Genomic DNA, 54892 nt, shown 5'->3' with positions numbered 1-54892 from the left:
CGGTGCTGGCGCCTGGAGCGCTGGTCGAACGGGTCGAGCAGGCCAACCCGCGCATGCAGGTCTGGTACATGGAGTTCCCCGACGAGCCGGGACATGCCGCGCTAATGGCCCTGGTGCCGCGCAACGATCCGCAAACCGGCAAGCCCTATGACGTAGAGCCCGTGGTGCAATACCTCGATGCGGTGACCGGCGAGCTTGTCGGCACCCGTCACTGGGGTGAGTGCTGCTTTTCGCGCAAGAACTTCGTGCCTTTCATGCTGGAGTTTCACTACAACCTGACGCTGCCGGGCAACTGGGGGCTCTGGCTGATGGGCATCGTCGCGATCTTCTGGACCCTCGATTGTTTCGTCTCGCTGCTGCTGACCTTCCCTCGCGGGCGGCCGTTCTTCGGCAAGTGGTGGACGGCCTGGAAGATCAAGCGGCAGCGGCTCAACCACGACGTGCATCGTGCGGGCGGCCTGTGGCTGTGGTTGCTGCTCACGCCGGTCGCCATCAGCAGCATTGCCATGAACCTGCCCGAACAGGTGTTCAAACCGGTGGTGTCGTTGTTTTCACCGGTCGAGCCGAGTGTCTATGAGATGCGCGGCCGGCTGCCCAAGGACGAGCTGGGTACGACCCAGTACGACTTCCATCGAGCCTACGATTACGCCATGCAGCACGCCGCGGCCCTGGGCCTGAGCGAGCCGATTGGTGAGCTGTACTACAGCTTCGAATACAACTTCTATGGCGCAGGTTTCGGTGATCACGACAGCAACCAGGGCAATGCCTGGCTGTTCTTTCATGGCAGCGATGGCTCGCAATTGCTCGGGCAGGAGATACCGGGGCAGGGCACCTTGGGCGAGCAGTTCCACATGCTGCAGCCGGCGATACACGGCGGGCGGATCCTGGGTATGCCGGGACGCATCCTGATCGCAGTGTTGGGCGTGGCGATTGCCGTGCTGTCGGTGACCGGGGTGGTGATCTGGTGGCGCAAACTGCGCGCCAGACAAGCAGCGACGAGCAAGCGCAGAGAGGCGTTGCAAACCATCGGTTAGCCGACCTCGGCGCTGAGCCAACGAAGGGTGGATCACGCTTCACCGATCCACCAAGCGGTGTGTGCTTCCCGGACCAAGGCCCTGCCCGGGACAGGCGCACAATTCCGAATCAGGTGGAGCCCACCGCCTGCGCGGCGCAGCTCCAGAGTTCCAGCGCGGGCTGGTCCGCTTTTGGCGGGCCGAGCCATTCGCTCAAGGCGTGGCAACGCTGGTTGAAACACAGTTGGTAATCCCCTGCTTCGGGGGTTCGCCCCACTCGCAAGGGTTGCAACGGCGGCATCTGGCGCTGGTAGTGCCAGGCCCCGTCACGCAGTTCGGCGTCATCCGGGATTTCCATCCCGGCACCTGAACCCTTGACCCGCGCTTCGCCGAGCAGCAGCCCGTCCGGCGTCACGCGGTAATCCTCTTCCCAACGGATCTTCTCGATCGTGTGGGTCCAGGCCAAGGTGAAGTCGGCAATGGGCACCTGCGCCCACACCACCCCGGCCAAGCCCAGACAGAGTCCGATCACGCCAGTACCGGCCCGGCCCGGCGGGCACGCACGATGTGCTGAGCCAGCAGCAGGAAGCCGATACCAAAGCCGATTTCATCGGTGATCGGCATAGCCATGATCAGCGTCGCACCGGCGGCGAAGCCCAGCACCCGCTCCCACCAGGCCAGCGGTCGCTGCAGGTAGCCGATCGTGGCGATGCCCCAGAGTCCAATGGCAAAGCTTGCCTTCAGCACCATGTACGCAGTCATCCACAGGCTGTCGCCCTGCATCATCAGCGACGGGTTGTAGACCGCCATGAACGGCACCACGAAGCCGGCAATGGCGATGCGCACCGCCCACATGCTGATCTTCAGCCCGGTTTCCTTGGCGATGGGCGCCGCCGCGAAGCAGGCCAGCGCGACAGGTGGTGTCAGGTCAGCCAGGATGCCGAAATAGAACACGAACATGTGCGAGACCAGCAGCGGAACGCCAAGGTCCAGCAGGGCCGGTGCGGCGATGGAGCTGGTGATGATGTAGTTGGGGATGGTCGGAATGCCCATGCCCAGCACCAGGCAGGTGGCCATGGTCAGCAGCAGCGAGAGGAACAGGTTGTCCTCACCCACCGCGAGGATGTAGCCCGCAAAGGTCGAGGCCACACCGGTCAACGACACCACACCGATGATCACGCCGACCAGCGCACAGGCGATACCCACCGGAACCGCATGGCGCGCGCCTTCCACCAGCGCATGCAGGCACACCACCAGGGTGTCGCGCCCGCCCTTGATGAACCAGCAGATCGCTACCAGTACCGCGATAACCCCGAAGATCACCCCGATGCCGAGCTGGAAGAACCCGGCACAGAGCACGCCCAGCGCGATCCAGAAGGCGACGCGCAAGCCGAATGACGAGACCTTGAGGATGATCGCCGAGCCGAGGATCACGATGGCCGTCAGTGCCAGGCCGACCATGCCCGAGAACAATGGCGTACGCCCGGAAAACAGCAGGTAAACCAGCACACCCAGTGGAATCAGCAAGTACCAGCGCTGCTTAACCGCGGCCATGGCGCTCGGGCATTCCTCTTTCGGCAAGCCTTTGAGGTTGGCGCGCTTGGCTTCCAGGTGAACCATCCAAAACACCGAGCCGAAGTACAGCAGCGCGGGGATCAGCGCGGCCTTGGCGACTTCAATGAAGGGTACGTTGATGGTTTCGGCCATGATGAAGGCCACGGCTCCCATCACCGGCGGCATCATCTGGCTGCCCATGGAAGAGGTTGCTTCGACACCGCCGGCAAACGCCGACTTGTAGCCGAAGCGTTTCATCAGCGGAATGGTGAACTGGCCGGTGGTCACCACGTTCGCCACGCCGGAACCGGTGATGGTGCCCATCAGCGCGGAGGACACCACCGACACCTTGGCCGGCCCACCCAGCTTGTGGCCGAACAGGCCCATGGCGAAGTCGGTGAACAGCTTGATCATGCCGGCCTGTTCGAGGAAGGCACCGAAGAGGATGAACAAGAAGATGTAGGTCGCCGACACGTAGGTCGGCGTGCCATACAGACCCTCGGTACCAAAGGCGAGCTGGTTGACCATCTGATCGATGCCGTAGCCACGGTGCGCGAGATCGCCGGGCAGGTACTGGCCGAGCAGGCCGTAGGCCAGGAATGTGGCGCAGATGATCGGCAAGGCGATGCCCATGACCCGGCGAGCGGCTTCGAATACCAGGGCGATCAGCAGCACGCCGACGGCGAAATCGAGGGTCGTGAGGTCGCCGGAGCGCTGGATCAGGTCAGCTTCGAAATACCACTGGTAGAACGCCGTGCCCATGCCCGCCAGGCCCAATACCCAGGCCAGCGGCTGCCAGGGGCGGCCATTGCCCGCGGCTGGAAAGTACAGGTAAACGACCATCAGCAGAAAGCCGACATGCCCGGCTCGTAGTACCTGGCTCGATACCGGGTGAAACGCCGCCATGACGATCTGGTAAATGGAGAACAGCAGGGCCACATAAAACAAAGCTTTTGGCCAATCGGCTGCGCTACCTGCCAGGCCTTCCTCTTGTTGTAGTTCGCTCATGAATTGCCTCGAGCTGATAAAACGTGGTCGCGTAGAGCCGGATTGGACGAGCCGCAGACGTCAGGACTGACGCCCGCGGTTCAGGCTGGGCAGCACCGGGCTGCCCAGGGGCGTAATCAGAGTACGCCGGCTTCCTTGTAGTAACGCTCGGCACCCGGGTGCAGCGGGATCGGCAGCGCCTTGGTGGCGTTTTCCAGCTTGATGTCCTTGGCGGCAGAATGCGCGTTGCCCAGCTGGTCGAGGTTCTCGAACAACAGCTTGGTCATCTGGTAGGCAATGTCATCCGGCACGTCCGAATGGGTCACCAGGATGTTGGTGATGGCAACGGTCGGCACGTCGGCTTCCTGGCCGTCATAGGTACCCGCCGGGATCTTCGCTGCCTGGTAGGCGTCGTTGCCGATCTTGTCGACCACGTCTTGCGGGATTTCCACGTAGTTCAGCGGCATGGTCGAAGCCAGGTCGCGAATGGCGGCCATACCCAGGCCGGCCGACTGCAGGGTGGCATCCAGCTGGCGGTTCTTGATCAGCTCGACGGATTCGGCAAACGGAAGGTATTCCACCTTACCCATGTCTTCGTAGCTCAGGCCGGCCGCCTTGAGGATGGCGCGAGCGTTGAGTTCGGTGCCGGATTTCGGCGCGCCGACGGAGATCGACTTGCCCTTGAGGTCGGCCAACGTCTTGATGCCGGACTCTTTGCTGGCGACGATCTGGATGTAGTTCGGGTAGCTGCCGCCGATGGCGCGCAGTTTCTTCAGGGGTGCCTTGAAGCCGGCTTCCTCGACGCCATTCCAGCCGTCAGCCACAGAGTCACCGAGGGCAAAGCCCAGCTCGCCACGACCGGATTGCAGCAGATTGAGGTTTTCGACCGAAGCCTTGGTTGCCTGCACGGAGGTTTTCGCGCCGTCGATGCCTTTGCTATACAGCTGGGAGATGCCCACCCCGATTGGGTAGTACACACCGCTGGTGCCGCCCGTGAGGATATTGATGAAGGTCGGGGCAGCCACTGCGGCGGTGCTGGCGGTGAAGGCCGCTGCGGCAGCGAGCAGGCTGAAGCGTTTGGTCAATCTCATGGTGTATCTCCGTTTCGTTGTTATTGGTTTTGCAGAACTGACGATAGACGATCAGCTACAGCGCCAGGGCTGCATGCAACGACAAGAAAAGGAGAGACGGCGTCGGACGTGCTTTCACAGAGTGAAGCAGGAGCGCTGTGCGGCTTTTCTTGTCGTTGGTCGTCGCATCGGGCAGTTAAGACTTAGCACGAGCTGTGCCATAACGCTGAAGGCTCTGTTTCGGCGGGTCAGGGCTGCCTCATAGACGCCGTTGGCAAGATTTCGCTCATCGGTGAAGTGGCGATAGGCGGAATTCTGCCTATCGCCGCGCAAAAGTCGATGCGAACCCTGTCCTGCCGTTGGCGTCGCAACAAAGGAATCCTCCGCGAGCGAGACACAGCAATGGCCAGCGAAATCAGTGCGAAAGAACTCGGGATCGATATCAGTCAGGGAGAAGGCGAGCTGTTCAAATGGTTCATCGCCAGCTTCCTGTTCGGCAAGCGCATCCAGCAGGACATCGCTGCCGACGCCTATCGTGTCATCGTCGAAAAGCACCAACGCGACACGCCGAGAAAGATCTGCAATTGCAGCTGGCAAGAGCTGGTGGACATGCTGGGGGAGGGTCACTACGTGCGCTATGACGAATCGACTGCCGAACGCCTGCTCAAACTTTGCGACAAACTCAATAACGAATACGGCGGCAAGCTCGGCAACATTCGCGAAAGGAGCAAGGACCGCAAGGAGCTGGAAAAAAGGCTGGGCGAGTTCGAAGGGATCGGGCCGAAAACGGTGGAGATTTTCATGCGCGAGGCGCAAAAGGTCTGGTCCTGACCGCCGCTGCGACCAGCTGTGCTTGCGCTATGGATCGATCCGGCTAAAGTGGCGCCAGCCCTCCATCGAAGTCCGACCCATGCGCGCCGTTCTCATTGCGTTCAGCCTGTTCTTGCCGCTGCTGGCGTACGCCGCCCCGGCGCCGTATTACCAGTGGCAAAGCAAGGCCGACGGCACGGTGATCTGTCGACAGACCTCGCCGGGGCATGGCTGGGAGCTGCTCAACGGCCAGCGTTTCCGCGATCTCAAGTGCACCATGCCGGCCGGGCGCATCGACCGGCCCAGCGCGGTGCCGGGCTTCCACCCACAGCCAGGGCGCTGATGCGTTAACGATCGATGAGTCGCAGCAGCTTGCTCACTGACTCGTGAAGATCGCCTGAGTTGTCCAGCAGGAAGAGTTCGTCCAGTGAGTCCTCGAAACGTGCATTGCGGGCCAGGCGGGCTTCGATCTGCTCCGGCGTCTCGCGGTTGCGTTTGAGCAGCCGTTGGCGCAGCACCTCGGGGCGCACGCTGAGCAACACCGCCAGCAGGTCGGGGTAGCGCTGGCGCGCCTGCTCAAGATAGCCACGCGAACCGTTGACCAGCACATCCTCACCGGCGGCCAGCCACTGGTCGATCTGGATGGGTATCCCGTATGCAAGTTCGTTGGCGCGCCAGCTCATGGCAAAGGCACCGTCGCGCTCCAAACGATCGAACTCGTCATGACTGACCGCTTCGGCAGATTCGCCCACGGCTTCGGCCGAGCGCGTGATGACTCGCCGTGCGATACGTATGCCGCGCTCGGCCAGGGCTTCGCGTGCCGCATCGAGCACGCTGTCCTTGCCGGAACCGGAAGGGCCGATGAGGTAGATCAACCTGCCTTTCATCAAAATCCTCTGTTACCTTGCCATGCGTGACGCCAAGGCCGCAGCCTGCCAGATTTTCATCATGCATTCTCGTTATGTCGCATCGGCGATGCCTGAGCCCACGATTCCATAATGTTCGACCTGACTGCCTACCTCGGCCTGTTCGGCGCGGCCTTCGCCGCCGCTACGCTGGTACCCGCTCAATCCGAGGCCGTGCTGGTCGGGCTGTTGCTGCATGGCGGCTACTCGCTGACAGGTCTGCTGGCGGTCGCCACGCTGGGCAATGTGCTGGGCTCATTGGTCAACTGGCTGTTGGGCCGATCGATTGAACGCCTGCGCAACAAACGCTGGTTCCCCGTCAGCGCGCAGCAGCTGGAGCGGGCCCAGCGCCGTTATCACCGCTTCGGTCGCTGGTCGCTGCTGCTGAGCTGGGTACCAATCATCGGCGACCCGCTGACAGTAGTGGCTGGCACGCTGCGTGAACCGCTGTGGAGCTTCCTCTTGTTGGTAACCCTGGCCAAGGGCGGCCGCTACGTGCTGCTCGCCAGCGTGACGCTCGGTTGGCTATGAGCCCATCCAGAGCCATCGTTAACCTCAGCGTAACGAAACGCCTCTGCGCTTGATTGATGACCCTCCGGTCATCTCCCTACTGTGCGCTCCACAAGCGGAAAAACAGTGGAGTCGCCATGACAACAACAATCTCCCCACCGCCGCAGTGGTCGCGTCGTCGCGCTGAAAAAGCCCGGCGTCTCGATCAGGTGCGCAGCCTTGCCGATGGCGTGGTGCTGCCCAGCGAGCGGATCGTCGAGGCCCTGGAACTGCTGATCGCCCCCGGTGATCGAGTGGTGCTCGAGGGCAATAACCAGAAGCAGGCGGACTTTCTCTCCCGCTCCCTGGCCCAGGCCGACCCCGGCAAGCTGCATGATCTGCACATGATCATGCCGAGCGTCAGCCGCGCCGAGCACCTGGACCTGTTCGAACGGCAGATCGCGCGCAAGCTCGACTTCTCCTTTGCCGGCCCGCAGAGCCTGCGCATCAGCCAGCTCCTTGAAGACGGGCTGCTGGAAGTTGGCGCCATCCACACCTACATCGAACTCTATTCACGTCTGTTGGTGGACCTGATTCCCAACGTCGCGCTGGTTGCCGGCTTCCAGGCCGACCGTCACGGCAACATCTATACCGGACCCAGCACCGAAGACACGCCGGCGCTGGTCGAGCCCACCGCGTTCAGTGACGGCATCGTCATCTTCCAGGTCAACGAGATCGTCGACGAGTTGCCGCGCGTGGACATTCCGGCGAGCTGGGTGGATTTCGTCGTGGTGGCGGACAAGCCGTTCTATATCGAGCCGCTGTTCACCCGCGACCCGCGCCACATCAAGCCGGTGCATGTGCTGATGGCGATGATGGCGATCCGCGGCATCTACGAAAAACACAACGTCCAGTCGCTCAATCACGGCATCGGCTTCAACACCGCCGCCATCGAGCTGATCCTGCCGACCTACGGCGAATCCCTTGGCCTGAAAGGCAAGATCTGCCGCAACTGGACGCTCAACCCGCACCCGACGCTGATCCCGGCGATCGAGACCGGCTGGGTCGAGAGCGTGCATTGCTTCGGCACCGAGCTGGGCATGGAGAACTACATCGCCCAGCGCCCGGACGTATTCTTCACCGGCCGCGACGGCTCGATGCGCTCCAACCGCATGATGTGCCAGCTGGCCGGGCAGTACGCCGTGGACCTGTTCATCGGTGCAACCCTGCAGGTCGATGGCGACGGGCATTCCTCCACCGTTACCCGTGGTCGCCTGGCCGGTTTCGGTGGTGCGCCGAACATGGGCCACGATCCGCGCGGTCGCCGCCATCCGACCCCGGCCTGGCTCGATATGGCAATGCCCGGTGGCGAAGCCCCAGTGACCATGCTCGAGCGCGGTAAGAAGCTCGTGGTGCAGATGGTCGAGACCTTCCAGGAAGGCGGCAAACCCACCTTTGTCGAGCAGCTCGACGCGGTCGAGGTGGCGAAGAAGAGCGGCATGCCGTTGGCGCCGATCATGATCTACGGCGACGACGTCACCCACCTGCTGACCGAAGAAGGCATCGCCTACCTCTACAAGGCCCGCTCGCTGGAAGAGCGTCAGGCGATGATCGCCGCGGTGGCTGGCGTTACCAGCATCGGCTTGCGGCACAACCCGAAAGACACCGCGCGCATGCGCCGTGAAGGGCTGATCGCGCTGCCGGAAGACCTCGGCATCCGCCGCAACGATGCCACCCGCGAGTTGCTCGCGGCCAAGAGCATCGCCGATCTGGTCGATTGGTCCGGCGGCCTCTACAACCCGCCTGCTAAGTTCAGGAGTTGGTGATGAGCGCACTCATTGCAAGACAGGCGCAGCCGACGCTGGCTGAGCGCCTGGCAGACCTGGCGGTGCAGGCGCTGATCGACGAGGCCGACCTGTCGCCGAAGCCGGGGCTGGTCGATCGACGCGGCAACGGCGCGCATGACGACCTGCACCTGGGTCTGATGCACGCCTCGGCTCATGCGCTGTGGCCTACGTTCAAGGCGATGGCCGAAGCGGCGCAGCAGCTTGGCGAAGTCGGCCAGCCCTTGCGCGAAACCCTCGGCCAGCTGGGGCGGGACGGCGAAGCCGACATGCTCCGCGTCACCCATGGCGTGAATACTCATCGCGGGGCGATCTGGGCGCTGGGGCTGCTCAGCGCGGCGGCGGCTCTCGAAGCCGACGCGCCCGACGCCAGAGGCGTTGCGGCAACGGCCGCGGCACTGGCCCGCTTGAGCGACCCGGCTGCGCCGCACAACCCACACAGCCATGGCGCGCAGGTCTGCCGGACCTATGGCGTGCTCGGTGCACGGGAACAGGCCCAGCACGGTTTTCCTGCCGTCATCGAACAGGGCCTGCCACAACTGCTGGTGAGCCGCCGCGGCGGGGCAGGTGAGCAGAACGCCCGGCTCGATGCACTACTGGCGATCATGACCGAGCTGAGCGACACCTGCGTGCTGCACCGCGCGGGCCTCGATGGCCTGACCCGCATGCAGCAGGGCGCTCGCGCCGTGCTGGCTGCCGGCGGTTGCGCCAGCCTCGCCGGGCGCCGCCAGCTGCGCGCACTGGAAGGCGAGATGTTGTCGCTGCGTGCCTCGCCGGGCGGCGCCGCCGACCTGCTTGCCGCCACCTTATTCCTCGACCGCCTGGCGCCATTTGCGCCGGCGCCGACTGGGAGCAACTGAACATGGAAACCCTGTCTTTCGAATTCCCCGCCGGGCAGCCCGCCCGCGGCAAGGCCCTGGTCGGCGTGGTCGGCTCGGGCGATCTGGAAGTGCTGCTCGAGCCGGGCCAGGCCGGCAAGCTGGCGATCCAGGTGGTCACCTCGGTCAATGGCGCCGAGCAACGTTGGCAGCAACTGTTCGAGCGGATGTTCCGCGAGCAGAACCTGCCGGCGCTGAACATCGATATTCACGATTTTGGGGCCACGCCCGGTGTAGTGCGTCTGCGCCTGGAGCAGGGACTGGAGGAGGTCGGCCATGACTGATGTGTCCGCTAATACCGTGGCCCGTTTACTCGAGTCGCGCAGCTTCGTCGAACTCGGTGCCCGCCAGCGTGCCCGCGCACTGCTGGACGCGGGTAGTTTTCGCGAACTGCTCGATCCGTTCGCCCGTGTCACTTCACCCTGGCTGCCGAAGCAGGGCATCGTCACCCAGGCCGATGATGGCGTGGTGGTTGCCAAAGGCACCATCGACGGCCAGCCGGCGGTGATCGCCGCCATCGAAGGCGCCTTCCAGGGCGGCAGCATGGGCGAGGTTGGCGGGGCGAAAATCGCCGGCGCGCTGGAGCTGGCCGCCGAGGACAATCGCAAGGGCGTTCCGACCCGTGCCGTGCTGCTGCTAGAAACCGGCGGCGTGCGCCTGCAGGAAGCCAACCTGGGCTTGGCCGCCATCGCCGAAATCCAGGCGGCGATCGTCGAGCTGCGCCAATACCAGCCGGTGATCGGTGTGGTCGCTGGCTCCGTCGGCTGCTTCGGCGGCATGTCCATCGCCGCCGGGCTGTGCAGTTATCTGGTCGTCACCCGTGAGGCCCGCGTCGGCCTCAACGGCCCGCAGGTGATCGAGCAGGAAGCCGGTCTCGACGAGTACGACTCGCGCGACCGCCCGTTCATCTGGAGCCTGACCGGCGGCGAGCAGCGCTATGCCAGCGGCTTGGTGGATGCCTACGTCGCTGACGACACCGACGCCATTCGCGAGCAGCTCCACGAGCTGTTTGCCCTGGGCATACCCGTTCAACCACGTAGCCGTCGCCATGCCTGGTTTCTGCAGCGCCTGGCCGACGTTGATACCCGCACGCAGCTCGATGCTGCCGCCGTGCGTGCCCTCTACGAAGGAGATGCCCAATGAGCCGTGGACTGAACTGGTTGCAAGCCTTGGCCGGCGGTCAGGCACTCGCAGGCTATCCGGCCTCGGTAAAGGTGGTCGATGGCACCCTCGGTGACCGTACCGCCCGCTATATCGCCGTGGTACCGGATGCTGAGAACCCCTTCCCGCGCGCGCGCAACGGCGAGGTTGGCCTGTTGGAAGGCTGGGCGCTGGGTCAGGCGCTGGATGAGGTGATCGAGACGGATCGCGACAAGGCGGACAAGCGCGTGGTGGTCGCCATCGTCGACGTGCCGAGTCAGGCCTATGGCCGTCGCGAGGAGGCGCTGGGCATCCATCAGGCGCTGGCCGGTGCGGTGGACGGTTATGCCCGGGCGCGCCTGGCCGGGCATCCGGTGGTCTCGTTGCTGGTGGGCAAGGCGATGTCCGGTGCCTTTCTGGCCCACGGTTACCAGGCCCAGCGGATCATCGCCCTGCGCGATCCGGGCGTGATGGTGCATGCCATGGGCAAGGCCGCCGCCGCCCGCATCACCCTGCGCAGCGTCGAAGAGCTGGAAGCGCTGGCCGAATCGGTGCCGCCGATGGCCTATGACATCGACAACTACGCAACCCTCGGTTTGCTCTGGGAAACCCTCTCGGTGGACAGCATCGAGCAGCCGTCAGCCGGTGATCTGCAGCAGGTGCGTGACTGCCTACAGCAGGCCGTCGCCGACATCGGCAACAGCACTGACCTGCGCGGTCGTCTCGGCGCGCCGAACCGTGAGGCCTCGTCGCGTGTGCGCGACCTGTTGCGTGAGCAGTGGTAGGCAAAACGTAGCGGACGCCACTCGCCAAACGAACTCAGCACTCGACAACAACAATCACGAGGAGGCTGTAGATGCATGACATGACACGCCCCCATGACCTGCTCTGGGGCATGACCCCAGCGCAGTTGCCCGCAGATGCGCCCGATTGGGCACGTCAGGTGGTCGATGCCGGCCAGCCGGTCGTGGTCCGCCGGGCAGTGGTGGCTAGCGGTCAGATCGCGGTGGGCCTGCGCGGCAGTCGCCGTGAAGAGCGCTACGCCTCGGTGATGGTGGCGAGCGCGGTGCTGAGGCGCGTGCGTCCGGAGCAGCTTGTCGAGCGGCTGCCCGTTGCCGAACTACCGGCGCTGTGTGCGCTGGCTGAGTTGAAGCCAGCGCTCGATGCGCTCGGTCTGTGCTGGGGTGTCACGGGTTCGGTCGGCTACCAACTGGCGACCGGGCTGCCGACGGCCCATGCCGACAGCGATCTCGATCTCTTGTTGCGCACGCCCCTGGCACTCTCACGCCCCAGGGCGCGGGAACTCCAGCGCTTGTTAGACGAGGCGCCTTGCCGCGTCGATATGCAGATGGAAACTCCCGCCGGTGCGATTGCCTTGCGCGAATGGGCCGGCCACTCGCCCCGAGTGTTGGTCAAATGCGCTACCGGCGCGCGGCTTGTCCGCGGTCCGTGGGCCCCTGAGGAGCTGGCCGCATGAGCAGCCTGTTCGCCTTTCCCGGCCAGGGTGCGCAGAAGCCTGGCATGTTGCATCGCCTACCGCAGGAGCCGGAGGTACTGGACTGTCTGCAGCAGGCCAGCGATGTGCTTGGCGAAGATGCGCTGACGCTGGACAGCGAAACGGCTCTGGCTTCGACCCGTTCCGTGCAGCTGTGCCTGCTGATCGCCGGTGTTGCCAGTGCTCGATTATTGATGCGGGGCGGCCAGGCGCCCGACTACGTTGCAGGCCTGTCGATCGGCGCCTACGCCGCGGCCGTGGTGGCCGGCTCGCTGGACTATCGGGACGCCGTGCGGCTGGTCGCCCTGCGCGGTGAGCTGATGCAGCAGGCCTACCCGCAAGGCTACGGCATGACGGCCATCCTTGGCCTGTCGCTGACTGCGGTTGAAGGCCTGCTGGCGGAGGCCGAGGAACCCGCGTACCTGGCCAATATCAATGCCGACAACCAGCTCGTGATTGCCGGCAGCGATGCGGCCATGGCCGCGTCGGCCGTGCGCGCCAAGGCTCTTGGTGCTTCCTGCGCGCGGCGCCTGGCGATGAGCGTGCCCTCGCATTGCGCGCTTCTGGCGGAGCCGGCGCGGCAGCTTGCCGAAGCCTTTGCTGCCGTCGAGCTGCGTGCCCCGCGGATTCGCTATCTGAGCGGCTCGTCAGCACGCCCGGTGTTCGATGCAGAGCGTTTGCGTGACGACCTGGCCTTCAACATGTGCCGCGTCGTCGACTGGCACGGCACCCTGCGCACCGCCTACGAACGCGGCGTGCGCTTGCATATCGAACTGCCCCCCGGCTCGGTACTGACCGGCCTGGCGCGGCGGGTTTTTGAACAAGGAACGCTGATCGCCTTTGACGGCGCCCGGTTGGACACACTGGACGCCTTGCTGCGTCAGGAGGGCAGCCAGAGCCGATAGATCGCGTGCATTTCAGAGCGAGCGAGCCGTACTCGCCACTGTTCGATGGATAAAAACAACGACCTCGACAACACACGCGCATCGGAGCCGGTAGCACCGGGCCTGAGCGCAACCCAAAAGGACAATAACAATGATTATCTTCGGTGTGGCCTTCCTGGCCTTGTGCACCCTGACAGGCATCTTCGTCGGTGAACTGTTGGGCAAACTGATCGGCGTCCCTGCCAACGTCGGCGGCGTCGGTATCGCCATGGTGCTACTGATTCTGCTTGGCAGCTATCTCAAGTCGCGTGGCCTGTTCACGATGGATTCGGAGCAGGGCGTCAAGTTTTGGAGCGCCGTCTATATCCCGATCGTGGTCGCCATGGCGGCGCAGCAGAACGTGTATGGCGCCCTCAGCGGTGGCCCGATGGCCATCCTCGCCGGCGTCGCCGCGGTGGCCATCGCCTTTGCCCTGGTACCGGTGCTCGACCGAATCGGCCGAAAAAAGCTTGAAGCCGATGAAGCCAAACCACTGACCAACGAGGGCTAAGCCATGTACGAATCTCTACTCAAGGTCGTCTCCGGCTACGGTCTGATCAGCGGCTTCGCCATCATCGGCGCCACCATGTGGTTCTCCTACTGGCTGTCGGACAAACTCACCAAGGGCCGTCTGCACGGCTCGGCGGTGGCCATCCTCATCGGTCTATTGCTGTCCTACATCGGCGGCGTGGTGACCGGCGGGCAGAAGGGCCTGGTTGATATCGCGCTGTTCTCCGGCATTGGCTTGCTGGGCGGCTCAATGCTGCGGGACTTCGCCATTGTCGCCACTGGCTTCGGCGTCAGCGTCGAGGAACTCAAGCGCGCCGGGTTGGTGGGCGTGCTGGCATTGTTCGTCGGCGTATTCTCGTCGTTTATTGCGGGCGTCTCGGTGGCCATGGCGTTCGGCTACACCGATGCGGTCAGTCTGACCACCATCGGCACCGGCGCAGTGACGTACATCGTCGGCCCGGTAACCGGCGCGGCGATCGGCGCCAGCTCGGAGGTGATGGCGCTGTCCATCGCGGCGGGCCTGGTCAAGGCGATTCTGGTGATGATCGCGACGCCGTTCTTCGCACCAATGATCGGTTTGAACAACCCGCGCGCGGCGGTCATCTTTGGCGGGCTGATCGGCACGTCCAGTGGCGTCGCCGGTGGTCTGGCGGCGACCGACGCCAAGCTGGTGCCCTACGGTTGCCTCACCGCGGCGTTCTATACCGCACTCGGTTGCCTGCTTGGCCCGTCGCTGCTGTTCTTCATCATGCGCGGACTGCTCGGTTGAGTTGCCTCGAGGTGGACAAGGCGTTGCCATTGCCCACCCTGCGGTGCGTCAACTCGGGTTCTTAAGGCTGTACATGCGGCATTCGGCCAGGAGCGCGAGCAGGTTGGGATCGCGCTCCTTGGCCTTCAGAAACACCACGCCGATGTGCTGTTGCAGGTGATACCGCGCCTGCAACGGCACCAGCTTGACCCGCGCCTCATAGACCATCCCCACCCGACCGGGCAATAGCGCATAGCCCACCCCCGAATTGACCATGCTCATCAAGGTGAAGATGTCGTTGACCTGCATCGCCACCTTCGGCTCGAAGCCTGCCTGCTGGAATACCCGATTGCCGTCCTGGTGCGTCGCGAAGCCTTGCGTCAGAGTTATGAAAGTGGCGTCGCGCAGATCGCTCAAGTCGACTTCCGCCTGTTGCGCGAACGCCGAATCAGCCGGCGCGGCGAGAAAGATGTCGTCGGCAAACAGGGGCAGCTGTGCACAGTCCGGGTCGTGGCTGACGCTGTCGTTGAGCGACACAAGGATCGCGTCCAGCTCCATGTTCTTCAGTTTGTAGAACAGGTCCACGTTAGAGCCTAGGATCAGGTCGATGTTGAGTTCGCTACGGCGCAGCTTCAGCCCCATGATCAGCTGCGGGACGGTTTTCACCGTCAGCGAATACAGGGCCCCGAGCTTGAATCGCTCGGCCGAGAACCCTGCGGCCTCGCGCGTTTGGCGAACGGTCTCAAGCACATCCTGCACCAGCTTCTGCGCTTTCTCTTCCAGTACATAAGCGCTCTCCAGTGGAATCAGGTTGCGCCCCTCGTGCTTGAACAGCGGGCAGCGCAGGGCGCTCTCCAGCGAGTGGATGGCGCGGTGCACGCTGACATTGCTGGTGTTCAGCTCGGCGGCCGCTTTGCTCAGATTGCCGCTGCGCATGAAGGCCAGAAACACCTCCAGCTTTTTCAGCGTGAGTTCTTCATCGATCTGCATGGCGTGTGCTCAAGGGCGGGCTACCAATTATGCCGAAAGGCCGGGCCTGCTCGTGTACCGCTGGCGAAGACACGGGCTGTGGTCTGGTCATTGTCCTGACTCCATTTCTGTGACCTGCAGCACAGACGGGCAGACTTGCACATCGCAAGGGTACAGATTGCGAATCGTGCATCTTGCAACAGTTACTGGAGCCTGTTGGTTCCGTAAGTATTTGATATGTAAACGAAAGATTGCTTTTCAATGTTGGCACGCAGGATGCTGCAGTTGCGTGTCGCCAACAGGCGTAGCAAAACAATTCGAACGCACGGCTGAGTGGGCGCGCAGCCTAGGATATGGAAAGCATGGATAACAGACTGAACGGCAAAACCGAAATATGGGCCGATGGCTATTCATTCATGGAAATGAGCGAGACATTGCTGGTCGCGTTAGGTATTCGCTCTGAAGAACCTAAACCTTCGGATTTATCTTCCCGCCCTGTCGAGGCAGTCTCTTCGACGGCTGAAAAAGCCTGCTCTGGTGTGGAGGTCGACCGGTAACGACACCGGTTCATTGCGGCAGCCAATCCTAATTGCTCGCTACCTATGCTAGCGAGTCAGGGCTGGTGTGGGCGTCGTTGCCGGACTACGCGCAACGACTTGAGCCCCCTGCAGGTACTGCGCTGTTCGCTGCCGCTGCCCCTCAGTTCAGAGTAGATGTTTGGATATGTGCTTCGATATCTCGACGATCGAGGTCTTGCCTGTGAACTCGAACTTCACCTTCCCAAGCGACGAGAAATAGACCTCCAGCTCCGAGTCCAGATCGAAAGTCCCCGATGTCTCCACCGAATAAGCAACGATGTTGTTGTAGGGCAGGGAAGTGAAATCCTTCTTGCTGCCGGTGATGCCCTGCACGTTGACCGCGATGATCCGCTTGTTGGTAAACACCACGCCGTCACGCATGGACTTGTAGGAATCGACTACCTGCTCGTCGTCCAACAGCAACGACCGGACCCGCTCGGCGTACTCATCGTTCTGCTTTAGCTTGAAGAAACCCTTGTTGTCGAAATCGATCATCGCTGCGTTCCTCGTTATGGATCGTTGTCGCCGCATGCTGCCCTAGCCGAACGCGGCTTGCCAGCTAGCCTGCGGCCTTGACAGCAACAGACAGCTTCCGCTCAAATGTTACGGTATAACATTTGATCGGAAGCGGGCATGAACAGCAGTAGCGTTGCAGCAAGAATTTTGGCAATAGCCGCCGCGGCAGGTTTGGGCAGCATGTCAGCTTTTGCACAAGAGTCAGACAGCGCTGTTCTCGAAGACGTGGTCGTCACGGCAGATCGCGAACAAGTCGAAGCAGAGGGCTACCGGACTCGGCGTTCAGCAAGCGCCACCAAGACCGATTCTCCGCTGGAGGAGGTTCCCCAAGCGGTCAGCGTCATCCCTGCTACGGTCCTGGAAGATCTGGACAGCCCGCGTATCGAAAAGGCCTTGGACTATGCGGGTGGCGTGGCGCGGCAGAATGACTTCGGCGGCCTGACCATGTACGAATACAGCATCCGTGGCCTGACCACCTCGGAGTTCTACAAGGACGGATTCAGCGTCAACCGCGGCTATATGAACCCGCAGGACCCATCCAATGTCGAGCGCATCGACGTGCTCAAAGGCCCGGCCTCCAGCCTGTATGGCCGCGGCGACCCAGGCGGCACCATCAACATCGTCAGCAAGCGGCCACAGAATGATCAGTTCGCGCGCCTGGACCTGAGCGCCGGCCGTTGGGACCGCTACCGCAGCAGCCTGGACGTCAACACGCCCCTGGATGACGAAGGCACGATGCTCTACCGCATGAATCTCGCGGTAGAGGACAACAACAGCTTCCGTGATTACCGTTCCAGTGAACGGCAGTTCTTTGCGCCGGCGTTCAGCTGGGAATTGACGCCGCAGACGCGCCTGCTGGTGCAGGCTGAAGTCATCCGCAGCAGCCAGGTATTCGACCGCGGTGTGGTTGCGCCGAACGACCACCTTGGCAGCGTCTCGCGTTCCGACTTTTTCGGTGAGCCCCGTGACGGCGAAATCGACAACAACAACGAAAGCCTGCAGGCCGAAATCGAGCATGATCTGAATGCCAGCTGGACGGTCAGATTGGCCAGCCACTACAAGCAGGGTCGACTAAGCGGCGGCGCTACGGAGGCGAGCCGCCTTCTCGCTGACGGGCGCACGCTCAACCGCGAGTACCGCTACCGCGATTACGATTGGCAGGACAGCATCACCCAGCTGGAGCTGCGTGGCCTGGTCTATACCGGCGACATCGAACACAGCCTGCTGATCGGCACCGAGTACGAGCGGTATGCCAAGGCCGAAGCGGTGCTGCGCACCCCTCCGTTATCACAGATAGACATCTACGAGCCGGTCTATGGGCAACCACGGCTACCGTTCAGCGTAGGTCCGGACGGGCGCAGCACCGATCGTCACGAGTTGGTCCATTCCCGCTCGCTGAACCTGCAGGACCAGATGCGCTTCAGCGAAAAGCTGTTCGGCGTTATCGGTGCGCGCTACGACCATTACGAGCATCGCCTGGACAACGAAGTTAAGGTAACCGACAAGCGCACCGAACAGACCCACGAAAAGATCACGCCGCGCATCGGCGCGCTCTACCAGTTCACGCCTGAGGTCGCCGTGTTCGCCAACGCCTCGCAGTCTTTCAAGCCCAACACGGGCGCGCCACGGCCAGGTACTGGCACCTCATTCGATCCGGAGGAAGGCGTCGGTTACGAAGCCGGCTTCAAGTTCGACCTGCTCGACAGCCGTCTGGGCATGACCATCGCTGCGTTTCACCTGACCAAAGAAAACGTGCTCACCGCCGATCCGGTCGACTCGACCTATCAGATCGCAGCGGGCGAAGTGCGCAGCCGCGGTATCGATTTGCAGCTGACCGGGCAACTGACCGACGAGGTTCGGCTGATCGGCGCCTACGCCTATGTCGATGCCGAAGTCATCGAGGACAACACCCTGGCGCGCGGCAGCCATCTGCCCAACGTGCCCGAACACAGCGGCAGCCTGCTGGGCGTCTACGAGTTCCTCGACGGAGGCTTGCGAGGCCTCGAACTCGGCGGTGGCGTCAACTACGTCGGTGATCGTTCCGGCAATGTCGCGGACAGCGGCTTCGAACTGCCGGGTTACACTACAGTTGACCTGCTGGCGCGCTACAAGGCCACGCAACACCTGACCCTTGGCGTGAACCTGAATAATGCGTTCGACCGCACTTACTACGAGCGCTCCTACAGTAATGTCTGGGTGATGCCGGGCGAACCGCGCAATCTCAGTCTGAGCCTGTCGCTGAATCTATAACCCCGACCCGGCTCGCTTCCCCGAGTCGGCGTCACAAGGCCCATCCGTAAGGAAAAACAATGAACAGGCAACACGCGAAAATCGCCGGCGCACTATTGGCCGCTATGCTGGCCGGACAAGTATCAGCCCACGGCATCTGGACCGCGGAGCGGCGCGGGAACATCGAAGTGATCTACGGTGACGGTGCTGAAGACAACGCCTATGACCCCAAGAAAATCTCTGGTGGCTGGGCAAGCGACCAGCAGGGTAAAAATGTTCCGGTCACTATCGAAAAGCTCGAGGACCATGCGCGGCTCAAACCGCAGAAGTCGCCCGCCGTGCTCAGTGTCGCCTTGGACAATGGCTACTGGACCCAGGCCCCGGACAAGAAATGGCTCAATGTCGGTGAAACCCAGGTGCCCGACGCGCAGGATTCCGGGCGCTACTACAAGTACACCCTGGCAGTGCTGGAAGAGGGTGCAAAGCTGCCTCCGCTGGACGAGCTGAAGTTGGTTATCGTGCCCCAACAGGACCCTATGTCGGTTGAAGCTGGCGAGGAATTGGAAGTCCAGGTATTGGTTGATGGCAAACCGGCGGCCAACGTCGAGCTCGTTGCCGACTTCGTGAACGCACCCGACGAAGTCGCCACGAAAACCGACGCCGAGGGTAAGGCGAAGATCACCGTACGCAACCACGGCCTCAACGTCATCGCAGCCACCGCCACCGTCCCGAGCGATGATCCGGATGCGCGGGTGCGTGGCATGTTCTCCTCGCTGAGTTTCGTCGGCGAAAAGCACGAGCACTGATCGCGACTGTTTGGCCACGCGGCTCGGTTGCTGTCTACGGACCAACCGAGCCGTTACGCGAGGGAAGAGCAGGACAGGCTAGCTAGCCTGCTTGCAGAAAAGGTTATGGACAGCTGTGTTTGGCATCGACCAGGTCTGACCGCCCATGGGTCCGGTAAAAGCGCTACGAGACAGGCTTATATCAGGGGCACCATACCGGGGCCGCTGAGCTTGTGAACGGTGGACGGTTTGTACCGGTATGCCGCACCAGTCCTGCAATCCTGTGCTCCATCAATCATCGGCACACGATGGCATAATCCGCAGCGGATAATCTAGATATTGACATTTATCGATATGACCACCAATATCGCCGACCTGGTGCAGCTACCGACTTCAGACTCAACCGAGCGGGGCGGTACGGTTCACCTATAAAGCGGGGCAAGCCTCGCCATCTTATATCTATAAATTACGATATCTAAATCTAACATTATGAATCATCAAGCACTCTTCACACCGACGACCCTTGGCCCCTTTCCCCTGCGCAATCGCATCGTATTACCGCCGCTGACGCGCTCGCGCAGCTCGCAGCCGGGCAATATCCCCAACGAATTGATGGCCGCTTATTATCGGCAACGAGCCGGAGCCGGTTTCATGGTGACCGAAGGCACCCAGATCGAACCCCGTGGCCAGGGCTACGCATGGACGCCCGGCATCTATAGCCCGGAGCAGATCGAAGGTTGGAAGGCGATCAGCCAGGCAGTTCATGCTCAAGGCGGCGTGATCTTTGCGCAGCTTTGGCACGTCGGTCGCGTGTCCCACACCTCGCTGCAGCCGGGTGGAGCCGACCCGGTCGCGCCGTCTGCAATCCCTGCGCGCAACGTCAAAGTCTTCATCGAGACCGGGCCGGGAGAGGGCATGCTGGCGGACCCATCGACTCCGAGGGAACTAACCAATGCCGAGGTCAAAGAACTGGTTCAGCTCTATGCCCAGGCTGCGCGCAACGCGATGGAAGCGGGCTTTGACGGCATCGAGATTCACTGCGCCAACGGCTATCTGGTCAATCAGTTCATCTCGGCTCACACCAATACCCGAACTGACGAATACGGTGGTTCCCTGCACAACCGCCTGCGCTTTCTACGCGAAATTGTTCAGGCTATCGCCGATGCCATCGGCGCCGATCGGATGGGCGTTCGCTTTGCGCCGTTGTTTGCTAGCACGGACGAGGAGCGCGTTTATCTCGGCCTTGTCGAAGATGATCCGCAGGAAACCTACGTCGAGGCGGTCAAGTGTTTGGAGGAAGCCGGCGTGGCCTACCTGTCCCTGGCAGAAGCCGACTGGGACAGCGCGCCTGAGCTGCCTGACAGCTTCCGCAAGGCGGTCCGTGCAGCATTCAGCGGAAAGATCATCTACGCCGGCAGGTACACCCCCGAGCGCGCCGCGGCGGCAATCGAAGCCGGCTGGGCGGACCTCATTGCGTTCGGCCGTCCGTTCATCGCCAACCCCGACCTGCCCGCGCGCATCGCCAATGGCTGGCCGATGAACACGCTGGACCCGAATAGCATGTACGGCGGCACTGACAAGGGTTACACCGACTACCCGGCGCACCCGGCCTGAGCGACTGCTGCGTGTCCGCCATCACCGGGCACGCAGCCATTCGGACCGAAGTATCGTAAGATCGCGAAAACCCACTACCCGCGGCGAATATGAACATAGACGTCAGTGAAGCGCTGAAGGCGTTGGACAACCCCACCCGCCTGGCCATCCTTACCCTGCTGAAGGACCCGAAGACCAACTTCCCGGAGCAGGAAGCCGATCCCGAGCAGCTGGGCGTCTGCGTCAGCATCATCCAGGAGCGCGTCGGGCTGTCCCAATCGACCGTCTCAAACTACCTCGCCGCGCTCCAACGCGCACAGCTGGTGACCTCGCAACGCATCGGCCCCTGGACCTACTACAAGCGAAACGAGCAGAAGATCGCCATGCTGCTCGAGGCGCTTGGGGAAGCCATCTGAGAGGTTAAGGACTAAGGTGCGTTGGTTTACGGCGTGGCTGGCGCATCCAAAAACGTCATTCCGCACACGCCCGCCTGAGTTCACGCGTCTTAACGAATGCTGAAACTCAAATCGCGGCGCACACCCCGTGGTAATCACGATCGAAGTAAACCAGTCCGTCCGCCCTGTCGCGGCGTCGAAGAGCTAGCACCTCGCAGCAGAGGATGTCGTGGGTACCAACGCTGTTGATCTGGCTGATACGACAGTCGAAGGACGCAGCGGCATCATCGAGTACGGGCGCGCCAGTGGCCCAGGTCGACCAACCGGCTGCCGCGAAGCGTTCGGCCATGGGTGTCTTCCCGCCAAACAGGTTCGACAGTGCCTGCTGATCGCAACTGAGCGTATTGATGCAAAGAATACCGTTGCCGATCACGGCTGGGTGGGCTGAAGCGCTGCGATTCAGGCACACCAGCAAGGTAGGCGGTTCGTCGGTGACGCTGCACACCGCAGTAGCGGTAAAGCCTGCGCGGCCACAGGGGCCATCAGTGGTGACCACGTTAACCGCGGCGGCCAGACGTGCCATGGCGTCGCGGTAGTCCTGCTTCAATACCGGTGGGGTGAGGTTGGTTGCGCATTCGAGTTGAGCCAGTTGCATGGTCGGTTCTCCATCAGGCAAGGACGCAAGCCCGTTCAAAGGGAAGACGCGGCAGGCGGTCGCGCAACGCGCTCGTGTCGCCATGGCCAAGGTTGATCAAGAGATTGGATTTCCAGCTCGTCCCGCTGAAAAAGGCTTCGTCCAGCATCTTCGCATCGAAGCCGGACATCGGACCGCAGTCGAGGCCTAGGGCGCGTGCGGCGAGGATCAGATAGCCGGCCTGCATGGAGCTGTTGCGAAGGGCGTTTTCGGTAATCAGCGCCGGCTGGCCGGCATACCAGCTGCGCGCGTCGGCGAAGGGGAAGAGCTCGGGCAGGGTGTCCGGGAAGTCCTCGTCATAAGCGACGATGACCGTGACCGGTGCGCTCATGGTCTTTTCCAGATTGCCTTTGGACAAACAGGGCGCAAGCTTTTGCTTGCCCTCTGGCGTGCGTACGAAGACGAAGCGTCCCGGGCAGCTGTTGACTGCGGTCGGGCCAAGGCTGACCTGCGCGTAGAGTTTCTCCAACAGCGCATCCGGCACTGGCCGGTCCAGCCAGGTGCTGTGGGTGCGCCCCTCGCTGAACAGCGCGGCGAGGGCCTGCGAATCGATGGGTGTGGACATAGGTTCGTTTCCTCAGGCTGCCGCGGCCCGGCATCGCTCGGCCAGGTAGCCCAGCAGGATTTGATTGAAGGGTTCGCTATCGCTGACGCTTGACGCATGGCCGCCGTATTCCAGCAGTTGCAGCCGCGCATTGGGCATAACGTCTGCCATGTGCTGCGAGCGATTCCAGGGCACCAGCATGTCGTCGCGGTTGGCGATCAGCAGGGTTGGCGTCCTGATGGAGGCAAGCTCGGCTTCGATATCGAAGGCCAGCAGTGCACCGATCCGTCGCAGCAAATTTGCGGTTGGCGGGAAGTGCGCTAGGGCATGGGCATCGTCGCGGGCGAGCTTTTCGCTGTTGGCGGCGATCCAGTCCGGCGGGTAGAGGAAAAGCGATTGCGCCTGCACATAGGCGGCCGGGCCGCTATCACGCAGCAAGTTCTGCCGCACCGCGAAACAGCGCGCGCTGTGCGGGTTCGGGCTACTCCAGGCGTTAACCAGCACCTGGCTCTGCAGCATTTGCGGGCGCAAGAGCGCCAGCTGCAGGCCTACCAATCCGCCCAGCGCATGGCCGACGAAATGACACTGGCGAATCCGCAGGCTGTCGAGCAGTTCCAGCAGTTCGACCGCCATGGACTCTATGGAATAGCCATCCGGCAGATGTGCCGGGCTCTTGCTGGTGCCCAACTGGTCGTAGATCAGCACACGGTACTGTTGCGTGAGGACCGGCAGCTGCGGCGACCAGAACGCCCCGGCGCCGCCGAGGCCAGAACTCATCACCAGTGTCGGGGCGTCGGCTTCGAGGCGACCGTGGATTTCGTAATGCATGTGCATCCCTCCGCGAGGATCAGGTGACGCCGCTATTTCCCGACGTGCGCGATGCTGGCGATCTCGATCAGCGCGTCAGGCTTCACCAGACCGCACTGGATGCAGTAACGCGCGGGCTTCTCGCCGGGGAAGTACTCGGCATACACCTCATTGACCTTCGCGTAGTTGGCCCAGTCGGTGAGCATGATCATGTTGAAGGTGACGTCGTCCATGCTGCCGCCAGCGGCCTCGACCACACCCTTGATGGTTTCCAGCACGTGGCGGGTCTGCGCAGCGGCGTCGCCGACGTGGACCACGTTGTTGTCCTTGTCGAAGGGCAGGGTACCGGAAACGTAGACCACGCCATCGGCCATAGAGCCGGGGACGTAGGGCGCGAGCGGTTTGCCGGAGCCGGCGGGGATGATGGATTGCTTGGGCATGTCGTTGATTCCTTGCAAGGCGATGTCTGGGGCCGCAGCGATGCGGCACTGTCGTTATGAATCAAGAAGCAGTGGCGGTAGCTTCGACCTGGGCGAAGGTGCTGCAGAAATCGTCCACGCCGGAGACCCAGCCAAAGAACGTCTCGATGTTGTACAGCGCTGCCTGCTGGGCGAACTCCGGCCCGGCCTGGTGGGTAGCGTCGGCCAGTACCACACCGAAATACTCCAGGTGAAAGCCGTCGCGCAGGGTCGATTCCACGCACACGTTGGTAGCGATGCCGGTGAACACCAGATTGCGAATCCCGCGGGCGCGCAGGGTGCTATCGAGGTGCGAATTGAAAAAGCCGCTGTAACGGGGCTTGGGCACCACGATGTCGCCGGGCTGCGGCGTGAGTTCATCCACCAACTGATAGTCCCAGCCGCCCTTCGCCAGCAGAGTGCCGCCCAGCTCGGGTCGCTTTCGCATGGTCTTCAGGGCATTGGACTTGTGCCAATTGGGCGAACCCGGACCGCCGGCCTCAACGTACTGAGCGTCCCAGCCGTTCTGCAGGAAGACCACCTGAATACCCGCTGCACGTGCCGCGGCCAACGCCTGCAGGATCTTCTCGATCACCGGCCCGGTGCTCGACACATCGAAGCCGGCCAGGTCCAGATACCCGCCCTTTGTGGAGTAGGCGTTCTGCATATCCACCACGATCAGCGCCGTCTCGCTGGCCCTCATTGCCAGCGGCTCCGGACGCGCCGGCAGTTTCACGATGTCGCCGGCGGGCTTCAGTCCGTAGCCTGAAAAGTGCTCCGCGGCGTTCATCAGGCGGACTCCTTCAGCGGCTCGATGTGACGACGGCTCAGCATCAACGGCTGGATCTTCTGACCGAATGCCTCGATACCCTCTAAGAAATCATCGAAGGTCAGCATCACGCCCTGCATGCCTGGCACCGTGGCGATTTCGTCGAGCATCCTGGCGACGTTGGCGTAGGAGCCGACCAGCGTGCCCATGTTGATGTTCACGGCTGAGGTCGGGTCCGCCATCTGCCGGATGTTGGTGTCGCTGCCGGAGGTTTTGTCCGCCGCGCCCTGTTCGCCCAGCCAGGCGATGGCTTCCTGATCGACGCCGGCCTTGTAGTGCTCCCACTTGGCGCGGGCGGCTTCGTCGGTCTCATCGGCGATAACCATGAACAGCACACAGGATGTGACGCTGCGGCCCGTCTTCTCGGTGGCCTTGAGCAACCGCTCCGTGGCAGGCGCGAAGGCGGTCGGCGTGTTCACGCCCTTGCCGAAGCAGAAGTTGTAATCGGCGTATTGCGCCGAGAACGCCATGCCGGCATCCGAAGATCCGGCGCAGATGATCTTCATGTCCGCCTGGGGTTTGGGACTGACGCGGCAGTCTTCCATCTGGAAGTGCTCGCCCTTGAAATCGCTGCGTCCGGTTTCCCAGAGGTCGCGCAACACCTGCGCATATTCACCGAGGTACTGGTAACGCGTACCGAAGAACTCATCGCCCGGCCACATGCCCATCTGGCTGTACTCGGGTTTCTGCCAGCCGGTCACCAGATTCACACCGAAGCGGCCATTGGAAATCGAGTCGATGGTCGAGGCCATGCGGGCAACGATGGCCGGCGGCAGGGTAAGGGTGGCGGCGGTGGCGAACAGCTGGATCTTGCTGGTGACAGCCGCCAGCCCTGCCATCAGCGTGAAGGACTCCAGGTTGTGCTCCCAGAACTCCGTCTTACCTCCAAAGCCGCGCAGCTTGATCATCGACAACGCGAAATCGAAACCGTAGCCCTCCGCCTTTTGCACGATGGCCTTGTTGAGTTCGAAGGTCGGCATGTACTGCGGCGCGTTTTCGGAAATGAGCCAGCCGTTGTTGCCGATCGGAATGAAAACACCAACATCCATAGGAAGCACCTCTGTACGCAATGGCTAGAAAGCGCTGCTCGAGCGTGTCGGGCAGGGACAGGGGTGCAATTGCATGATGCAGGCCAGATTCGGATTTACGTTTGCTATCAAGCGTTTGCAGATAAACCACTGAAAACGGTGGACCAAATGGTCCGAATCGGAGCACTTGGTTTGTGCGTGGCACTGGTCCGACGCTCAAAAACTGAGCAACGATGCGGTCGACCGTCGCCATTCGTGCGCGCATGCAGCGACGCGCGCTACAGTAGCGGCCCGTTTGAGCCCGACCGGTAGCGCTGTGATAGACCAGACCCCCGTTCCACCCCGCCGACGCCTAACCGCCAGCAAGACTGCCAAAGTCAAAACCACCGCCGCGCGCGAACCCAGCGCCAGCGCAGTCGACCGCCGCACGCGCATGATCGAAAGCAAGCGGACCAGCATCATCGATGCAGCCCTTGGCCTCTTTTCCCGCTTCGGCTTGTACGGCACCAGCCTTGATCAGATTGCCACCCAAGCAGACGTCTCCAAAACCAACCTGCTGTACTACTTCGGCAGCAAGGAAGAGTTGTACGTCAGCGTGCTGCGTCAGTTGCTCGAGGTCTGGCTACGGCCGTTGCAGGCGTTCTCCGCCGAACAGGACCCGGTCGAGGCGATCAAGGACTACCTGCGCGCCAAGCTTGAACTCTCGCGGGACCATCCCGCCGAGTCGCGGCTGTTCTGCATGGAGATCATGCAGGGCGCGCCGCTGATGCTGAGCGAGTTGGAACAGCCTTTGCGAGAGCTGGTGGAGAACAAGGTCGCGGTGATCCAGGCCTGGATCGATGCCGGCAAGCTAGCGCCGGTCGAGCCGCACCACTTGATCTTCTCGCTCTGGGCCACCACCCAGCACTACGCCGACTTCCGCGTGCAAGTCGAAGCCGTCGCCGGGCGCACGCTGGATGACCCGGCATTCTTCGAAGAAGCGCTGCAGAGCCTGCAGTCCCTGATACTCGACGGGGTTCGACCGCGCTGACGGCTGGAACCTTCCGATCGAGTTTAACAAGGAGGCTATTGCGACCTGCTGACCAACAACCCAGGCCTGTCTCTGGAGATTGAACAGTTCAGCGGGGATCGCACGCGTTTTTTTTCGCGAGCACGTTGGCCGCTTAACAGAGCACTTCGAGGCTGATCTAAAGCTTCGCGTGGTAGCGCCAGGATCTCAGGCTTCGATCAAGGAGCACTTGACGAAAGTCTGGGAGCAGACAGGCCACAAGCCAAAGGAGCTGGAGATGCCTCCGGCTCCAGACGGGATGGACTATCTGGTGGGGCTTTACGGGACTGCAAGCGCACTTCAGACCCGCTTAGCTAATGCGAGATGGAGGCATGGTCGAGGCTCACCTGGCAAACGCTAGAGCCGGGCGAGGTGTGGTGCCTGATGCGGCTTGATGATGCGCATGGCCGGGTGACTCGGGGCTAACCGCAGCGCTTGAGGTGATGCGGTCGAAGTGAGGCGCTATTAGCGTGAACCTATGCGGCACCAAACCCTTTGTACATGGCGGCCTCAGCCTCTTGGTAGTCTGGAAAGCGATCTAGGCTCGTGTGGATGGCCGTGCCGTCCAGCTCCAGCTTGATTAAGTTGATGTCGCCGCCAATGTAAACGCGAGCGCTCGCCGGTTCTTTGTCCTGAAGGTTTCTCTGGGCCAGCATCAACTGAGCGATAGTTCGCTGGCTGTCTTCGGTTTCGGGCCCGGCTGTTGGCTTCATTTGAAGGCCGTATTCCATTCGGCGCGGCTCAAAATCATAGAACGAGCTGTAGGAGTAACCATGCATTCTCCCGTCGTCACCCACTCCGATCTGGTAGATGCTGCTGGACACTTCGTGCCCATCGATTTCTCCAAAGTCTCTGCCGTAGAGCTCGCAAAGACCCTGCTGGGTATGGAAATTCAGGTGGTCAAGACTCCGAACCAGCATCATCTCGTTGACGCGCCGGAACCAGGCGCTCGCGAGCCCGGCAAGTCCCGTTCCCGCGACAATTGTCTTTAGGTGTGGAAGCAAGAATGCCTTGGTCGTGAACTGGCGAGGCGAGCCATCTAGATTTACGGCCAAGGTGTCCGTGGCTACGATGGCCTGCTCTGGGCTGAGTAAGATGATTATCGATGACATGGGCCGCTCCCTAGCAAAAGCCTACACGCTATCACCGCGCCACTATTGCCGGAACTGGAATGCGTACAGGGCACCGTGGCACAGTATTGGTCGGCGTTAGGCGAAATTGTGTGCGAGGTATGGCGGGGAGCATCGGCGCGGCGCTTAGCAGTCTTGAGCGCGGCCGGATGCAGCCACAAGAATATATCGGCGTTAAGGCGGTGGCAGCATGAGCGGCCTAATCAACGTTCCGTTCCATGGCGCCAATCTCTACCTGGTTGAGCATCAGGGGCAGCCATTCGTGCCAATGAAGCCAGTAGTGGAGGGGATCGGCCTTGATTGGGGTGGGCAGTTTAAGCGGATGAGCAACAATGCTGACCGCTGGGGTGTGGTGCTTATGGAGATACCCTCCGAAGGCGGGCCTCAGATGACCACTTGCCTTCCGCTTCGAAAGCTTGCCGGGTGGATGGCTACAGTTCAGGCAGGCCGGATCAAAAGCGAGCGAGTTCGAGACAAGGTGGTTGAATACCAGGCTGGACAAGGCGAAGCACAGCAGCAAGCAAGTTGAGAGCTTCGTTTACAACGCTTCCGGAGTCGCGCGACTGCGCGAGCTGTTAGCAGACAAAAAAGCCGCATAGCACGTAGCACCCATCAGAACCCAGCCTAGCGCTGAGTTTCTTTGATGGCCATCTGATACATTGGCCCTTTCTCAGGGGAGGGGCAGGGATGCGAGCAATTGCAGTAGTTGCGTTGGCACTGTTGATGGTGGGGTGCAGTAATAAATCAGTGGTCCAAAAGTGGGCCAACTCAGAGCCCGCGATGGCTTCGCATTCTGGCCCCGTATGCTTTCTGCCTGCCGAGCTGCCAGACGGCGTTGAATCAACGTTCCTCGGTAGGGCCGTTGCCAACCAGCAGTGGTATGGCGACTACACGGCAGTTAACGCCGCCTTGGCCGATGTGGCTCGAAGTGTTGGCGCAGACGTAATCACCGAGAAGCGGCAAAAAAAGAAATTTGGGTTCTTCGCCTGGGCGCGTCCGCAGGTTTGGGGCTTTGCGCGCCGCCTAGATGACCCCGCCGCGATCGACTGCGTGGCGCTTGGCGGCGGGATTGACCCTGGCAATGGCGTGCCGCTGACAGCGCGGAAGATTGAGAGGGCAGAGCCTGAGCCAGAATTGACGCAAATCGATGCGCTGGAACAGCGAGTTCCAACCGGAAGCGAGTACGACGAATGCATGGCTCGAGTCATGCGGATATCGGACGCCGCGCTTCGAGTCGAGTCGATGGCGATCTGTGATGGCGCTGCCCGGGAGCTGAACTAATGAAGCTGATTCAAGCTGTTTTTGTCGCCGCGGTCCTGCTCCAGTTGACCGGATGCGCAATCGGCCAGCGGATAGATTATCGCCAAGCCGTACCGGCGCTAAACCTATCTACAGATGCTGAGGTTGCGGTCTCCGTTGTGGACCAGAGGCCCTACGTGACGGCCCAACGCAAAAACCCGAACTATGTCGGGACGCTGAGAGGGCTCTATTACAATCCTTGGAACGTGACTACGCTGAGCGGCAGTCCGCTCGCGATGGATATACAGACCGCGATCGTCACTGGGCTGGAGCGCAGTGGTGTAACTGCCACACGCCATCCTTCCGGCTCCCAAAGAGCTGAGAAGCGCGGAGAAAGGTTGCTCGTTGTTAGGCTTGTTGAGTGGAAGAGCGACGGTTACATGCGCAATCGATTCGACTACGACCTAGCTGCATCCGTCTACGATGATCAAGGCGCTCTCCTGGGTGAAAGCCAGGCCAAATGGAGCGGGCCGATAAACAATTTCTTCATTGCCGGGGGCGATGCACTGCGCGCCGTTCTGGCCGATGGAGAGATCAAGGCGGCTCTATCTAGCCGAGTCACAAGGACGCAGGCGCTCGCGCAGCCACTGGGTCAGCCTGGCTCAAGCTATGACCAGTGCATGGCCAGAGTGCTTCGAATCTCCGACCCCAAGCTACGCCTTCAGGCCTCGACTGCTTGCGATGGCGCGAACTAGGGGGCTTGTATGGCTAAACACTACGGAGCTAAGGATTAGTCGGCGGCTGCATTTCTCGGTCTAACAATAGCTGCGTTGGGTATTTGGCTTAGCGATGACTCTGGCAGCAGCGAGAAGATGTTTGCTGACGAAAGTTACGCATGGGTCATGGCTGGCAACTTCGTTGAGCGCGATTGAAGAGTCCTGCGACAGCAAAGTTCGGCCACAAGCCAGACGGTTACAGCTACATGGGAGACTGCAGGCACTCAATAGTCGGCTCAGTGGATTCTCAGAATTCCCTAGGGGCGATGGTCCGGTCGCAGTTTAGCTTGACCATGATTTACCTCCGAAACGAAGACAGGTGGAAGGCTGAAGGCTGAAGGCCTGCTACTTCACTAACCCGCCAAAGAATAAATGAACCGCCTCCGGGCGGTTTTTTTATGCCTGGAGAAAAGTAATGACCGAAACAGCACGGCTGGTAATTGCGGTCGATAGCACTCAGGTCACTGGTGTGGGGAAGCATTGATGGCATGCCCTCAACTGTGCCGCTCTTCGTGCCTGGCGCACAAACCAAGTGCTCCGAAGTAGACCAACCGATCTGCTTCTGTCGTTTAAAAAAGCTAAACAACTGATTCATAAGCGAATGTGTTTAGTGGCACACTTTCTGCCTTCTCCTCGCTGTCGGTCCCGCATGCGTGCAACCGGGACGACAGGCCCGCTGCGGCCATCATTCAGAAAAGCGCTGAGCCATCGGCGACGCGCTCAGGTTTCAGCCTTGCGTCAGAGGAGTGCGTCATCCATGACTCTGCAATACGTTCCCATCATCGACCTGGCGCCATACTTCTCCGGCGCGCCGGAGGGCAAGGCTCAGGTTGCCAAGGCTGTCGACCAGGCCTGTCGCGATATCGGTTTTCTGGTTATCACCAACCATCAGATCCCTACTGAACTGATCCAGCGCGTGTCGCAGGTGACGCGGCAGTTCTTTGCTTTGCCGCTGCCGGAAAAGCGCAAAGTCGACCGGCCCAGCCCCGACATGGTGCGCGGCTACAGCGCCGTGGCCGAAGAGAGCCTGTCGTACTCTTTGGAAGAGGCGGCGCCGGGCGACCTGAAGGAGTCCTTCTCCATCGGGCCCAGCGATGTGCCGGATGAGGACTACTACCGTTGCGCCGCAGCCGGCCCGCATTTCGCGCCGAACGTCTGGCCCACCGGCATCGAAGGCTTCGAGCAGACCTATCGCGAATACTTCGCTGCCATGAGCGAGCTGTCGCAGTCGCTGATGCGCATCTTCGCCCTGGCACTGGAGCTGCCGGAAATCTTCTTCGACGACAAGATCGACAAGCACATCAGCATGTTCCGCAGCCTCAGCTATCCGGACGTGAAGGGCGCGGTCGAACCCGGACAGTTGCGCGCCAGTGCCCACACCGATTACGGCAGCCTGACCATCGTCAAGCCGGACAACGCGCTGGGCGGCCTGCAGGCTCGCAACCGCCAGGGCGAATGGGTGGACGTGCCCTACGTGGAGAACGGCTTCGCCGTGAACATCGGCGACCTGATGATGCAGTGGACCAACGATCAGTGGATTTCCACGCTGCATCGGGTGGTCAACCCGCCTGAGGACAGCCCGGCCGACAACGGGCGACAGTCACTGGTGTTCTTCCACCAGCCCAACTACGACGCGCTGATCGAGTGCCTGCCGGGATGCCTGGCCGAGGGCGAAGCGCCGCGTCACGCGCCGGTCACCTCCGGCGACAACCTGCTCTCCAAGTTCGTCAAGCAGACCACCTTCGGCAAAGGCCTGGAGGTCGCATGACTACGCTTTCCTACGTCAACGTCTTCGCCCGCGACATCGAAGCCCTGAGCGGCTTCTACCGCGAGCTGTTCGGCTTCCGGAACATTCCCGAAATCGCCTCGCCGATCTTTCGCGGGCTGGATACCGGCAAGAGCTGCATCGGCTTCAACGCGCCCGAAGCCTATCAACTGCTGCATCTGGACGAATTCGCCGACACCCGCGGCTGCAAGTTCCTGCTCAACATCGACGTCGATTCAAAGGCCGACGTTGACCGCTTGGTGCCCATCGCCCGCGACATGGGCGCGACGCTGATCAAGGCGCCCTACGAAACCTACTACCACTGGTACCAGGCCGTGCTGCTGGACCCCGAGAAAAACGTGTTCCGCATCAACTACATGCTTTGACGATCCCACCATCAGGAAATCAAAAATGCTGAATAAGTTCATGAAACGGACCTTGTGTGCGGCGGTGGCTCTCGGCCTGACGGCCACGGCGGGCGTCGCCTCGGCGCAGGAAGGGGAGGGGCTGACCCTCGACAAACCAGCAAAGATCGCGATGCTCTACATCAGCCCGCGCAACGACGGGGGCTGGACCCAGGCCTTCGACGAGGCAAGGCAAAAGCTCGAAGCCGAGCTGGACACCAAGATCCAGTACGTCGAAAGCGTGCCGGAGAACGCCTCATCCATTCGTCCGGCGGTTGACAGGCTGGTCCAGCGCGGCGCCAACGTCATCATCGGCACCGCCTTCGGCTACTCGGACACTTTCAAGGAACTGGCCGAGAAGTACCCGAACGTGGCCTTCCTCAACGGCTCGGGCACCACCAACAGCGACAACCTCGAATCCTTCTATGGGCGCACCTACGAAAGCCAATACCTGTGCGGCATGGCAGCGGGCGCGGCGTCGAAGACCGGCAAGCTCGGCTTCGTCGCGGCCAATCCCTTCGGTCAGGTGAACTGGACGGTCAATGCCTTTGCCCTCGGTGCCCAGCAGATCAACCCGGACGCCACCGTGACCGTCGTGTACACCGGCGCGTGGAACGACCCGGTCAAGGAACGCGCCGCCGCCATGGCACTGATCGATGCCGGCGCCGATGTGCTCGGCCAACACGTCGACAGCCCAACGCCGCAGATCGTCGCCCAGGAACGCGGTGTGTATGGCACCGGCCACCATCGCGACATGAGCGAGTTTGCGCCGGATGCCACCGTCTGCTCTTCGGTTTGGGTGTGGGACAAGTTCCTCGCACCGGAGCTGAAAAAGATCAGCGCGGGCAACTGGACGCCACCTGAGAACGGCGCGCTGCTGTCCATGGCTGAAGGCGGCACCGATGCTGCCTGCTGCGGCCCGGCGGTCTCGGATGCGGACAAGGCCAAGATCATGGCGGCTCGCGAAGAGCTGCTCAAAGGCGAGAAGAAGATCTACGCCGGCCCGATGGTTGATCGTGACGGCACCGAGCGCATCGCTGCCGGTGAGGTCATGCCAGACGATCAGCTGTGGCAGATGGATTGGTTCGTCGACGGAGTGATCACCCAGCAATGAGCAATTTCAACGCGCTCCAGCTTTGCGGGGTGAGCAAGTCGTTCGACGGCTTCATGGCCCTGTCCCAGGCGGATTTCACCGCCAAGTGGGGCGAAGTGCACGCGCTGCTCGGCGAGAACGGCGCGGGCAAATCCTCGCTGATGAACATCGCCGCCGGCCTCTACGCACCGGAAAGCGGATCGCTGCTGATCGACGACAACCCGGTGCGCTTGAGCGGCCCGCGGGATGCTGGTCGCTACCACATCGGCATGGTTCACCAGCATTTCAAGCTGGTGAAGCCTTTTACCGTGGCCGAGAACATCCAGCTGGGGCTCCCCGTGGGGCCCGGCAATCATGCTTTCGCGGGCAGCCACCGACAACGGCTGACAGCTTTGGAGCAGCGGATCAGCGACAAGGCGGCAGAGCTGGGTTTCAGCATCGACCCGCGCAAGACCACCGAGTCGCTGTCGGTGGCCGAGCAGCAGCGGGTGGAAATTCTCAAGGTGCTGCTGGCTGGCGCGCGGATCCTGATCCTCGACGAGCCGACCGCGGTACTTACCGATCAGGAAGCCGAGCGCCTGCTGGAAACCGTGCGCGCCTTTGCTCGCCAGGGCGCGTCGGTGATCCTGGTCACCCACAAGATGAGTGACGTGAAGCGCTTCGCCGACCGCGTCACCGTGATGCGCGGCGGGCGGACGATTCAAACCCTCGATCCACAAACGGTCTCGGTGCCGGAGCTGGTGCGCCTGACCGTGGGCGAGTCCGCACCGGCCAGCAAGTATCAGCCGGCGACACCGGGCGAGGTGCGGCTGCAGGTGCGTGATCTCAAATCGACCGGCGGGGGCGAGCATGGCGCACTCAATGGTGTGACGCTGAGCCTGCGGGCGGGCGAGATTTACGGGATCGCCGGTGTCGGCGGCAACGGCCAGAGCGAGTTGGCCAATGTGTTGATGGGCTTGCCTGAGCTCTGCGAAGGCACGTTGGAATTGACCGGTTTTGGCGATCTGCGCCGGGCCAGCTCCGAACAGCGCCGGGAGTTGCGCATTGCCTCGATTCCGGCCGACCGCTACGGCACGGCGCTGGCGGGCGAGCTGTCGGTGGCGGAGAACTTCGGTGTCGGGCAGATGCACAGCGGGCGCTATGGCTCGTTCTTCAATCTCCGGCGCAAGCGTCTGGAGGCCGACGCCGCCGAAGCTGTTGCTGGGTTTGACGTGCAGGGTGTGCGTTCGCTCAAGCAGAAGGCCGCGCTGCTGTCTGGCGGCAATGCGCAGAAGTTGGTGATTGCTCGCGAGTTCTCCCGTGACCCGCAACTGGTACTGGTGCACAGCCCAAGCCGCGGGCTGGACGTGCGCGCAACCGCGGCCGTGCATGCCCGGCTGCGTGCCGCCCGCGACGCTGGCGCAGCGGTGTTGGTGATCAGTGAAGACCTCGACGAAGTGCTGGCCCTGGCCGATCGCATCGGTGTGATGAGCGCCGGGCGAATCGTCGAGCAGTTCGACCGGCCCGCTGACCGCCAGGCCATTGGTAAGGCCATGGTCAGTCATGGAGAGCTGAGTCACGGAGCGCTCGGTCAGCCCGCGCCCGGTCGTGGCACGCCTAATCTGGAAGGGGTAAGCCATGAATGAACAGGTACGCCCAGTGATCCTGGAACAGGCCGCGCAAACGGCGAAGCGCTCCCATCAGCCGCTGCTGTCGCGGCGTTACGCGTTGGAAGTTCGCCAGCAACTGGCTTGGCACTGGCAGGCTGTGATCATCGGGCTCGCCCTGTTGCTGGGGCTGGCTATCTCCGCCGCGATTCTGGTCGCCGCCGGGGTGCCGGCCGGCGAGCTGCTCAACGAATTCGTCATCATGACGGTGTTCGATGCGCAGAGCCTGACCGCCGTCTTGTTCCAGGCCTCGCCGATGATCCTTGTCGGCCTGGCCGGCTGCATGGCGTTCCGCGCGAAATTCTGGAACCTCGGCCTTGAGGGCCAGATGATCTGGGGCGCCATCGGTGCCACGGCGATCTCCCTGTTCGAGGTCGGCCCGCAAACGCTGCGCCTGCCGCTGATGCTCGCAGCGGCGATCTTTTGCGGGCTGCTCTGGGCGCTGGCGCCGGTGTTGCTCAAGCTGCGGCTGAAGGTCAACGAGATCATCTCGACGCTGATGCTCAACTACCTGGCGATCAATTTCCTGCTGCACCTTTTGTACGGAAGCTGGAAGGACCCGAAAAGCTCGTTCCCTTATTCGCCACAATTCCAGCCGTTCGAGCGCCTGCCCGAGCTATTCGATGGCGTCAGCGCGGCAGTGCCGCTGGCGGTAGTCGTTGCGCTGCTGGCGCTGTGGTTTCTCGGCATTTCCCGCGCCGGGCTCTATCTGCGCTTCGTCGATGCCAACCCGCGTGTGGCGGGCGCGGTTGGCGTACCGGTGAAAAAGATGATCATCGGCACGGTGCTGATCTCCGGCGCCATGGCGGGCATCGCCGGGTTTCTGGTCACGGCAGGGCAGGAAGGGCGGCTGACCCAGTCGTTCTATCAGGGCTATGGCTTCTCCGGCATCCTCATTGCCTTCCTCGCACGTAACAACCCGGTCGCGGCGTTGGTCGTGGCGCTGTTGATGGCGATGCTGTTCGTCGCCGGGCGCAGCCTGCAGGTGTTCTACCAAATCCCATTTTCCATGGTGCAGCTGATCCAGGCGATCCTGGTGATCTGCGTTGCCTCCTCGGATTTCTTCATCCGCCACCGTATCCGCCGCGTTCAGGGAGGCGAAAGCTGATGGACATGATCGCCAACTGGCTTGGGAACACGCCGGACTTTGCCGTGCCTTTCGCCCTCGCGGCGCTGGGGCTGATCCTTACCGAGCGCGCTGGTGTGCTGGCCCTCGGTGCCGAGGGTCTGATGCTGGTCGGCGCGCTGGCTGGCATCGGTGCGCAGCTCGCTTACGGCAATCAAGGCATGTCGCTGCTGCTGGCGATGGGCGCGGCGGCCGTGGTGTCGCTGCTGTTCGCGCTGATGGTGCTGGTGCTGCGGATCAATCAGGTGATCGCAGGGTTGGCGCTGGTGTTCTTCTGTCAGGGGCTGACCGGGCTACTCGGCACGCTGTTGGACTGGACCAACAAGCCGGTCAAGGGGCTGGGCGCGGTCGAGCTGTGGCCGCTGTCGGAGCTGCCTTTGCTGGGAAAAGTCTTCGTGCAGAACCCACTGGTGTTCATGACGCCGTTGATCTTTCTTGCCGTGGTCTGGTTTCTCACCCGCACCACCACCGGCCTGCGGATGCGCGCGGTCGGGGAGAACCCGCAGGCTGCGGATGCAGCAGGTATTTCCGTGCTCGGTTATCGGCTGGCGGCGATTCTTGCCGGGTCCGCGCTGATCGGCTTGGCCGGCGGTTACATCTCGGTGCTCAGCACCAAGTTGTGGATTGCCGACATGACCGGTGGCCGCGGTTGGATTGCCGTGGCGCTGGTGATTTTTGCGCGCTGGTCGCCGTGGAAGGCGCTGGCCGGTGCGCTGCTGTTCGGCTGCATCGAGGCGTTGATTCCGCAACTCGCTGCCGCCGGGGTGCGCCTGCCGCAATACTTCGTGTTGATGACGCCTTACGCGGTGACCCTGGCAGTGATGATCTGGGTGGCCAGCGGCAAGCACGTGACAGGCAACCAACCCGGCGCGCTGGGGATACCCTTTATCCGGGAAGAGCGGCGCTAATGGAGCCGGAGGGTTCAACCCCTACGGCTCATGCCTTCACCACACCGGAGGCATAGCTGAAAGCAGACCTCAACAGCGCTCAACGCGTGCCGGGGTGCGCTGCATCAGCAGCTTGCCGTTGCGTATCGAGGCCAGGGCATGGCCCTGGGTGCGGATCATCTCGTAGTCGCTCGGTGCCGAGAGAATCAGCAGATTAGCCGGGCGACCTGCCTCGACGCCGTAGCGATCGCCGAGGTTCAAGGTCCGGGCGCTGTTGTCGGTGATCAAGTCGAGGCCTCGCTGCAGGTCTTCGTAACCAAGCATGTGGCAGATATGCAAACCGGCTTCGAGGATGCGCAGGATGTTGCCGTTGCCCAGCGGATACCAGGGATCGACAATCGAATCCTGGCCAAAGCAGATATTCATCCCGGCGCGATCGATCTCCGCCACGCGCGTCAGTCCACGCCGCTTGGGATAGCTGTCGAAGCGCCCTTGCAGGTGGATGCTTTCGGTCGGGCAGGAAATGAAATTGATCTTCGATTGCTTCAGCAACCGGAACAGCTTGGAGCAATAAGCGTTGTCGTAGGAGCCCATCGCGGTGGTATGGCTGGCGGTGACCCGCGTGCCCATTCCGCGAACGCGCGCTTCTTCGGCGAGCACTTCCAGGAAGCGCGACTGCGGGTCGTCCGTCTCGTCGCAGTGAACATCCACGAGCAGACCTTTGCGTTCAGCAAGGTCCATCAGGAATTTGATCGAACTGACGCCCTGTTCTCGGGTGTTTTCGAAGTGCGGAATTCCGCCAACCACGTCCGCGCCGATGGCGACGGCTTCCTCCATCAATGCACGGCCACCGGCAAAGGACTCGATACCTTCCTGCGGAAACGCGACGATCTGCAGGTCGATCAGATGGCGGGTTTCGTCACGAACTTCGACCATCGCCTTGAGCGCAGCGAGGGTCGGGTCGGTCACATCAACATGAGTGCGCACATGCTGGATGCCATGGTCGACCAGCATATCGATGGTTTTCTTCGCCCGTGCCTTGGTGTCCTCATGGGTGACCGTGGCCTTGCGTTCGGCCCAGCGCTCGATGCCCTCGAACAGTGTGCCGCTCATGTTCCAGGCGGGTTCGCCAGCCGTTAGGGTGGCATCAAGATGAATGTGTGGCTCGATGAAGGGCCCGGTAACCAGGTTGCCAGCGGCGTTCAGGTCGCCGCCTTCAGCGTCTGCGGTAGACGGCTGGGGTTTAATCGCCGCGATACGTTCGCCGACGAGCTCGACGCGAAACAGTCCTTCCTTCCCACGCAAGCGGGCGTTGACGATGTTCATGGGGTATTCCTGTTCGGTTGGGGAGAGGACAGTCGCCTGATCATCAAGGCGACGGCCACGTTCAGGCGGTCGTGTGGATCGTTAAAGGAGCAGCCGGTCAGCGCTTCGATGCGCTGCATGCGATAGCTGAGCGTGTTGCGATGCACAGCCAGCCGCTGGGCGGCGAGTGCGAGGTTGCCGTTTTCGTAGAACCAGGCTTCCAGCGTTGGCATCAGCACCGGTTCGTGGCGCGAATCGTCGCCGATCAGCGCACCGAGCACCTTGTCGACGAATCGGTCGAGCAGGCTGCGGTCCCGGATCGCACCGAGCAGCTCCAGCACACCGAGGTCGCTGAAGCAGCACAGGCCCAGACGCTCGGGGAACGATTGGGCTACCAGCAGAGCCTGGCGCGCTTCTCCGAGCCCGCTGGCAAGCTGCGCGGGGCCGTGACCGTTGGCGCTCACGCCTGCGTACAGCCGCAAGGGCGCTAGTGTGCTGTTGAGCTCGTCCAACGCCGCAGCCAGCACTTCACGATTGGGGGACGCATGGGCTGAGCGAGCCGGCAGTAGAGCAATCCAGTGCTCGCCCTGGCAGACCAGCGGCAAGGGTTCGCCAAGCTCGATGAGAATCTGCTCCAGCCGACGTTGCAGCAGTTGCCGAGACGCCTGCAGGCGGCGTTCAGCATCGTGCGGCGGCGCTTGGGTGAAGAGTTGTTCGCTGTCCTGCAGCTTTAGAAGGGCTACCTGACGCGGTGCTGTGAGCGGCATTTGCAGGCTATCCGCTCGCCGCAGGAGTCCTTCGAGTGATTGATAGTCGCCGTCGAGCATCTGTTGCAGAACATGCTCACGCGAGCGGCCGAGCATCTGTTCCTGGACCAGCGCCGTGCCAATCGACTGGCTGACGACCACCATCTTCAGCTGGTAGGGCTGTTCCAGCAGCGGTACGCCGAGCCGTTCTGCCTCGCTGACCACGGAATCCGGTATGGCGTGGATAAACTCCTCGCCGGTCAGTATCACCACACCAGCGGCGACCCGCTCCTGCGCTTCACGAATCAAGCGCAGCAGGTTGGCCTCGTCGCGTGGATGGTTGATGCCGGTGACGAAGACCAACTCACCACCCATAACCCAGTCGGCGATGCCTTCGTTCTCGGCTACGTACGTCCAGCGCACCGGATTGTCCACGCCGGCTGCGCCTGCACGCAGGCGCAGGCTTTCCAGCCCCGGAAGCGCGAGGACTGCCGACCCTGTCAGGCTCATGGTCGCGGTTGCGCCAACGTCACTTTTCGGCCCAGCGCCAAGCGCTGCAGTTCAAACAGCACAACGTAGGCCAGAGCGCCGACCAGGATCCCGACAATAGGCGCGACCCAGGGCGACAGATAGGCACTGAGCGCGCCGATAAAGTAGGCAGCGAGCCCGACCCAGTTGAACGCGGGCAGGCGAGCTTCGGCTAGCAAGGGGTAGCGGCCTCGGTGTGCATAGAAGAAGTCCGCCATGATCACACCGCCAATCGGGGGGATGCTCGAGCCGAGCAAAAGCAGAAAGGGAATCAGCATGTCGGACATGCCGCCAATCGCCAGCAGGGTGCCGATCGCCGCGCCGCCGAGAGTGACCAAACGCCGGCGCTCAGTACGCAGCAGGTTGCAGCCGGCCGCCGCGAAGTTATAGATGGTGTTGTCTTGAGTGGTCCAAAGGTTCAAGAACAGCATCACCACGGCGGCCATCGAAAGGCCCTGCAAGACAAGCACTTCAACGATATCCGCCTGTTGGTAGACGATCGCACCGTAGGCGCCCGCGATAATCATCAGGCCATTGCCCAGGAAAAAACCTATCAGGCTCGCCAAGACGGCTGTACGGCCATTACGTGCAAAGCGGGTCCAATTGGTTGCTTGGGTGGCACCGCTGACGAAGGTGCCGAACACCATCGTTATCGCCATGCTCAGGGTCATGCTTTCGCTGGGCTCGATGGCCATCAGTGCGTCCAGGCCTCCCACGTCCCGGGTCGCGATCCACAGCGAGCAGACCAGCAGCGCCAGCATGGCCGGCACCGCGAAACGCGAGAGCAGATCCAGGCCCTTGTAGCCGACAAAGGCGGTGATGCAAAAACCGAATCCGAACATCGTCATCAGCGGAATAGTCATGCTCTCGGGCAGATCAAGCAGCTTCACCAAAACCAGCGCGATGGTCGCTGTGCCCCAGGCGTACCAACCGACCTGCGTGAACCCGAGAATCACATCGGAAAGCTTGCTGCCAACTTCGCCAAAGCAGATTCGGCCCATCAGCACCGAGTTAAGCCCGCTACGGCATGCAATAAGGCCGAGCACGGCGGCATATAGGCCCAGCAACAAGTTGCCGATAACTGCCGCCCATAACAGTGTGGTGAAGTCGAACGCCATGCCAATGCGCCCGCCGGCAAACATGGTTGCGGTGAAGAACGTAAAACCGAACAGCATGATCGATGTTGAAAACAGTCCTTTGCGGGACGTCATCGGCACTTCGCTCAAGGGAAAATCGCTGTCGTCTCGGTGGGCGTGAGGCATGTCCATAACTCCACAGTTGAGTGAAGTAATACCCCTAGCAGCGGCCATGCCAGTCTGTGGGTAAACCGCTTGAGCTGCGTAATTGTCTAATCGATTGTGCAATGTGCACAGATAGCGTTTCGCTTTGTGCCGAAATCTGGCGATTTCGTTGTAAGAACCGACAAAGGCAGGCGGCCCTTTGGTGCAAGGCAATAGCTCTCTGCACCTCTTTTGCGCCAACTGGAGCGGCTTTACTAGAGGAATACAACGGGAGAAAGCTAGAAACGACAAAGCCCGCACGGGGCGGGCTCTGTAGGGTGTTCGTATACAACGATATGGCGCACCAGGCGGGATTCGAACCCACGACCCCTGCCTTCGGAGGGCAGTACTCTATCCAGCTGAGCTACTGGTGCGTTGCGGGGCGCAATCATACGCATGTCGTCTGCGGTCGTCCATGGCGCTTCGGCGGCTGGGTGGTTGGCGGGGGAGGGCTTCCCGCGGCGATTCGGTTGGTCATCAGGCTGAGCTATGGCGCGTTAATTTTTCCGAACATGTTGTTGCCTGTTTATTGGAGGAAAGCCTAGCATTCGTTCGAGATTTCAAACGCCCAGTCATGCAGCAGGAACCCCGAGGCCTTCCCTCGTTCTGACCTAGGTCAGGCGGATTTCCACTGCCAATTGCCCGTAACGGCCTCAGGGCCGTGGCTCATTTTCCGGCGCCGTGCCGGCTCTCAGGAGACTGCCATGCAACTCAAAGACACATCGCTGTTCCGCCAGCAGGCTTATATCGACGGAGCCTGGCAGGACGCGGATAGCGGCCAGACCATCAAGGTCAACAACCCGGCCAGCAACGAGATTCTTGGCACCGTGCCGAAGATGGGTGCTGCCGAGACGCGCCGGGCCATCGAGGCTGCCGAGCGCGCGTTGCCGGCCTGGCGTGACCTGACCGCCAAGGAGCGCTCGCAGAAGCTGCGCCGTTGGTTCGAGCTGATGATGGAAAACCAGGACGATCTGGGTCGTCTGATGACACTGGAGCAGGGCAAGCCGCTGGCCGAGTCGAAGGGCGAAATTGCCTATGCCGCCTCCTTTATCGAGTGGTTCGCCGAGGAAGCCAAGCGCATCTATGGCGACACCATTCCTGGGCATCAGAAAGACAAGCGCATCATCGTCATCAAGCAGCCGATTGGCGTGACCGCGGCCATCACCCCGTGGAATTTCCCGGCGGCGATGATCACCCGCAAGGCGGGCCCGGCGCTCGCGGCGGGCTGCACCATGGTGCTCAAACCCGCCAGCCAGACGCCATTCTCTGCGCTGGCCCTGGCTGAGCTGGCTGAACGTGCCGGCATTCCAAAGGGCGTGTTCAGCGTCGTCACCGGTTCGGCCGGCGATATCGGTGACGAGCTGACCGCCAACCCGACCGTGCGCAAGCTCAGCTTCACCGGCTCCACCGAAGTCGGTGCCAAGCTGATGGCCCAGTGCGCGCCGGGCATCAAGAAGCTCTCGTTGGAACTGGGCGGCAATGCGCCCTTCCTGGTGTTCGATGATGCTGACCTCGACGAAGCGGTGAAGGGCGCCATGCAGTCCAAGTACCGCAACGCGGGGCAGACCTGCGTGTGCGTCAACCGCATCTATGTGCAGGATTCGGTCTATGACGCGTTTGCCGAGAAATTTCAGGCAGCGGTGGCCAAGCTCAAGGTCGGCAACGGGCTGGATGAAGGCGTCGATATCGGTCCGCTGATCGACGACCGCGCCGCCGCCAAGGTGCGCGAGCATATTGAAGACGCGGTGGCTAATGGCGCCAAGGTCCTCACCGGCGGCAAGGCCCATGAAATGGGCGGAAGCTATTTCGAGCCGACCCTGATGGTCAACGTCCCGCACGATGCCAAGGTGGCGAAGGAAGAGACCTTCGGCCCGCTGGCGCCGCTGTTCCGCTTTAAGGACGAGGCCGAGGGCATCGCCCTGGCTAACGATACCGAGTTCGGGTTGGCCGCTTACTTCTATGCGCGCGACCTGGGCCGTGTGTTCCGCGTCGCTGAGGCCATCGAGTCGGGGATGATCGGCATCAATACCGGCATGATCTCCACCGAGGTCGCACCGTTTGGCGGGGTGAAGTCCTCCGGTCTGGGGCGTGAAGGCTCCAAGTACGGCATCGAGGATTACCTCGAGATCAAGTACCTCTGCCTGGGGTTATAAAACGCGCTGAGCTACGAGGAGCCGGCTCCGATGGAGCCAGGCTCCTTTTTTATGCCCGGTGGTCGGGCAATTCGACAAGCCGCGCTGGGCCGCGCTGGGTCCGCTAACGTTTGCAGTTGGCGTCGCATGAAGCCGGAAAACCCCGCCTTAGTTATGCCGAGAACGCTGTATCGGTTATGGCGCTTGCTAGCCGAGAGGATTGTTGCCAGTCTCTCGACATGCGGAAATGACTCGACTATTCTGCTGTGCGAAACATGATTCCGTGAAATAACAATTCCAATCATCATTTCACAAGCGGAGGCCTGCCATGACGGACGCCGTACGGCTCGAACTTCAGGGCGAGATTGCTCTGATCACGGTCAACAACCCACCGGTCAACGCACTCGGCCACGCCGTGCGAGAGGGCTTGCTGCAGGCCTTCCAGAGCGCGGAAGCGGATTCCCAGGTGCGCGCAGTGGTGCTGGCTTGCGAAGGCAGTACCTTTATTGCCGGCGCTGACATCAAGGAGTTCGGCAAGCCGCCGCAGGCGCCGAGCCTGCCCGAGGTGATCGAAGCTATCGAAGGCTCCACCAAGCCGAGCGTCGCCGTCATCCATGGCACCGCGCTCGGTGGGGGGCTGGAAGTCGCGTTGGGCTGTCATTACCGGATCGCCCGCAAGGACGCCAAGGTCGGCCTGCCCGAAGTGAAGCTGGGTTTGTTGCCCGGCGCCGGCGGCACCCAGCGGCTACCGCGTCTGGCCGGTGTCGAGAAGGCGCTGGACATGATTGTCAGCGGCACGCCGATCAGTGCGGCTGAGGCGGTCGAGCACCACATTGTCGACGAGCTGTTCGAGGGTGATCTGCGCGAGGCCGGCCTGGCTTATGCGCGTCGCCTGGTAGACGAAGGCCGCGGCCCGCGCCGCACGGGTGAACAGACCCAGGGTCTCGAAGGCGTCGACAACGAGGCGCTGATCCGCGCCAAGCACGCCGAAGTCGCCAAGCGCATGCCCGGACTGTTCTCCCCGCTGCGCTGCATTGCGGCGGTCGAGGCCGCGACAAAGCTGCCGTTGGCCGAGGGTCTCAAGCGTGAGCGCGAACTCTTCGCCGAGTGCCTGAACTCGCCGCAACGCGGCGCACTCATCCATTCATTCTTTTCAGAACGGCAAGCCGGAAAAATCAACGACCTGCCTGCCGACGTGAAGCCGCGCACGATCAATATGGCGGCGGTGATCGGTGGCGGCACCATGGGCGTCGGCATCGCGATGAGCTTCGCCAATGCCGGTGTGCCGGTGAAGCTGCTCGAGATCAACGACGAAGCCCTGCAGCGCGGTCTGCAGCGCGCACGCGATACCTACGCGGCGAGCGTCAAGCGCGGCAGCCTGACCGAAGACACGATGGAGCAGCGCCTCGCGCTGGTCGAAGGCGTCACCGACTACGCTGCGCTGGCCGAAGCTGATGTGGTGGTCGAGGCGGTGTTCGAGGAAATGGGCGTCAAGCAGCAGGTGTTCGAACAGCTGGATGCGGTATGCAAGCCCGGCGCAATTCTCGCTTCCAACACCTCATCGCTGGATCTGGACGCCATCGCTGCGTTTACCAAGCGTCCTGAAGACGTGGTCGGCCTGCACTTTTTCAGTCCGGCCAACGTTATGCGCCTGCTGGAAGTGGTGCGCGGCGAGAAGACCAGCAACGAGGTGCTCGCCACCGCCATGGCCATCGGCAAGCAGCTGAAGAAGGTCTCGGTGGTAGTGGGCGTCTGCGACGGCTTCGTCGGCAACCGCATGGTCTTCCAGTACGGCCGCGAGGCGGAATTCCTCTTGGAGGAGGGCGCCACGCCAGGACAGGTCGACGGTGCGCTGCGTAATTTCGGCATGGCCATGGGGCCGTTCGCCATGCGTGACCTGTCCGGTCTCGACATCGGCCAGGCGATTCGCAAGCGCCAGCGCGCGACGCTGCCGGCGCACCTGGATTTCCCCACCGTCTCCGACAAGCTCTGCGCCGCCGGTATGCTCGGGCAGAAGACCGGAGCCGGCTACTACCGCTACGAGCCGGGCAACCGCACGCCGCTGGAGAACCCCGAACTCGTGCCTATGCTGGAAGCAGCGTCGCAGGAGAAAGGCATCCAGCGAAAGGCGCTGGACGAGCAGTACATCGTCGAGCGCTGCATCTTCGCGCTGGTCAACGAGGGCGCCAAGATCCTTGAAGAGGGCATTGCCCAGCGCTCCAGTGATATCGACGTCATCTACCTGAACGGCTACGGCTTCCCGGCCTTCCGTGGCGGGCCGATGTTCTATGCCGACAGCGTTGGCCTGGACACCGTGCTGGCGCGGGTCAAGGAACTGCACGCACGTTGCGGCGACTGGTGGAAGCCGGCGCCACTGCTGGAAAAACTGGCCGCCGAAGGCCGCACCTTTACCGAATGGCAGGCCGGGCAATGAGCGCCGCCCGCCTGCACACCGATCGGACATCGAGGATCCAACAATGAACGTCAACTACACGGCTGAAGAGCTCGCCTTCCGCGATGAAGTGCGGGCCTTCCTAACAAACGAGCTGCCTGCGGACATCGCCGCCAAGGTCAAGCTCGGCAAGCACATGTCCAAGCAGGACCACGAGCGCTGGCAGCAGATTCTGGTCAAGCGCGGCTGGTACGCGCCAGGCTGGCCGGTGGAGCTGGGCGGTACCACCTGGGGCCCGGTCGAGAAGCACATCTTCGACGAGGAATGCGCCCAGTTTGGCGCGCCGCGTACCGTGCCCTTCGGCGTCAACATGGTCGCGCCGGTGATCATCAAGTTCGGCACCCAGCAGCAGAAAGACCACTACCTGCCGCGCATCCTCTCCGGTGAAGACTGGTGGTGCCAAGGCTACTCGGAGCCGGGCGCAGGGTCCGACTTGGCAAGCCTGAAGACCCGCGCCGTGCGTGATGGCGACCACTACGTGGTCAACGGCCAGAAGACCTGGACCACCCTCGGCCAGCACGCCAACATGATCTTCTGCCTGGTGCGAACCGACCCTGAAGCCCAGCAGCAGCGCGGCATCAGCTTTCTGTTGATCGACATGAGCACGCCGGGCATCAGCGTGCGTCCAATCATCACCCTAGACGGCGACCACGAGGTCAATGAAGTCTTCTTCGACAACGTCCGCGTGCCGGTGGAGAACCTCGTCGGCGAGGAAAACCAGGGCTGGACCTGCGCCAAATACCTGCTGACCCACGAGCGCACCGGGCTGGCCGGCATCGGGGCCTCGAAGGCCGCACTGGCGCACCTCAAGCGCATCGCTATGAAGGAAGTCTGCGACGGTAAACCGATGCTCGAAGACCCGCTGTTCCGCGCCCAGGTGGCGGAAGTGGAGATGCAGTTAATGGCCATCGAGATGAGCACCCTGCGCATCCTCGCCGCGGCGAAGGAGGGCGGCGTGCCCGGCGCGGAGTCTTCCATCCTAAAGGTCAAGGGCACCGAGATTCGCCAGGCCATCACCAGCCTGCTGCGTAAGGTGATTGGCCCCTACGCACTGCCATTCCTTGAAGAAGAGCTGCTGCTGGACTACGAAGGCGACCTCTTGCACGCCGACTACAGCGCATCGCTGGCTGGCGACTACTTCAACATGCGCAAGCTGTCGATCTTCGGCGGCTCCAACGAAATCCAGAAGAACATCGTCTCGAAGATGATTCTCGAGCTGTAAGGGGGCACCGCAATGGACTTCAAACTGACTGAAGAGCAGCAAATGCTGCAAGACACAGCGGCGCGTCTGGTGCGCGACGCCTACCCGTTCGAACAGCGCGAGAAATTCAGCGAGTCGGAACTGGGCTTTTCTGCCGAGTTCTGGGGCCAGCTGGGCGAGCTGGGCCTGACCGCCGTACCCTTTGCCGAAGAGATCGGCGGCTTTGGTGGCGGCGGCGTGGAAACCATGCTGGTCATGACCGAGCTGGGCCGCGGCCTGACGCTGGAGCCCTACCTGCAATCGGTGATCTTCGCCGGCGGATTGCTTAATCAGCTGGGCAATGACGCGCAGATACAGGATCTGCTGCCGCAGGTGGCGGCCGGCTCGCTGCAGCTAGCGGTCGCTTTCGAGGAGCCGCAGAGCCACTACAACCTCCATGATGTGCAGACACGTGCCGAGGCGGTCGACGGCGGCTATCGCTTGTCCGGCCGCAAGGCCGTCGTGATTGGCGGGCACAGCGCCGGGAAGATCATCGTCTCCGCACGCAGTTCAGGTGATAACCGCGATGAGGCCGGCATCAGCCTGTTCCTCGTCGATCCGAATGCTCAAGATGTCAGTCGCCGCGTCTTCCCGACCATCGATGGGCGTAAGGGCTGCGAGCTCTTCCTCGACAACGTTCAGGTCGGTGCTGACGCCGTGCTGGGCGAAATCGGCAATGCACTGCCCGCGCTGCGCTACCAGCAGGGCCGCGCCATCGCCGCGCAATGTGCCGACGCGCTGGGCAGCATGGACGAAGCCTGCAAGCTGACCCTCGACTACCTGAAGACGCGCAAGCAGTTCGGCGTGCCGATCGGCAAGTTCCAGGTGCTGCAGCATCGCATGGTCGACATGCAGACCGAGCTGGAGCAGGCCACCAGCATGGCGATCCTCGCCGCGACCTTTGCCGATGGCGAAGACAACGACGACCGCCGCCGCATCATCGCCGCCGCCAAATACATCTGCGCCCGCGCCGCGCGTAAGGTGGCCGAAGAAGCGATCCAGCTGCACGGCGGCATCGGCATGACCTGGGAATACAACCTCGCCCACCACGCCAAGCGGCTGGTGATGATCGCCCATCAGTTCGGGGACGATGACCATCACCTCAAGGCCTATGCGAAGTTGATGCAGGTGGCGTAGCGCACCAATCGAGACACCACGACCGGGCCCTATGGTCCGGTCTTCTATTTAGGCATCCTTTCTTATGGCGCGCCGGGCGGCCCTCCGCTTCATCGCATCGTCGGGGCGCAGGTGGTGGGCTGAAGCCCACCCTACCGCTTAGGTTTGGATTACGCCGATTTTTTACGTAGGAGCCAGCTTGCTGGCGATCTGGGGCTGCAGGGAGGTTTTGATCGCCAGCAAGCTGGCTCCTACAGCGGCTCAACGGTGAGTCGGGGTCGAGGGACTCAACGTGCGGCCGACGTGCCTATCGGTACCTTGCCCCATTGGTTGCGCAAGGTCCGCGACCGTTTCGAACGCACCATTTACGCAACCGCCTGATCATTTCCAAAGTTGAGCTCCGGCAGCAGGTAGTTCGTCCAGAGCGTAGGCGCGAAGGCTCGGCGGAAGAACCCGAAGTGGCCGATGCGATCGGCGCCGACTTCGTTCGGGGCGATGCGGCGCATCTGTTTCGGTGCGGCGGTGTAGAAGCCGTGCAAGGACTCGGTATTGCGCGCCGACATCATTTCGTCGTCGGTAAATGACAGGGACGTCAGCGGCGTCTGTACCTCGGCGAACGCGCGCCGCATGGGTTCGCCCTCGACGCCAACCAAGTACTCGGGATGCAGGCACCAGCGACGCCACTGGCGGATCACGCCGGCCGGCAGATCACCCACTGCCCCGATACGCCCACCGGGAAAGTAGCCGAACAACGGCGTAAGCAACGGCGCCAATCCATGCCAAAGCAACCATGCCTGGCGGCGAATCTGTGGGCTGTTCTCGCGCCAATAACCGCTGCCTGCGGCGATGGTCACGATGCGGGTGAGCCGCTCATGGCCTTGCACCAGGGGCAGGATTTGCGCGCCGACACTGTGGCCGATCCAATAGATCGGTCGCTCCCCGGCCGCTTCCACAACGTTGGCCAACACGGCACTGCAGTCGTGACGGGCCCAGTCGAGAATATCCACCTCAAGCTGACGTAAAGGGATATGGCAGGACTGGCCCATGCCGAGGTAGTCGAAGGTCACCACCAAAAATCCCTGGTTGGCGAGCCAACTGGCGAAATGGGCATAGAAGTCTTGTTTCACCGCCATTGCAGGAGCGATCAGCACGGCGCCGCGTGGTATGCCCTCAGGGTGATACCAGCAGCTCGCCAATTGATGGCCGTTACCGTTGTCGATCGAGCGTGCTTCAGCCTGTATCGTCGCCATGCCTGTTCTCCGGTCTTTTTGTAATGCCTGGATCGGTGCAGTATAGGACCAGTAGAAATTAATTCTAGAACATTATTCTAGTCGGAGATCGGATGGCCCGAAGTAGTCGCAAGCAAGAAATTCTTCAGGCCGCGCTCGCCTGCTTTACCGAGTTCGGAGTGGAGGCGACCACCATCGAGATGATCAGAGACCGTTCCGGCGCCAGCATCGGCAGCCTCTACCATCATTTCGGCAACCGTGAACGGATCATCGCTGCGCTTTACCTGGAGGGCATTGGTGAACACGCCGCGCTGCTGGAGGCCGGGCTGATCGATACGCTGGATGCCGAGGCGTGCGTCAAATTGTTCGTCACCAGCTACATCGATTGGGTCGTGGAAAACCCGGACTGGGCACGCTTCGTTCTGCACAACCGTGGGCGGGTAGAGGCCGGTGAGATGGGGGAACGACTGCGCGAGGTCAATCAGGCCCATGGCGAGCGGGTGAGCGCAATCTTGCGTCGGCACCGTGATAGCGGTGCCTTTCGCCGGATGCCGGGCGATTGCTTTCTGGCTGTAGTGATCGGGCCCTGCCACGACCTGGCCCGTAACTGGCTGGCCGGGCGCTCGCGCACTGCGTTGGCGGACTGCCGCGAACTGCTCGCGGACATCGCCTGGGCCAGCGTCCGGGCGCAGTGAAGGCGGGCTGATCGCCATCTTGGCGGAGTCGATGAGCGAAAGGTCGGTGAAGCCTACGCTTCCCGCTTGACTGGGCGTCGCTTAGGCAATGATCAGACGCCCAGGCTTTCGATATCGCGTGCGAGCATTTCCAGCTGATGCGCCAGCGAGCCGCGTAGGGTTTCTTCGCTGAGCTGGAACGAGGGCGCGCCGCAGGTCAGCGCCATGATGCTGCCGTCGGCCAGATGCAGCGGTACGCCAGCGGCCATCACGTTGCGGTCCCAGTCGCCGAGCGACAAGCAGAAGCCATGCTGGCGGAACTCGGCAAAGGAGCCGTCCAGCGATTGCTTCATGGTTGCCCAGCCGTCTCCGTACTTGGTTTCCAGCGCGGCCATCAGGTGCTCTCGCTCCTTGTCCGGGGTTGCGGCGAGGAAGGCGCGGCCTGCCGCGGTGGTGGCCAGGGGCAGGCGTACACCCGCGTCCATGCGTAGCGTCGAAACCTCGGCCGGACGGCAGTTCTCGATGTAGATCATCGATAGCCGGTCACGGCAGGTCAGCCCCACTGACGTGTTGGTACGGCGGGAAAACTCATCCATGTATGGCTTGGCCAGCTGGCGCACGCGCAGGTTGGACACGTAGGCATAACCCAGCGCCAGCACGCCGGAATCGAGCTGGTACTTTTCCAGCTGCGGCGAGTAGCTGAGGTAACCGAGCTTGGTCAGGGTGTAGGTCATGCGCGACACCGTCGGTTTGGGCAATCCGGTGATACGCGCAATGTCCTGGTTGCCCATCACCACCGAACCGTGGGTGAAGGCACGCAGTACATCCAGCCCGCGCGATAGCGCTTCGACGAATTTGCGGTCCTTGGGAGTTTCGGTGTCTTCGATGTCGCTCATGTGGTGTCGGTCTGTCTAGTGGTGGGGCGGCGGGGCCGCACGATAGCAGATCGCCCCTTCGCTCGGCAGGGCGGCCTTTACAGAATGCTCGGGCCTTGCCGCGAGTGCAGGCCATGGCCAGGTTGCTTGTCCCAATTCAGGCATAATAGCTGAAAATATCGGTTTTGCATTCCGCAGAGTAAAACGTCAGTTCGCTGAAAATGCTGGTTTGATGGTCGGATCTGATGAGTGCTGTATCGTTACGCGCGGTTGCTCTGCTTCGATATGACCCAAGCCGATGTGCCCGTTAGGCCGGCTCGTTGCCGGTGGGCGGTTGGGTCTATATAAAGAGGGGAAGACAAAGGCGACGAACGGCGTATTCCGGCAGACCTTGCCGGGCGCGGCCTAAGAAGGAATTGAGGCGATAGACGCCGATGCTTAAAAGTTACACCGCGCTTGTTGCCAGGGGGGCTTTCTGATATAAAGCAGCGCTCTTTTCTAGGGGCCCGGTTTCATCGCTTGCCGCGTAGCCGGTAAGACCCCAACGAAACGTGGCGCTGAGCGCCAAAAAGACATTTGAATTCAAGCGGCCAACCCATGCCGGGTTGGGCATGTGGTTTTAGAGGGCTGAGGCATGTCGAGAGTCTGTCAAGTTACCGGTAAGGGTCCGGTAACCGGGAACAACATTTCCCACGCGAACAACAAAACCCGTCGTCGTTTTCTGCCGAACCTGCAGCATCATCGCTTCTGGGTCGAGTCCGAGAACCGCTTCGTACGTCTGCGCCTGACTGCCAAAGGCATGCGCGTTATCGACAAGCGCGGCATCGACGCCGTTCTGGCTGAACTCCGCGCTCGCGGCGAAAAGGTTTAAGGAGAACTATCATGCGTGACCTGATCCGTTTGGTGTCCAGCGCCGGTACCGGCCATTTCTACACCACCGACAAGAACAAGCGCACCACTCCCGACAAGATCGAAATCAAGAAGTACGATCCTGTCGTGCGTAAGCACGTGATGTACAAGGAAGCCAAGATCAAGTAATTGATCGGCCCTTGAAGAAAAACCCGCCAATCGGCGGGTTTTTTCGTTTCGGGGCTAGAGGTCTTCAAGCTGTGGAACGCCAAAAGCTTCGCCCCGGGGCGGGCCTCCCACAAATGCTAAAAGCCAGCGCTCTGAGCCAGCGTCATAGCCCAGAGTCCCAGAGCCGAGCTCTGCACAGAACCGCTCCATTGGGAGGCGCGCCCCGCAGCGAATGCAGGCCGTAGGCGTGCCCAAAAAAGCTCCTCTCGTTCCGTCAGCCAGCCTTGCGAATGGCATCAGCCAGACGCTCGATCATCGCGTCGATATGCTCACGCTCGACGATCAGCGCCGGTGACAAGGCGATGGTGTCGCCGCTGGCGCGCGCCAGCAGACCGTCCTCGAAGCACTGACGGAACACCTCGTAGCCACGCTTGCCGACGCCGTCCGCATGGGCTGCGAACTGAATCCCGGACACCAGGCCGACCGTGCGAATGTCGGTCACGTTGGGTAGTCCCTGGAGGCTGAACAGGGCATCCTGCCAGTAATCTTCGAGCTCGATGGCTTTCTGGAACAAGTTCTCTCGCTGGTAGATTTCTTGGGTCGCAAGGGCGGCGGCGCAGGCCACCGGGTGGCCGGAGTAGGTGTAGCCGTGGAAGAACTCGATGGTGCTTTCCGGACCGTGCATGAAGGCCTCATGAATTTGCTCGTCGACCAGCACCGCGCCCATGGGGATCGCGCCGTTAGTCAGGCCTTTGGCGCAGGTGAGAATGTCGGGCGTAACGCCCCAGCGCTGGGCGGCGAAGGCCTCGCCGACCCGACCAAAGCCGGTAATCACTTCATCGAATATCAGCAAGATGCCGTGCTTGCGGGTGATCTCGCGCAAGCGCTGCAGATAACCTTTCGGCGGCAGGATCACCCCAGCGGAGCCGGACATTGGCTCGACGATCACGGCGGCAATGTTTTCTGCCCCATGCAAGGTGACCAGTCGTTCCAGCTCGTCGGCTCTTTCCGCGCCGTGCTCCGGCAGGCCGCGGCTGAATGCGTTGCGTTGCAGGTCGAGCGTGTGGGGCAGGTGGTCGACCCCTGGTAATAGCGCGCCAAAGGCCTTGCGGTTGTTGGCCATGCCGCCGACTGAAATGCCGCCAAAGCCGACACCGTGATAGGCCAGTTCCCGGCCGATCAGGCGGGTGCGACTGCCTTGGCCGATCGCCCGCTGATAGGCCAGGGCGATCTTCAATGCGGTGTCCGCCGACTCCGACCCGGAGTTTGTGAAGAACACTCGGTTCAGCCCTGCCGGGCTGATCTGTGCCAGCCGCTCGGCCAGTTCGAAGGGCAGCGGGTGCCCCATCTGGAAGGTCGGTGCGAAATCCAGCTGGGCGATCTGCCGGCTCACCGCCTCGGTGATCTCGCGGCGGCCGTGGCCGGCGTTGCAGCACCAGAGCCCGGCAGTGCCATCGATCACCTGACGGCCATCGGTGTCTGTGTAATACATGCCCTCGGCGCGCTCCAGCAGGCGCGGACTGCCCTTGAACTGACGGTTGGCGGTGAAGGGCATCCAGAAGTGTTCGGCAGATGTGGCGCGATCGTGGGCCATGACTAGCTCCGGCAGGGCGACGGGTTCGACGGCTATGCTGTAGCGCGACATCTCCCGAGCGCCCAGCGGTTTTGGCGAGTCTATGTTTAATAAAACGAACAAAACAAGGCAGAAAATGGCTGCTGCGTAAAAAATATTGATAGGCCTGGTGCCGCTGGTTTAGGGTGCTTTTCTGATTATTCGACAGACTACCGAGGACGCCCCATGACCACCCTGACTCTTGCCGATTGGCAACAGCGTGCCCGCGACCTGCGCATCGAAGGCCGCGCCTTCATCCAGGGCGAATACACCGAGCCCACCGGCGGCGCCCGCTTCGACTGCATCAGCCCGGTCGATGGGCGGGTGTTGGCGCAGGTGGCGAGCTGTGACGAGGCCGATGCTGATCGCGCCGTGATCAGCGCCCGTATGGCTTTCGAATCTGGCGTCTGGTCCCGCCTGGCGCCAGCCAAGCGCAAGGCGACCATGATTCGCTTCGCCAACCTGATCCAGGCCAACGCCGAGGAGTTGGCCTTGTTGGAAACCTTGGACATGGGCAAGCCGATCAGCGATTCGCTGAATGTCGACATGCCCGGCTCAGCCAATGCGCTGCGCTGGTCCGGCGAGGCGATCGACAAGATTTACGACGAAGTGGCCGCGACTCCGCACGATCAGCTGGGCCTGGTGACCCGCGAGCCGGTAGGTGTGGTAGCGGCGATCGTACCTTGGAATTTCCCCCTGATGATGGCCTGCTGGAAGCTTGGCCCAGCGCTGGCCACAGGCAACTCGGTGGTCCTCAAGCCGTCGGAAAAATCCCCGCTCACCGCCATCCGCGTGGCGCAACTGGCGATCGAGGCAGGCATTCCGCCGGGCGTGCTCAACGTGCTGCCGGGCTACGGCCACACCGTGGGTAAGGCGCTGGCGCTGCACATGGACGTCGACACGCTGGTGTTCACCGGCTCCACACGGGTTGCCAAGCAGCTGATGATTTACGCTGGCGAGTCGAACATGAAGCGCGTCTGGCTGGAAGCGGGCGGCAAGAGCCCGAACATCATCTTTGCTGACGCCCCGGACTTGGAGGCCGCAGCGAAGTCTGCGGCGGGCGCCATCGCCTTCAACCAGGGCGAGGTCTGCACCGCTGGCTCGCGGCTATTGGTCGAAAGCTCGGTCAAGGAGCGCTTCCTGCCGATGGTGGTCGAGGCGCTCAAGGGCTGGAAGCCTGGTAACCCGTTGGATCCGGCCACCAATGTCGGCGCGCTGGTCGATACCCAGCAGCTCGACACCGTGCTCGGCTACATCGAAGCCGGTCGCAACGACGGTGCGAAGGTGCTGATCGGCGGACAACGGACGATGCAGGACACTGGCGGCCTGTATGTCGAGCCTACGATCTTCGATGGCGTGAGCAATGCGATGAAGATCGCCCGCGAAGAAATCTTCGGTCCGGTGCTGTCGGTGATCACCTTCGACACCGCAGCCGAGGCGGTGAGCATCGCCAACGACACGCCGTACGGCCTCGCCGCCGCCGTGTGGACGGCTGATCTGTCCAAGGCGCACCTGACCGCCAAAGCGTTACGGGCTGGCAGTGTCTGGGTCAACCAGTACGACGGCGGTGACATGACTGCACCGTTCGGCGGCTTCAAGCAGTCCGGCAACGGTCGCGACAAGTCACTGCATGCCTTCGACAAGTACACCGAGCTGAAGGCCACCTGGATCAAGCTCTAACGATATCCGTAGATACCGTCTTCCCCATTAGCGCGCAAGGGCCAGTTGAGGGTCGAAACGCTGGCCCGATTTAAGTACCCCATAGGCGATGTGCAGCAGCT

The 54892-nt window shown here is 62.1% G+C and carries 55 protein-coding genes and 1 tRNA gene (1 of these 56 cut by a window edge); 36 read left to right on the top strand and 20 right to left on the bottom strand.

Annotated elements, in window-relative coordinates; all coding sequences use genetic code 11:
• Positions 1-1034, top strand: partial view of a PepSY-associated TM helix domain-containing protein gene (locus tag ACIGHL_RS18745; protein ID WP_128119951.1) — the 3' portion only. Its footprint begins 154 nt before the window's first position; the window shows 1034 of its 1188 coding nt (coding positions 155-1188); its start codon lies beyond the left edge, outside the window; the stop codon is at positions 1032-1034.
• A 109-nt stretch (positions 1035-1143) separates the two neighbouring features.
• On the opposite strand, the gene ACIGHL_RS18740 is transcribed toward ACIGHL_RS18745, so the two are convergent.
• From ACIGHL_RS18740 to ACIGHL_RS18730, 3 genes are all read right to left on the bottom strand, one after another.
• On the bottom strand, positions 1144-1545 hold the full coding sequence (locus ACIGHL_RS18740; protein ID WP_128119950.1) for a DUF1850 domain-containing protein: 402 nt from the start codon (positions 1543-1545) through the stop codon (positions 1144-1146).
• A complete protein-coding gene (locus tag ACIGHL_RS18735; RefSeq protein ID WP_128119949.1) occupies positions 1542-3575 on the bottom strand; it encodes a TRAP transporter permease in 2034 nt (677 codons plus the stop codon). The genes ACIGHL_RS18740 and ACIGHL_RS18735 overlap by 4 nt, the downstream gene beginning before the upstream one ends.
• A gap of 116 nt (positions 3576-3691) precedes the next feature.
• A complete protein-coding gene (locus ACIGHL_RS18730) occupies positions 3692-4645 on the bottom strand; it encodes a TAXI family TRAP transporter solute-binding subunit (protein WP_045423094.1) in 954 nt (317 codons plus the stop codon).
• Positions 4646-5026: 381 nt separating this feature from the next.
• Between ACIGHL_RS18730 and ACIGHL_RS18725 the strand changes: the two genes are divergently transcribed.
• The gene (locus tag ACIGHL_RS18725) at positions 5027-5455 is read left to right on the top strand and encodes an HhH-GDP family DNA glycosylase (protein ID WP_128119948.1); all 429 of its coding nucleotides are present in this window, start codon (positions 5027-5029) and stop codon (positions 5453-5455) included.
• A 79-nt stretch (positions 5456-5534) separates the two neighbouring features.
• Positions 5535-5777, top strand: coding sequence for a hypothetical protein (locus tag ACIGHL_RS18720; protein WP_128119947.1), 243 nt, complete (start codon positions 5535-5537; stop codon positions 5775-5777).
• Between the two features lie 4 nt (positions 5778-5781).
• Here the strand turns inward: ACIGHL_RS18720 and phnN are convergent, their stop codons facing one another.
• Positions 5782-6321 carry a phosphonate metabolism protein/1,5-bisphosphokinase (PRPP-forming) PhnN gene (gene phnN, locus ACIGHL_RS18715; RefSeq protein WP_128119946.1) on the bottom strand — a complete coding sequence of 180 codons (540 nt, stop codon included), beginning with the start codon at positions 6319-6321 and terminating at the stop codon, positions 5782-5784.
• A gap of 111 nt (positions 6322-6432) precedes the next feature.
• Here phnN and ACIGHL_RS18710 point away from each other — a divergent pair, with 111 nt between their 5' ends.
• The 10 genes from ACIGHL_RS18710 to madM all read left to right on the top strand — a co-directional run bounded on the left by ACIGHL_RS18710 (position 6433) and on the right by madM (position 14387).
• Positions 6433-6870 (top strand): YqaA family protein, encoded by a 438-nt coding sequence (locus tag ACIGHL_RS18710; protein ID WP_128119945.1) that lies wholly within the window; start codon positions 6433-6435, stop codon positions 6868-6870.
• Positions 6871-6986: 116 nt separating this feature from the next.
• Positions 6987-8654: a malonate decarboxylase subunit alpha gene (gene mdcA, locus ACIGHL_RS18705; protein ID WP_128119944.1), complete on the top strand. Its 1668-nt coding sequence runs from the start codon at positions 6987-6989 to the stop codon at positions 8652-8654.
• Positions 8654-9532: a triphosphoribosyl-dephospho-CoA synthase gene (locus ACIGHL_RS18700; protein WP_128119943.1), complete on the top strand. Its 879-nt coding sequence runs from the start codon at positions 8654-8656 to the stop codon at positions 9530-9532. Before mdcA ends, ACIGHL_RS18700 begins: the two co-directional genes overlap by 1 nt.
• Positions 9533-9534: 2 nt before the next feature.
• Positions 9535-9834, top strand: a complete 300-nt coding sequence (locus ACIGHL_RS18695) for a malonate decarboxylase subunit delta (RefSeq protein WP_045423103.1) — start codon at positions 9535-9537, stop codon at positions 9832-9834.
• Positions 9827-10693, top strand: coding sequence for a biotin-independent malonate decarboxylase subunit beta (locus tag ACIGHL_RS18690; RefSeq protein ID WP_046163303.1), 867 nt, complete (start codon positions 9827-9829; stop codon positions 10691-10693). The genes ACIGHL_RS18695 and ACIGHL_RS18690 overlap by 8 nt, the downstream gene beginning before the upstream one ends.
• On the top strand, positions 10690-11475 hold the full coding sequence (gene mdcE / locus ACIGHL_RS18685) for a biotin-independent malonate decarboxylase subunit gamma (protein ID WP_128119942.1): 786 nt from the start codon (positions 10690-10692) through the stop codon (positions 11473-11475). Before ACIGHL_RS18690 ends, mdcE begins: the two co-directional genes overlap by 4 nt.
• Before the next feature lie 71 nt (positions 11476-11546).
• Positions 11547-12167, top strand: a complete 621-nt coding sequence (locus ACIGHL_RS18680) for a malonate decarboxylase holo-ACP synthase (RefSeq protein ID WP_128119941.1) — start codon at positions 11547-11549, stop codon at positions 12165-12167.
• On the top strand, positions 12164-13090 hold the full coding sequence (mdcH, locus tag ACIGHL_RS18675) for a malonate decarboxylase subunit epsilon (protein WP_128119940.1): 927 nt from the start codon (positions 12164-12166) through the stop codon (positions 13088-13090). The genes ACIGHL_RS18680 and mdcH overlap by 4 nt, the downstream gene beginning before the upstream one ends.
• Before the next feature lie 130 nt (positions 13091-13220).
• On the top strand, positions 13221-13619 hold the full coding sequence (madL, locus tag ACIGHL_RS18670) for a malonate transporter subunit MadL (protein ID WP_045423114.1): 399 nt from the start codon (positions 13221-13223) through the stop codon (positions 13617-13619).
• A gap of 3 nt (positions 13620-13622) precedes the next feature.
• Positions 13623-14387, top strand: coding sequence for a malonate transporter subunit MadM (gene madM, locus ACIGHL_RS18665; RefSeq protein ID WP_128119939.1), 765 nt, complete (start codon positions 13623-13625; stop codon positions 14385-14387).
• A gap of 48 nt (positions 14388-14435) precedes the next feature.
• On the opposite strand, the gene ACIGHL_RS18660 is transcribed toward madM, so the two are convergent.
• On the bottom strand, positions 14436-15356 hold the full coding sequence (locus ACIGHL_RS18660; protein ID WP_128119938.1) for a LysR family transcriptional regulator: 921 nt from the start codon (positions 15354-15356) through the stop codon (positions 14436-14438).
• 341 nt (positions 15357-15697) lie between these two features.
• On the opposite strand from ACIGHL_RS18660, the gene ACIGHL_RS18655 reads away from it, so the two are divergent.
• Positions 15698-15892, top strand: a complete 195-nt coding sequence (locus ACIGHL_RS18655; protein WP_128119937.1) for a hypothetical protein — start codon at positions 15698-15700, stop codon at positions 15890-15892.
• 147 nt (positions 15893-16039) lie between these two features.
• On the opposite strand, the gene ACIGHL_RS18650 is transcribed toward ACIGHL_RS18655, so the two are convergent.
• Positions 16040-16408 (bottom strand): PH domain-containing protein, encoded by a 369-nt coding sequence (locus ACIGHL_RS18650; protein WP_127840525.1) that lies wholly within the window; start codon positions 16406-16408, stop codon positions 16040-16042.
• Positions 16409-16546: 138 nt separating this feature from the next.
• Between ACIGHL_RS18650 and ACIGHL_RS18645 the strand changes: the two genes are divergently transcribed.
• The 4 genes from ACIGHL_RS18645 to ACIGHL_RS18630 all read left to right on the top strand — a co-directional run bounded on the left by ACIGHL_RS18645 (position 16547) and on the right by ACIGHL_RS18630 (position 21452).
• Entirely contained in the window at positions 16547-18679 is a 2133-nt protein-coding gene (locus tag ACIGHL_RS18645) for a TonB-dependent siderophore receptor (protein WP_128119936.1), read from the top strand.
• Positions 18680-18738: 59 nt separating this feature from the next.
• Positions 18739-19464, top strand: coding sequence for a DUF4198 domain-containing protein (locus ACIGHL_RS18640; RefSeq protein WP_216707030.1), 726 nt, complete (start codon positions 18739-18741; stop codon positions 19462-19464).
• A 468-nt stretch (positions 19465-19932) separates the two neighbouring features.
• Positions 19933-21057 carry an alkene reductase gene (locus ACIGHL_RS18635; protein ID WP_128119935.1) on the top strand — a complete coding sequence of 375 codons (1125 nt, stop codon included), beginning with the start codon at positions 19933-19935 and terminating at the stop codon, positions 21055-21057.
• Between the two features lie 89 nt (positions 21058-21146).
• A complete protein-coding gene (locus tag ACIGHL_RS18630) occupies positions 21147-21452 on the top strand; it encodes an ArsR/SmtB family transcription factor (RefSeq protein ID WP_128119934.1) in 306 nt (101 codons plus the stop codon).
• 106 nt (positions 21453-21558) lie between these two features.
• Here the strand turns inward: ACIGHL_RS18630 and rutF are convergent, their stop codons facing one another.
• The 6 genes from rutF to rutA form a co-directional block, all read right to left on the bottom strand.
• Positions 21559-22086: an NADH-dependent FMN reductase RutF gene (gene rutF, locus ACIGHL_RS18625; RefSeq protein WP_128119933.1), complete on the bottom strand. Its 528-nt coding sequence runs from the start codon at positions 22084-22086 to the stop codon at positions 21559-21561.
• Between the two features lie 13 nt (positions 22087-22099).
• On the bottom strand, positions 22100-22690 hold the full coding sequence (locus ACIGHL_RS18620) for a malonic semialdehyde reductase (protein WP_128119932.1): 591 nt from the start codon (positions 22688-22690) through the stop codon (positions 22100-22102).
• A 12-nt stretch (positions 22691-22702) separates the two neighbouring features.
• Positions 22703-23497: a pyrimidine utilization protein D gene (gene rutD / locus ACIGHL_RS18615; protein WP_128119931.1), complete on the bottom strand. Its 795-nt coding sequence runs from the start codon at positions 23495-23497 to the stop codon at positions 22703-22705.
• Between the two features lie 32 nt (positions 23498-23529).
• Entirely contained in the window at positions 23530-23916 is a 387-nt protein-coding gene (gene rutC / locus ACIGHL_RS18610; protein WP_128119930.1) for a pyrimidine utilization protein C, read from the bottom strand.
• A 61-nt stretch (positions 23917-23977) separates the two neighbouring features.
• On the bottom strand, positions 23978-24724 hold the full coding sequence (rutB, locus tag ACIGHL_RS18605; RefSeq protein ID WP_128119929.1) for a pyrimidine utilization protein B: 747 nt from the start codon (positions 24722-24724) through the stop codon (positions 23978-23980).
• Positions 24724-25812 (bottom strand): pyrimidine utilization protein A, encoded by a 1089-nt coding sequence (rutA, locus tag ACIGHL_RS18600; RefSeq protein WP_128119928.1) that lies wholly within the window; start codon positions 25810-25812, stop codon positions 24724-24726. The genes rutB and rutA overlap by 1 nt, the downstream gene beginning before the upstream one ends.
• A 295-nt stretch (positions 25813-26107) precedes the next feature.
• Here rutA and rutR point away from each other — a divergent pair, with 295 nt between their 5' ends.
• Entirely contained in the window at positions 26108-26821 is a 714-nt protein-coding gene (gene rutR / locus ACIGHL_RS18595; protein WP_128119973.1) for an HTH-type transcriptional regulator RutR, read from the top strand.
• A 494-nt stretch (positions 26822-27315) separates the two neighbouring features.
• On the opposite strand, the gene ACIGHL_RS18590 is transcribed toward rutR, so the two are convergent.
• Positions 27316-27951 (bottom strand): hypothetical protein, encoded by a 636-nt coding sequence (locus ACIGHL_RS18590; RefSeq protein WP_128119927.1) that lies wholly within the window; start codon positions 27949-27951, stop codon positions 27316-27318.
• 208 nt (positions 27952-28159) lie between these two features.
• Between ACIGHL_RS18590 and ACIGHL_RS18585 the strand changes: the two genes are divergently transcribed.
• The 9 genes from ACIGHL_RS18585 to ACIGHL_RS18545 all read left to right on the top strand — a co-directional run bounded on the left by ACIGHL_RS18585 (position 28160) and on the right by ACIGHL_RS18545 (position 36926).
• Positions 28160-28498, top strand: a complete 339-nt coding sequence (locus ACIGHL_RS18585) for a phage antirepressor N-terminal domain-containing protein (protein WP_128119926.1) — start codon at positions 28160-28162, stop codon at positions 28496-28498.
• Between the two features lie 182 nt (positions 28499-28680).
• Positions 28681-29250, top strand: coding sequence for a hypothetical protein (locus tag ACIGHL_RS18580; protein ID WP_128119925.1), 570 nt, complete (start codon positions 28681-28683; stop codon positions 29248-29250).
• Entirely contained in the window at positions 29250-29963 is a 714-nt protein-coding gene (locus ACIGHL_RS18575; protein WP_128119924.1) for a YajG family lipoprotein, read from the top strand. Before ACIGHL_RS18580 ends, ACIGHL_RS18575 begins: the two co-directional genes overlap by 1 nt.
• Positions 29964-30741: 778 nt before the next feature.
• On the top strand, positions 30742-31752 hold the full coding sequence (locus tag ACIGHL_RS18570; RefSeq protein ID WP_128119923.1) for an isopenicillin N synthase family dioxygenase: 1011 nt from the start codon (positions 30742-30744) through the stop codon (positions 31750-31752).
• Entirely contained in the window at positions 31749-32135 is a 387-nt protein-coding gene (locus ACIGHL_RS18565; RefSeq protein WP_128119922.1) for a VOC family protein, read from the top strand. Before ACIGHL_RS18570 ends, ACIGHL_RS18565 begins: the two co-directional genes overlap by 4 nt.
• 25 nt (positions 32136-32160) lie before the next feature.
• On the top strand, positions 32161-33267 hold the full coding sequence (locus ACIGHL_RS18560) for a BMP family ABC transporter substrate-binding protein (protein WP_128119921.1): 1107 nt from the start codon (positions 32161-32163) through the stop codon (positions 33265-33267).
• The gene (locus ACIGHL_RS18555) at positions 33264-34871 is read left to right on the top strand and encodes an ABC transporter ATP-binding protein (RefSeq protein ID WP_128119920.1); all 1608 of its coding nucleotides are present in this window, start codon (positions 33264-33266) and stop codon (positions 34869-34871) included. The genes ACIGHL_RS18560 and ACIGHL_RS18555 overlap by 4 nt, the downstream gene beginning before the upstream one ends.
• Positions 34864-36000, top strand: coding sequence for an ABC transporter permease (locus ACIGHL_RS18550; RefSeq protein ID WP_181689981.1), 1137 nt, complete (start codon positions 34864-34866; stop codon positions 35998-36000). Before ACIGHL_RS18555 ends, ACIGHL_RS18550 begins: the two co-directional genes overlap by 8 nt.
• Entirely contained in the window at positions 36000-36926 is a 927-nt protein-coding gene (locus tag ACIGHL_RS18545) for an ABC transporter permease (protein ID WP_128119919.1), read from the top strand. The genes ACIGHL_RS18550 and ACIGHL_RS18545 overlap by 1 nt, the downstream gene beginning before the upstream one ends.
• 69 nt (positions 36927-36995) lie before the next feature.
• Here ACIGHL_RS18545 and codA read toward each other — a convergent pair whose 3' ends face one another.
• The 4 genes from codA to ACIGHL_RS18525 form a co-directional block, all read right to left on the bottom strand.
• Positions 36996-38231, bottom strand: coding sequence for a cytosine deaminase (gene codA / locus ACIGHL_RS18540; protein ID WP_128119918.1), 1236 nt, complete (start codon positions 38229-38231; stop codon positions 36996-36998).
• Entirely contained in the window at positions 38228-39466 is a 1239-nt protein-coding gene (locus ACIGHL_RS18535; RefSeq protein WP_128119917.1) for a PucR family transcriptional regulator, read from the bottom strand. Before ACIGHL_RS18535 ends, codA begins: the two co-directional genes overlap by 4 nt.
• Positions 39463-40746, bottom strand: coding sequence for a cytosine permease (gene codB / locus ACIGHL_RS18530; protein ID WP_128119916.1), 1284 nt, complete (start codon positions 40744-40746; stop codon positions 39463-39465). Before codB ends, ACIGHL_RS18535 begins: the two co-directional genes overlap by 4 nt.
• Positions 40747-41061: 315 nt before the next feature.
• Positions 41062-41138 (bottom strand) — tRNA-Arg (locus tag ACIGHL_RS18525).
• Positions 41139-41468: 330 nt separating this feature from the next.
• Between ACIGHL_RS18525 and gabD the strand changes: the two genes are divergently transcribed.
• The 4 genes from gabD (at position 41469) to ACIGHL_RS18505 (ending at position 47725) form a co-directional block, all read left to right on the top strand.
• Entirely contained in the window at positions 41469-42917 is a 1449-nt protein-coding gene (gene gabD, locus ACIGHL_RS18520) for an NADP-dependent succinate-semialdehyde dehydrogenase (RefSeq protein ID WP_128119915.1), read from the top strand.
• Positions 42918-43224: 307 nt separating this feature from the next.
• A complete protein-coding gene (locus tag ACIGHL_RS18515) occupies positions 43225-45330 on the top strand; it encodes a 3-hydroxyacyl-CoA dehydrogenase NAD-binding domain-containing protein (RefSeq protein WP_128119914.1) in 2106 nt (701 codons plus the stop codon).
• A gap of 43 nt (positions 45331-45373) precedes the next feature.
• Positions 45374-46570, top strand: a complete 1197-nt coding sequence (locus ACIGHL_RS18510; RefSeq protein ID WP_128119913.1) for an acyl-CoA dehydrogenase family protein — start codon at positions 45374-45376, stop codon at positions 46568-46570.
• Positions 46571-46582: 12 nt separating this feature from the next.
• Positions 46583-47725 carry an acyl-CoA dehydrogenase family protein gene (locus ACIGHL_RS18505; RefSeq protein WP_128119912.1) on the top strand — a complete coding sequence of 381 codons (1143 nt, stop codon included), beginning with the start codon at positions 46583-46585 and terminating at the stop codon, positions 47723-47725.
• A 344-nt stretch (positions 47726-48069) separates the two neighbouring features.
• Here ACIGHL_RS18505 and ACIGHL_RS18500 read toward each other — a convergent pair whose 3' ends face one another.
• Positions 48070-48954 (bottom strand): alpha/beta hydrolase family protein, encoded by an 885-nt coding sequence (locus tag ACIGHL_RS18500; protein WP_128119911.1) that lies wholly within the window; start codon positions 48952-48954, stop codon positions 48070-48072.
• 92 nt (positions 48955-49046) lie between these two features.
• Here ACIGHL_RS18500 and ACIGHL_RS18495 point away from each other — a divergent pair, with 92 nt between their 5' ends.
• Complete coding sequence (locus tag ACIGHL_RS18495; RefSeq protein WP_128119910.1) at positions 49047-49628, top strand: TetR/AcrR family transcriptional regulator; 582 nt, start codon at positions 49047-49049, stop codon at positions 49626-49628.
• 92 nt (positions 49629-49720) lie between these two features.
• On the opposite strand, the gene ACIGHL_RS18490 is transcribed toward ACIGHL_RS18495, so the two are convergent.
• Positions 49721-50503, bottom strand: a complete 783-nt coding sequence (locus tag ACIGHL_RS18490) for an IclR family transcriptional regulator (protein ID WP_128119909.1) — start codon at positions 50501-50503, stop codon at positions 49721-49723.
• 613 nt (positions 50504-51116) lie between these two features.
• Here ACIGHL_RS18490 and rpmB point away from each other — a divergent pair.
• The gene (gene rpmB / locus ACIGHL_RS18485; RefSeq protein WP_019339373.1) at positions 51117-51353 is read left to right on the top strand and encodes a 50S ribosomal protein L28; all 237 of its coding nucleotides are present in this window, start codon (positions 51117-51119) and stop codon (positions 51351-51353) included.
• A gap of 11 nt (positions 51354-51364) precedes the next feature.
• Positions 51365-51520 (top strand): 50S ribosomal protein L33, encoded by a 156-nt coding sequence (gene rpmG / locus ACIGHL_RS18480; RefSeq protein WP_045423166.1) that lies wholly within the window; start codon positions 51365-51367, stop codon positions 51518-51520.
• Between the two features lie 253 nt (positions 51521-51773).
• Here the strand turns inward: rpmG and aptA are convergent, their stop codons facing one another.
• Positions 51774-53093 carry an omega-aminotransferase AptA gene (gene aptA, locus ACIGHL_RS18475; RefSeq protein ID WP_128119908.1) on the bottom strand — a complete coding sequence of 440 codons (1320 nt, stop codon included), beginning with the start codon at positions 53091-53093 and terminating at the stop codon, positions 51774-51776.
• 204 nt (positions 53094-53297) lie between these two features.
• On the opposite strand from aptA, the gene ACIGHL_RS18470 reads away from it, so the two are divergent.
• On the top strand, positions 53298-54791 hold the full coding sequence (locus tag ACIGHL_RS18470) for an aldehyde dehydrogenase (protein ID WP_128119907.1): 1494 nt from the start codon (positions 53298-53300) through the stop codon (positions 54789-54791).
• Positions 54792-54892: the final 101 nt, after the last annotated feature.

The sequence above is a fragment of the Pseudomonas sp. NPDC077451 genome (assembly GCF_044543345.1).
Lineage (GTDB): Bacteria > Pseudomonadota > Gammaproteobacteria > Pseudomonadales > Pseudomonadaceae > Stutzerimonas.
Note: the sequence above shows the minus strand (reverse complement) of the source record. Positions and strands in the feature narration are given on the sequence as shown.

What these genes read in the sequence shown, in the direction of transcription:
- mdcE (WP_128119942.1), top strand. Translation starts at nt 10,690, where the DNA reads ATGAGCCGTGGACTGAACTGGTTGCAAGCCTTGGCCGGCGGTCAGGCA.
- ACIGHL_RS18655 (WP_128119937.1), top strand. Translation starts at nt 15,698, where the DNA reads ATGGATAACAGACTGAACGGCAAAACCGAAATATGGGCCGATGGCTAT.
- ACIGHL_RS18720 (WP_128119947.1), top strand. Translation starts at nt 5,535, where the DNA reads ATGCGCGCCGTTCTCATTGCGTTCAGCCTGTTCTTGCCGCTGCTGGCG.
- codB (WP_128119916.1), bottom strand. Translation starts at nt 40,746, where the DNA reads ATGCCTCACGCCCACCGAGACGACAGCGATTTTCCCTTGAGCGAAGTG.
- ACIGHL_RS18635 (WP_128119935.1), top strand. Translation starts at nt 19,933, where the DNA reads ATGAATCATCAAGCACTCTTCACACCGACGACCCTTGGCCCCTTTCCC.
- rutB (WP_128119929.1), bottom strand. Translation starts at nt 24,724, where the DNA reads ATGAACGCCGCGGAGCACTTTTCAGGCTACGGACTGAAGCCCGCCGGC.
- ACIGHL_RS18560 (WP_128119921.1), top strand. Translation starts at nt 32,161, where the DNA reads ATGCTGAATAAGTTCATGAAACGGACCTTGTGTGCGGCGGTGGCTCTC.
- ACIGHL_RS18505 (WP_128119912.1), top strand. Translation starts at nt 46,583, where the DNA reads ATGGACTTCAAACTGACTGAAGAGCAGCAAATGCTGCAAGACACAGCG.
- madL (WP_045423114.1), top strand. Translation starts at nt 13,221, where the DNA reads ATGATTATCTTCGGTGTGGCCTTCCTGGCCTTGTGCACCCTGACAGGC.
- ACIGHL_RS18545 (WP_128119919.1), top strand. Translation starts at nt 36,000, where the DNA reads ATGGACATGATCGCCAACTGGCTTGGGAACACGCCGGACTTTGCCGTG.
- ACIGHL_RS18570 (WP_128119923.1), top strand. Translation starts at nt 30,742, where the DNA reads ATGACTCTGCAATACGTTCCCATCATCGACCTGGCGCCATACTTCTCC.
- phnN (WP_128119946.1), bottom strand. Translation starts at nt 6,321, where the DNA reads ATGAAAGGCAGGTTGATCTACCTCATCGGCCCTTCCGGTTCCGGCAAG.
- ACIGHL_RS18710 (WP_128119945.1), top strand. Translation starts at nt 6,433, where the DNA reads ATGTTCGACCTGACTGCCTACCTCGGCCTGTTCGGCGCGGCCTTCGCC.
- ACIGHL_RS18645 (WP_128119936.1), top strand. Translation starts at nt 16,547, where the DNA reads ATGAACAGCAGTAGCGTTGCAGCAAGAATTTTGGCAATAGCCGCCGCG.
- aptA (WP_128119908.1), bottom strand. Translation starts at nt 53,093, where the DNA reads ATGGCCCACGATCGCGCCACATCTGCCGAACACTTCTGGATGCCCTTC.
- ACIGHL_RS18690 (WP_046163303.1), top strand. Translation starts at nt 9,827, where the DNA reads ATGACTGATGTGTCCGCTAATACCGTGGCCCGTTTACTCGAGTCGCGC.
- ACIGHL_RS18695 (WP_045423103.1), top strand. Translation starts at nt 9,535, where the DNA reads ATGGAAACCCTGTCTTTCGAATTCCCCGCCGGGCAGCCCGCCCGCGGC.
- ACIGHL_RS18550 (WP_181689981.1), top strand. Translation starts at nt 34,864, where the DNA reads ATGAATGAACAGGTACGCCCAGTGATCCTGGAACAGGCCGCGCAAACG.
- rpmG (WP_045423166.1), top strand. Translation starts at nt 51,365, where the DNA reads ATGCGTGACCTGATCCGTTTGGTGTCCAGCGCCGGTACCGGCCATTTC.
- mdcA (WP_128119944.1), top strand. Translation starts at nt 6,987, where the DNA reads ATGACAACAACAATCTCCCCACCGCCGCAGTGGTCGCGTCGTCGCGCT.
- rpmB (WP_019339373.1), top strand. Translation starts at nt 51,117, where the DNA reads ATGTCGAGAGTCTGTCAAGTTACCGGTAAGGGTCCGGTAACCGGGAAC.
- rutD (WP_128119931.1), bottom strand. Translation starts at nt 23,497, where the DNA reads ATGCATTACGAAATCCACGGTCGCCTCGAAGCCGACGCCCCGACACTG.
- madM (WP_128119939.1), top strand. Translation starts at nt 13,623, where the DNA reads ATGTACGAATCTCTACTCAAGGTCGTCTCCGGCTACGGTCTGATCAGC.
- ACIGHL_RS18590 (WP_128119927.1), bottom strand. Translation starts at nt 27,951, where the DNA reads ATGTCATCGATAATCATCTTACTCAGCCCAGAGCAGGCCATCGTAGCC.
- codA (WP_128119918.1), bottom strand. Translation starts at nt 38,231, where the DNA reads ATGAACATCGTCAACGCCCGCTTGCGTGGGAAGGAAGGACTGTTTCGC.
- ACIGHL_RS18490 (WP_128119909.1), bottom strand. Translation starts at nt 50,503, where the DNA reads ATGAGCGACATCGAAGACACCGAAACTCCCAAGGACCGCAAATTCGTC.
- ACIGHL_RS18515 (WP_128119914.1), top strand. Translation starts at nt 43,225, where the DNA reads ATGACGGACGCCGTACGGCTCGAACTTCAGGGCGAGATTGCTCTGATC.
- ACIGHL_RS18630 (WP_128119934.1), top strand. Translation starts at nt 21,147, where the DNA reads ATGAACATAGACGTCAGTGAAGCGCTGAAGGCGTTGGACAACCCCACC.
- ACIGHL_RS18495 (WP_128119910.1), top strand. Translation starts at nt 49,047, where the DNA reads ATGGCCCGAAGTAGTCGCAAGCAAGAAATTCTTCAGGCCGCGCTCGCC.
- ACIGHL_RS18700 (WP_128119943.1), top strand. Translation starts at nt 8,654, where the DNA reads ATGAGCGCACTCATTGCAAGACAGGCGCAGCCGACGCTGGCTGAGCGC.
- ACIGHL_RS18510 (WP_128119913.1), top strand. Translation starts at nt 45,374, where the DNA reads ATGAACGTCAACTACACGGCTGAAGAGCTCGCCTTCCGCGATGAAGTG.
- ACIGHL_RS18565 (WP_128119922.1), top strand. Translation starts at nt 31,749, where the DNA reads ATGACTACGCTTTCCTACGTCAACGTCTTCGCCCGCGACATCGAAGCC.
- ACIGHL_RS18585 (WP_128119926.1), top strand. Translation starts at nt 28,160, where the DNA reads ATGAGCGGCCTAATCAACGTTCCGTTCCATGGCGCCAATCTCTACCTG.
- rutC (WP_128119930.1), bottom strand. Translation starts at nt 23,916, where the DNA reads ATGCCCAAGCAATCCATCATCCCCGCCGGCTCCGGCAAACCGCTCGCG.
- ACIGHL_RS18650 (WP_127840525.1), bottom strand. Translation starts at nt 16,408, where the DNA reads ATGATCGATTTCGACAACAAGGGTTTCTTCAAGCTAAAGCAGAACGAT.
- ACIGHL_RS18470 (WP_128119907.1), top strand. Translation starts at nt 53,298, where the DNA reads ATGACCACCCTGACTCTTGCCGATTGGCAACAGCGTGCCCGCGACCTG.
- ACIGHL_RS18725 (WP_128119948.1), top strand. Translation starts at nt 5,027, where the DNA reads ATGGCCAGCGAAATCAGTGCGAAAGAACTCGGGATCGATATCAGTCAG.
- ACIGHL_RS18620 (WP_128119932.1), bottom strand. Translation starts at nt 22,690, where the DNA reads ATGTCCACACCCATCGATTCGCAGGCCCTCGCCGCGCTGTTCAGCGAG.
- mdcH (WP_128119940.1), top strand. Translation starts at nt 12,164, where the DNA reads ATGAGCAGCCTGTTCGCCTTTCCCGGCCAGGGTGCGCAGAAGCCTGGC.
- gabD (WP_128119915.1), top strand. Translation starts at nt 41,469, where the DNA reads ATGCAACTCAAAGACACATCGCTGTTCCGCCAGCAGGCTTATATCGAC.
- rutF (WP_128119933.1), bottom strand. Translation starts at nt 22,086, where the DNA reads ATGCAACTGGCTCAACTCGAATGCGCAACCAACCTCACCCCACCGGTA.
- ACIGHL_RS18730 (WP_045423094.1), bottom strand. Translation starts at nt 4,645, where the DNA reads ATGAGATTGACCAAACGCTTCAGCCTGCTCGCTGCCGCAGCGGCCTTC.
- ACIGHL_RS18735 (WP_128119949.1), bottom strand. Translation starts at nt 3,575, where the DNA reads ATGAGCGAACTACAACAAGAGGAAGGCCTGGCAGGTAGCGCAGCCGAT.
- ACIGHL_RS18500 (WP_128119911.1), bottom strand. Translation starts at nt 48,954, where the DNA reads ATGGCGACGATACAGGCTGAAGCACGCTCGATCGACAACGGTAACGGC.
- ACIGHL_RS18680 (WP_128119941.1), top strand. Translation starts at nt 11,547, where the DNA reads ATGCATGACATGACACGCCCCCATGACCTGCTCTGGGGCATGACCCCA.
- rutA (WP_128119928.1), bottom strand. Translation starts at nt 25,812, where the DNA reads ATGGATGTTGGTGTTTTCATTCCGATCGGCAACAACGGCTGGCTCATT.
- ACIGHL_RS18555 (WP_128119920.1), top strand. Translation starts at nt 33,264, where the DNA reads ATGAGCAATTTCAACGCGCTCCAGCTTTGCGGGGTGAGCAAGTCGTTC.
- ACIGHL_RS18535 (WP_128119917.1), bottom strand. Translation starts at nt 39,466, where the DNA reads ATGAGCCTGACAGGGTCGGCAGTCCTCGCGCTTCCGGGGCTGGAAAGC.
- ACIGHL_RS18640 (WP_216707030.1), top strand. Translation starts at nt 18,739, where the DNA reads ATGAACAGGCAACACGCGAAAATCGCCGGCGCACTATTGGCCGCTATG.
- ACIGHL_RS18660 (WP_128119938.1), bottom strand. Translation starts at nt 15,356, where the DNA reads ATGCAGATCGATGAAGAACTCACGCTGAAAAAGCTGGAGGTGTTTCTG.
- ACIGHL_RS18575 (WP_128119924.1), top strand. Translation starts at nt 29,250, where the DNA reads ATGAAGCTGATTCAAGCTGTTTTTGTCGCCGCGGTCCTGCTCCAGTTG.